The organism is Sphingomonas sp. GW821-FHT10C01 (genome assembly GCF_059415525.1).
This window is the reverse complement of record NZ_JBWKNK010000001.1, coordinates 2,358,231-2,413,737: the sequence shown is the minus strand read 5'-3', so window position 1 is coordinate 2,413,737 and position 55,507 is coordinate 2,358,231. Positions and strand designations below refer to the sequence as shown.

The following is a 55,507-nucleotide window of genomic DNA, read 5'->3' as shown; positions in this document are numbered from 1 at the left end:
AGATCGAACAGGCGCGGCCGCGCCTGGTTGCCGATTCTCAACAGGTCGGCAAAGCCGCGATCGACCAGCAACAGTGTGCGGGCGCCCTTGCGCTCGAGCAGGGCGTTGGTGGCCACGGTCGTGCCCATCTTCACCACTTCGATCCGATCGGTGGGCAAAGGTTCGTCGGGCGCGATCTGCAGGATCGAACGGATGCCCGCGATCGCCGCGTCGGGATAGCGTTCGGGGTTCTCGCTCAACAACTTGGCCGTCGATAGGGCGCCGTCGGGGGCACGCGCGACGATGTCCGTGAAGGTGCCGCCGCGGTCGATCCAGAACTGCCAGGACGACATAATCCCTCCGATTTATCGATAAATTATCGATATAATGTACGTATAGATTGACAGCGACGCAATCCGGCGCGAGCTTTGCAGTCAGATAAACAGAAGCCGGATCAAGAGGGGTTGTCATGACGGAGGCAAGACGCGCGATCGTCTCGTCGGCGCATCTCGCCGATGGCGCGGCGCCGGCACTTTCGGAGCTGGAATTCAGCCTGACGCTGGCGGCGACCTCCTATCAGCGCTGGATCGCGCGCTGTGCGGCGGCGGCGGGAATTCAGCTCTCGCCGATTGAGGTGCTGATCCTGCATACGGTGCGGCATCGCGACCGCGCCAAGCGGCTGAACGACATCACCCTCGTCCTCGATATCGAGGATACGCACCTCGCCACCTATGCCATCCGCAAGCTCGAAAAGGCCGGGCTGATCGAGACGCGCCGGGACGGCAAGGAGAAGCTGGTCGGCGCGACCGAGGCAGGTCGGCAATTCTGCGACGCCTATCGGGCGGTACGGGAACGGGTGCTCGCCACGCCGCTCGCGGCCGATGGGCCGGGGGAGGGGGCGCTTTCAGAGGCTGCCGACCTGCTGCGCCGCGTCTCGGGCCAGTATAACCAGGCGGCACGCGCCGCCGCGACGCTGTAGGCCGGCGATGCTAGTCCTGTCGGGCATCGCCATCATCATCATCGGCTTCGCGCTGCGCGTCCATCCGATGCTGGTGGTGACCCTCGCCGCCTTTGCGAGCGCGCTCGCGGCGGGCTTCGGGCTGCTGGAAGTGGTCGAGCTGATCGGCAAGGCTTTTGTCGATGCGCGCTTCATGGCGGTCGCCTGGCTCGCGCTGCCGATGATCGGATTGCTCGAGCGTGCCGGGTTGCGTGAAAAGGCGCGAGGGCTGGTCCAGCGCCTCCGGCGCGCCACCACCGGCCGCCTCCTGCTCGGTTATCTGGCGCTGCGCCAGATCACCGCGGCGATGGGCCTCACCGCATTGGGCGGGCATGTCCAGATGGTTCGGCCGATCGTCGCGCCGATGGCCGAGGGCGCGGCGAATGACGGCGAGCCGCTCGATGACGAGACGCGTGACCTTGTCCGCGCGAACGCGGCGGCGGTCGACAATATCGGGCTGTTCTTCGGGGAGGACGTGTTCATCGCGATCGGATCGATCCTGCTGATCCGCGCGGTGATGGAGCAGAACGGCTTCGTCCTCGCGCCGCTTCACATCGCGCTCTGGGCGATCCCGACCGCGATCGCCGCCTTCCTCATCCATGGCGCGCGCTTGCTCTGGCTGGACCGGCGCCTGCGGAGAATGGGCCGATGATCGGTCTCGACGCGCTCGGCATCGCCGCCGGCCTCCTCCCCGCCGCGGTGGCGATCCACCATGCCACGGACCGGACTTCGTCCACGCGTTGGCGCAATGTCGTGTTCTGGGGGGCGTTCGCGACGACATTGATGGCCGGCCCCTGGCTCCCCAACCTCGCCAATGGCTTCCTCGTCCTCTTGATGGTCGCCATGGCCACCCTAGGCCTCCGCCCCGGACCGGTGTCCAGCACCAGCGATGAAGAGCGCAGCGCGCTCGCCGATCGCTTGGGACTCCGGCTATTCCTCCCGGCGCTTTGCGTGCCGGCGGTCGCCCTTGCCGGCACACTGCTCCTGCCCGACGGAAAGATCGGCGGGATCGCGGTGATCGATCCCAAGCAGGTCACGCTCGTCTCGCTCGCCGTTGCGATCCTGATTGCCTTTGCGCTCGCGATGCGGCTGACCGGCGCCACGCGATCGGTACCGGCCGCCGAAGCGCGGCGACTGACGGATGCGGTCGGATGGGCGATGGTGTTGCCGCAGATGCTGGCCGCACTGGGCGGGATCTTCACCCTCGCGGGTGTCGGCACGATCGTCGCGGACGGCGTCGCGGGTCTCGTCCCCATGACTTCGCCGCTGGTCGCGGTCACGCTCTATTGCCTGGGTATGGCGCTGTTCACGATCGTGATGGGGAACGCCTTCGCCGCTTTCCCGATCATGACGGTCGGGATCGGCATCCCCTTCGTCATCCTGCATTTCGGCGGCGATCCGGCGGCGGTAGTGGCGCTGGGCATGCTCGCGGGCTTCTGCGGCACGCTGATGACGCCGATGGCGGCCAACTTCAACATCGTGCCTGCGGCGGTACTGGAGCTTAAGGATCGTCACGCGGTGATCCGGGTTCAGACGCCGACGGCGCTGATCCTCCTCGTCTTCAACATCCTGCTCATGGCGCTCGTCGCCTTTCCCGGAGGCCCCTTGTGACTCGTTCGCTTTCCCCGGATCTTGGCAGCCTGTTCGCCCGCACGGCGCTGGGCCATGTCACGCGCGAATATCCGCACAAGGCCGATCACGTCATGGAGTGCGACGCCGACGCCTATATTCCGCGTCAGGTCCATCCGATCTTCTACGGCAGCTTCGACTGGCACAGCTGCGTTCATGGCTATTGGCTGCTCGCGCGACTGCGGCACCGCTTCCCCGATCTGCCGGAAGCCGATGCGATCGACACGCTGTTCGCCGCGTCGTTCACGCCGGACAAGGTCGCGGTCGAGCGCGACTATGCCGCACGCCCGTCCGCGCGCGGGTTCGAGCGGCCTTATGGCTGGGCCTGGCTGCTGATGCTGTCGGCCGAGCTGCACCGCTCCCATTCGCCGTATGCGGCGGTGCTGCAACCGCTGGCCGATCATTTCGCGAGGGCGTTCGGCCGCTACCTGCCGCTTCTGACCTATCCGGTCCGCGCCGGCACCCACAACAACACAGCCTTCGCGCTCGTGCTGGCGGCGCAATATGCCGATGCCGTCGAGGATGGGGGACTGCGCTCGCTGCTCGCGAACCTGGCATCGCAATGGTTCGGCCACGATGCGGCGGTCCAGGCGCTTGAGCCGAGCGGTGAGGATTTCCTGTCGCCGCTGCTTACCGAGGCACTGGCGATGAAGACGCTGCTCGCGCCCGATGTCTTCGCGGACTGGCTGTCGCGCTTCTTTCCGCGTCTGGTCGAATGGGAGCCGACGGCGTTGTTCCGGCCCGCCGCGGTTAGCGACCGTAGCGACGGCAAGTTCGCGCATCTGGACGGGCTGAATCTCAGCCGCGCCTGGGCCATGCGCGCAATCGCGGCGGGACTGCCGGATCGCGAGGCGGCTGCGCAGCTGCTGTTCGCGGCGGACGATCACCTCGACGCCGCGATGGATCACGTCGTCGGGGACTATATGGGTGAGCATTGGCTTGCGAGCTTTGCGCTACTCGCGATGGAAACGACCTGACCAGGTCACGGGCGCTCGAATCTGGCGCGCCGTGTCGAGTAGCTGATTTTGAGGGCGAAGCCGTCACATCAGTCCCTCGGGAATTCGTCGCCGGCAGATCGTACCGATGACGATAGAAGTAACTGAAAATGGTGGACGCACTAGGGCTCGAACCTAGGACCCGCTGATTAAGAGTCAGCTGCTCTACCAACTGAGCTATGCGTCCATCCGGGCGATCAGGAGCGCTGTTGGAAGGCGCTGCCTCGGTCGGGAGCGGGGCCACTAGCATCGGGTTTTATGGTTGGCAACACCCGTTCTTGCAAAAAATCACTGCCAGCTGCGGGTATTTCGATTTTGCCGGTTTTCGCGGTCGAGCGACATCAGCAGACCGACGCAGATCAGCGTCGTCATCTGTGCCGATCCGCCGAAACTGATCAGCGGCAGCGGGATACCGACCACCGGTGCTATGCCGATCACCATCGCCATGTTGATGAACACATAGAAGAAAATGGTGGTCGAGATGCCGGCGGCGGTCAGCTTGGCGAAACGGGTCTGGCTGCGCACCCCGACCATGATGCCCCAGTGGATCAGCAGGCCGAAGGCGATGATGACAAACAGGCCGCCCATCAGCCCCCATTCCTCCATCATCGTCGCGAGCGCGAAATCGGTATGCCCTTCGGGCAAATAGTCGAGATGGCTCTGCGTGCCGTTGAGGAACCCCTTGCCGAACCAGCCGCCTGATCCGATCGCGATTTTGGACTGGCTGATGTGATAGCCGGTACCGAGCGGATCGTTCTCGGGGTTGAGGAAGGTGAGGACGCGGTTGCGCTGATAATCGTGCAGCACATAGTTGACGATGATCGGCACCGAGACCGCAAGCGCGAGTGTGCCGCCAATGAACAGCCGGAGCGGGATCCCGGCGAGGAACATGACCGTAAGGCCGCCCGCGGTGATCATCAGCGCGGTGCCGAGATCGGGCTGGAGCATCACCAGCGCTGCGGGAACCCCGATCATTACCGCCGGAGGCCAGATCGCGCCGAAGCGCCTGATCTCGCTCGCGGGGAGCATATCGTAGAATTTCGCGCAGGCGAGGACGATCGCGACCTTCATCATCTCCGATGGCTGGATGCGGATGAAGCCGAGGTCGAGCCAACGCTGACTTCCGCCCGCGACCGCGCCCAGCAATTCGACCCCGATCAGCATGACCAGAAAAATGGCGTAGAGCGGAAAGGCGATCATCGACCAGTGGCTAACCCGCACGCGGGATAGAACCAGCGCCATGACCAGGAAAACCCCGAAGCGAACCCCTTGTGGCATCGCCCACTTCGGCTCGCCGCCCGCTGCCGAGAATAGCACGATTACCCCGAACCCGCCGATCGCGCAGACGAGCAGGATGATGAGCCACGGAAGCTGTGCCAGCGGCGCGGGGACGAAACCAGGGCGGCTCATTCGCTAGGAACCTGAGGTGAACGGGGCGGGGAGGGCGGCGCGGACGTGGCGGTTGCACCCGGTGTCGGCGAAGCTGAGGGGGACGGCGTCGGCGTTGGTGACGGCGTGGCCCCCGGCGTCGGCGCTGCGGCCGGCAAGCCTTGCACCGCGCGATAAGCCTTGTCCTTGGCGGCCATGCGGGCACGGATGTCGCCGCCCCATTCGGTTTCGAACCGGGCGAGCGTGTCCAGCGCCTGTTGCCGGTCGAACAGATAGGTGAGCACGTCCTTGGCCACCGGGGCGGCGGCGCGGGCGCCGCCCATGCCGTGCTCGATCACCACCGATGCGGCGTAGCGCGGATTGTCGACCGGGGCGAAGCAGACGAAGAGGCCGTGATCGCGATACTTCCACTCGCCGCCCTGGCCGCGATTGCGGTCCATGATCCGGCGAACCTGAGCCGTCCCGGTCTTGCCACCCATGCGGATGCCGTCGAGCCGGAGTTTCGACGCGCCCGCTGTGCCGCGACCATTCACCACTTCGTCCATCCCGGCCCGGACGATCGCGAGATGTGCCTCCGGAAAGTCGAGATGGCGCGGCGCGGCACGCTTGGCGGCGAGCAATGAGGGGATCAGCTCATGACCCGACGCGATACGCGCGGCGGACAGCGCCAGCTGGAATGGACTGACCAGGACATAGCCCTGGCCGATCGCAGCATTGAGCGTGTCTGCCTGAGACCATTCCTGCTTGTAGCGGCGCATCTTCCATGCGCTGTCGGGGATGGTGCCGTAACGCTGCGAGGGCAAGGGAAGGTCGAATTCCGCGCCGAAGCCCAGCTTGCGCGCGGCTGCGGCGATGGCTTCGATCCCGACTTCGCGACCCATCGTGTAGAAATACGTGTTGCAGCTGCGCGCGATCGCGGTGTGCATCGTCATCGGGCCGTGACGGCCAAGACAGCCGAACCTGCGATTGCCGAGCTGATAGCCGCCATTGCAATAGACGACGCGGTTCGGGTCGATCCCGCCACCCAGAATCGCAAGCGCGGTCGCCGGTTTGAATGTCGACCCCGGCGGGTAGAGGCCCTGGAGCGTCTTGTTCATGAGCGGAAGATGGTCGTCCTCCGACAGCATCTTCCACTCGGTACGGCTGATCCCGTCCGAAAAGGCGTTGGGATCATAGGCGGGCATCGACACCATCGCGAGGATATCGCCATTGGTGACGTCGAATACGGTGACCGAACCCGACTCATTGCCTAGCCGCCGCGCGGTATATTCCTGGAGCCCTGCGTCGATCGTCAGGCGGATCGTCTTGCCCGGCTCGTCGGGGCGTGTGGCGAGCTCGCGCACCAGCTTACCGCGCGCAGTGACCTCGACGCGCTTGGCGCCCGCCTTGCCGCGCAGTTCCCCTTCCAGCACCTTCTCCAGCCCGTCCTTGCCAAGCTTGAAGCCGGGCGTGACGAGTAGGGGGTCTTTGCTCGCCTTGAACTGCTCCGCCGTCGCCGCGCCGACATAGCCGACCAGATGCGCGACCGCTGCGCCGGCCGGATAGTTGCGGGCGAAGCCGCGGGTGGGGGCGACGCCGGGCAGTTCGGGCAGACGGACGCTGACAGCGGCGAAATGCTCCCAGTCGAGATTCTCGGCGACCTGTACGGGTTGAAAACCCGCAGCGCCCTTGAGGTCATCCTCGATCCGCGACAGATCCTCAGCGGTGAGGGCTAGCAAGTCGCGTAGTGCGGCAAGCACGCGGTCGCGGCTATCCTTCTCCATCCGGTCGGGAATGATATCGACGCGGAAGTCGGTGCGGTTGTTCGCGATCGGTACGCCCGCCCGATCCACGATCCAGCCCCGGCGTGGCGGGATCAACGTCAGGTTGACGCGATTGCTCTCGGCCAGAAGCCGGTACTTGTCATTCTCATAGACCGAGAGCCAGGTCATGCGCCCGGCCAGGATCAGGCCGCCCGCGACTTGTGCGGCGCCCAGGAACAGCGCTCTGCGCGAGAAGCTGTAGGTCTGCTGCGCCTCGCTGATCATGCGGACGGGACCGTTCACATCGTCCTCCGCTTGCCATCAAGTCGTGCGACGAGGCGCGAGAGTATGGGGAACAGTGCGATCGCGATCAGCACCTGGATCAGCAATACGGTATCGACATGCGCGCCCAGCGGCGCTGCGACCAGCCGGCCGCCGATCAGGCAGAAGCCGATCGCGCCCGCAGCCAATAGCCAGTCCTGAAGGAAATCACGCCACACGATCCGTGTGTCTAGCACATCGATGGCGATGAACGACACTGTCCAGAAGATCATCGAGCTGCCCATCGGCTGTCCGCTGACCAGGTCGTCGACGAAGCCGAGCAGCACCGGCGCCCAGGGTTTGAGCAGATCGGGCCTGTGCAGACGCCACGCGAGCAGCATCATCAGCCCGAACGGCGGGAGGATCGGAAAGGATGCCTTGAACGGCACCAGCACTGTCAGCGATCCGATGACGATCGAGAGCGGGGCGAGCCAGCGGGCACGGGCGGAAGTGTCGACCTTGCCCAGGCCGGCATAGGGCGATCCGCTCACCGAGGTTCGGCCTCAGGCGCGCGAACCGCGTTGGCCTCGGGGAAATAGCTTTGCTGCACGACCGCGTAGTCGAGTGTGTCTGGGCTGGCGAAGACCACGCCCTCGGCGGTGTCGCGCGCGCGGTTGCGAACTTGGGCCACCGCGATGTTCGGCGGGAAGATGCCGCCGGTGCCCGAGGTGACGAAGGCGTCCCCCGGTTCGAACAGTACCTGGGCCGCGCCGGCAGAGCGGATTTCGATCAGCCCGTCGCCACGCCCGGCGGCGATCGCGGGCAGGCCATCACGCACGCGGCGGACGGGGACGATGCTTTCGGGATCGAGGATCAGCAGCACGCGCGCGGTATTGGGGCTGACTTCGACCACACGGCCGATCAGCCCGTCGGCGCTGCGCACAGGCTGTCCCGCGCGGACTCCCTGCCACGAGCCGGCATTGAGCGTCGCGAACCGTCGCGTGCTGGACCCGGTAGAATAGACAAGACGGGCGGTGACAACATGGGCGGCGATCCGGTCGCGCAGCTTCAAGGTCGCGCGTAGCCGCCGGTTGTCATAGGCAGCGATGCGCGCTTCCTCGACCAGCTTGCGGTTGGCCTCCAACTCGGCACGGAGCGAGCTATTCTCGCTCCGCACGCCGAAATAGCTGCCGATGCCCGAAGGAATGCCGGACACGCCCCGGCGTACCCAGTCCGCCCCGGACGCGACTGGGGTCACCAGCTCCGAAAAGCTTCCCCGCACCGCCGCGAAGGCGGGCGGGTGAAAGATCGAGAGCAGCAGCAGGACCACGCCGACCAGCACACCGCCGCCCGCGAGGACATAGCTGATGAAGAGGCCGTATTGCGCCCGCCGAGAAAATCCGGGGCGCCGGTTGCGTGGCGGCGCCATCTCCTACCCGTTCCTCAGACTGCGAGAAGCACGCCGCGGAACACCGGATCTTCCAGCGCGCGCCCGGTGCCGAGTGCGACGCAGGTGAGCGGGTCTTCAGCAACGGTGACGGGCAGGCCGGTCTCGTCGCGTAGCACCTCGTCGATCCCCTCGAGCAGCGCGCCGCCGCCGGTAAGGACGATGCCCTGATCGACGATGTCCGCCGCCAGTTCGGGCGCCGTGTTCTCGAGCGCGATGCGAACGCCCTCGACGATCGTGCCGACCGGTTCGCTCAGCGCTTCGGCGATCTGGCCCTGGTTGATCTGGATTTCCTTGGGAACGCCATTGACCAGGTCGCGGCCCTTGATGTGGATCGTCTTGCCGATGCCGTCCGCGGGCGGCTTGGCGACGCCCACTTCCTGCTTGATCCGCTCGGCGGTGGCTTCGCCGATCAGCAGGTTATGATTGCGGCGAACATAGGAGACGATCGCTTCGTCCATCTTGTCGCCGCCGACGCGGACTGAGGTCGAGTAAGCGAGGCCGCGCAACGACAACACTGCGACTTCGGTGGTACCACCGCCGATATCGACGACCATCGAGCCGATCGGCTCGGTCACGGGCATGTCGGCGCCAATTGCGGCCGCCATCGGCTCCTCGATCAGCATAACCTGGCTCGCGCCCGCATTCGACGCGGCGTCGCGGATCGCGCGGCGCTCGACCGAGGTGGAGCCCGACGGCACGCAGATCACGATTTGGGGCCAGCGCATGAAGCGCCGCTGCCCGCCATGCACCTTGCGGATGAAGTGCTTGATCATCTCTTCGGCGACGTCGATGTCGGCGATCACACCATCGCGCAGCGGGCGAATCGCCTCGATGCTGCCCGGGGTCTTGCCCATCATCAGCTTGGCGTCGTCGCCAACGGCCTTGACGCGCTTGACGCCGTTGATCGTTTCGACCGCCACAACCGACGGCTCATTCAGGACGACCCCGCGTCCGCGCAGGTATACAACCGTATTCGCGGTTCCCAGATCGATCGCCAGATCGTGGGACATGAACTTGAAAAGGCGGGAAAATACCATTTGATCGCACCGTCCTGTTGCGGCTGGGCCCAAGCCGCTTATTCGCACTGAGACTAATCCGGACCGATCCGGGCGGATCGACTCCGGCCCCGATCAGGCGGACTCAAATCTAGCGGATGCGGGTCGCGGAATGGCGCCGCTTGGGCTACACCGGCGTTCATGTCAATACGCCGTCTCCCAGAGCATCTTGTCAACCGAATTGCCGCCGGCGAAGTGGTGGAACGCCCCGCCAGCGCGCTTAAGGAACTTGTGGAAAACGCCATCGATTCCGGGGCCTCCCGGATCTCGGTCCGTCTCGCGGGGGGCGGCATCGACCTCATCGAAGTGACCGACGACGGCTGCGGCATGGACCGCGCCGAAATGGCCCTGGCTTTGGAACGTCACGCGACCTCCAAACTCCCCGATGACGCGATCGAGGCTGTCACGACGTTGGGTTTTCGGGGCGAAGCGTTGCCCTCGATCGCGAGCGTCGCGCGGTTGACGATCGAAAGCCGGGTTCGCGGCGCCGAAGGCTGGGCGCGGACAGTGGACAATGGCGCGCTGGCGGCCGAGGGACCCGCCGCGCTTCCGCCCGGCACGCGGGTGCGGGTCGAAGGTTTGTTCGAGAAGGTACCCGCGCGGCGCAAGTTCCTGCGGTCGACGCGCGCGGAATATGCCGCGAGCCTCGACGTGGTGAAGCGGCTGGCGATGGCGCGGCCTGACCTCGGCTTTTCGGTCGAGCATGATGGTCGGCGAGTGCTGAGCGTTCAGGAGGGGATGACCCGCCCGGAACGGGTCGCTGCGCTGACCGACCGCGATCTGGCCGCCAACAGCGTCGGCGTCGATTTCGAGCGCGAAAGCCATGTGCTGGGCGGGGTGGCGAGCATCCCGACCTTCAATCGCGGGATTGCCGACCACCAGTATCTGTTCGTCAACGGCCGTCCGGTGAAGGACCGGCTGCTCAACGGCGCGGTGCGCGGCGCCTATGCCGAAATGCTGGCGCGCGACCGGCATCCGGTGGTCGCCCTGTTCCTCGACGTGCCCGCCGATCAGGTCGATGTGAACGTCCACCCCGCGAAGACCGAGGTGCGCTTCCGCGATCCACAACTGGCGCGCGGGCTGATCGTCAGCGGTCTCAGGCGCGCGCTGGATGAGGCGGGACATCGCAGCGTGCAACGGGCGGATACCGCGGTGATGGGGCTGTGGCAGGCGGAACAGCCAGCCGCGCCGTCGCCGGAGCCGCAGCAGAATCTCTGGGGTATCGGCCATAGTGGAGCCGAGACGCTGACCCGCCACAATGCGGTGTTCGACCGCCGCCCGAGTTTCATCGCGCCGCCCCAGGCCCGGGCCGAGCCTGCTGCCGAGCCGGTGCCGGGCGTCACCAGCTTTCCGCTCGGCGTTGCACGGGGGCAGGTAGCGCGGACCTATATCGTCGCCGAGGCCGAGGACGGACTGGTGCTGGTCGATCAGCACGCCGCGCATGAGCGGCTGGTGCTCGAACGGATGCGGCGCGCGATGAGCGATGGCGGGGTGGCGGCGCAGGCGTTGTTGTTGCCCGAGGTGATCGAGCTGGACGAACCCGCCTGCGACCGGCTTGAGGCGCGGGCGGTGGAACTGGCCGAGTTCGGGCTGGAACTTGAGCGTTTCGGGCCTCGCGCCATGCTGGTGCGCGCGACCCCTGCGATGCTGGGCGGGGGCGATGTGACGGCATTGGTGACCGATATCGCCGACGAGCTCGCGGCGTTCGACGAGGCGCTGAGCCTGAAGGAGCGGCTCGACCATGTCGCTGCGACCATGGCTTGCCACGGATCGGTGCGGGCGGGGCGGGTGCTGTCGGTCGCGGAGATGAATGCGCTGCTTCGCGAGATGGAGATCACGCCGCATTCGGGCCAGTGCAACCATGGCCGCCCGACCTGGGTGAAGCTGGCGCATGGCGACATCGAGAAGCTGTTCGGGCGGAAGTGAATGCGGGACAGGGAAGGGCGGCTGCTAGAGTTGCGATTCCAGCGGGAGCCAGCCAACGACCCGTGCGGTCAGGCGGCGCCAGAAGGTCGCTTCGGGGTCGCGGTCATAGGTCATCGACTTGCCGTCATCGCCGCCGCGCCATTGCAGCGCGCCGTCGGACGTCAGACTGACCGCGAAGCTGTGGTCCGGTGCGGTGTCGTGCTTCCAGACCGCCTCCATCTTCGCGGCGATCGTCGGGCAATCGAAGACCACGCCCATCTCGGTGTTGAGCGAGGCCGAGCGCGGATCGAAGTTCATCGATCCGATGAAGCCCCGCTGCCCGTCGGCGATGAATGCCTTGGTATGCAGGCTGGCGCTGCTCGACCCGCGCAGGGAGAGTTTCCGCCCTGTGGCTTCGGGGCGAAGCTCCCATAGCTTGACCCCGGCCTTGAGCAGCGGGACGCGATAGGGGGCGTAGCCGCCATGAACCGCTGCGACATCGGTCGCGGCGAGCGAGTTGGTGAGGATCGAGACCGCGATTCCCTGTGCCGCCAGCCCGGCGAGCGCGGTGGTGCCTTCCTCGCCCGGGATGAAATAGGGTGAGGTGATCTCGATCCGCTGCTTCGTCTGAGCGAAGACCGGCATCAACTCGCGCATCAGCCAGTTCTCGCCCTTCTTGCCGACTGCCTTTTCCGGCGGGTCGGCGATGACGCGGGCGGTCGGCGTCCAGTCGGTCTGGCTCTCCCCGGGTTCGAACATCGCGATACGGCCGGCGATGCGGTCGAGATAGGCGCGCGCATCGGGGCGGGCGGCGGTGGCGGCAAGTTCGGGTGCGACCTGAGCCAGCATCGCGTCGGGATCGCGTAGCGGCGAGAGCTTGTCGGCAGGCAGCGCGAGGCCGCTGTTCCAGTAATCGTCGAAGATCTTTTCGGTCAGGGCGACGGCGGGACCCATCACCAGCACGTCCATGTCCCGGAAATTGGTGCTTTCGGCCGCGTCGAAATAGGCGTCGCCGATATTGCGTCCGCCAAGGATCGCGATGCGCCCGTCGGCGATCCATGCCTTGTTATGCATCCGCCGGGTGACGCTGAAAGGGCGCAGCACCATCTCGATACCGCGCCGCAGACTGCCCGGACGCGCTCGGGTGGGGTTAAAGATGCGGATCTCGATCAGTGGATGATGCGCCATCGCGGACATGGCGTCGGAGCTGTGTCCTGTGCCGAGATCGTCGACCAGGAGGCGAACGCGCACGCCGTGCCCGGCGGCTTCGAGGAGTTCGGCCATCAGCAGCCGGCCGGTCAGGTCGTCATTCCAGATATAGTAGAGGAGGTCGAGCGAACGTTCGGCCAGTCGCGCCGAGATGCCGCGCGCGGCGAAGGCGTCGAGATTCTCGTCGAGCAGCAGCAGACCGCTCTGGCCCGGATGGGCGGCGGTTGCGGCGCCGATGCGTCGATCAAGCGCGGTTTGGCCATCTGTCACCGGCAAGGCGTGGGACCGCTCTCCCTGCACGCTGGCGGCGAAGTGGCCGTAGAGCCAGGTCGCGAGCATCGACGCGGCGACGAACCCCAGGGCGGCCAGGAAGATAATCTTGAGCATGATCCGGTTTCACCCCTGACAGTCACGAGGTGAGCAGGCGAAATCCAACTTTGCAAGCCGCACCATAACGGAAAGGGCCGCCCGGTTTCCCGAGCGGCCCTTTCTTTGACGTGCCGGAACGGCGAGAGCGTCAGCCCTCGGCCTGCTCCTCGGCGGCCGGAGCCTCGTCCGCGGCGAATTCGCCCGGCTCGAGGTTCGGGTCGCGGGCTTCGACGAAGCCGGTCTCGTCCTTTTCGAACATCGCTTCCATGACGTTGACGCCCTGGGCCTGCATCTCGGCCTCTTCGGGCGAGCGCGCGACGTTGACCTTGACGGTCACGGTGACTTCGGCGTGAAGCGCGACGCGCACTTCGAACATGCCGATCGACTTGATCGGCTTGTCGAGGACGACCTGCGACTTGGTGACCTTGTGGCCGTCGGCGATCAGCGTCTCGACGATGTCGCGCACGGCGACCGAGCCGTAGAGCTGGCCGGTGTTCGACGCCTGACGGATCAGGGTGACCGAAACGCCCTCGAGGCTCTTCGATTCCTTCTCTGCCTCGGTGCGCTTCGCGGCGTTGTCGGCCACGATGCGTTCACGATTGGCTTCGAAGACCTTGCGGTTGGCTTCGTTGGCGCGGAGCGCCTTCTTGTTCGGGAGAAGGAAATTGCGGGCGAACCCGTCCTTCACCTTCACAACGTCGCCGATGTGGCCGAGCTTCTCGACGCGCTCAAGCAGGATGACTTCCATGAGCTGCGCTCCTTACTTCACGATGAAGGGCAGAAGGCCCAGATGACGCGCGCGCTTGATGGCGATGGCCAGCTCGCGCTGCTTCTTCGCGCTCACCGAAGTGATGCGCGACGGGACGATCTTGCCACGCTCGGACACGAAGCCCTGCAGCAGACGTACGTCCTTATAGTCGATCCGGGGTGCTTCCTTCGCGGAGAAGGGGCAGCTCTTGCGGCGGCGGAAAAAGGGACGTGCCATGATACTTTCTCCTTACTCGCCCGCGTTGCTGAAGCCGGTGTTGCCACCTTCTTCACGATCACGGCGACCGCGGCCGCGCTCGCGCTCCTGGCCCTTGCGCATCATCACGGTCGGACCCTGCTCCAGCTCGTCCACGCGGACGGTCATGTAGCGGATCACGTCTTCGTTGATCTGCGTCTGGCGCTCGAGCTCGGCGACGACACCCGCGGGGGCGTCGATTTCGAGCATCACGTAGTGCGCCTTGCGGTTCTTCGCGATCTTGTATGCGAGCGAACGAAGACCCCAGGTCTCGGTCTTCACGACCTTGCCCTGATTGTCCTCGACGATCTTGGTGGCGGTTTCCGCCAGTGCGTCCACTTGCGCCTGTGCCAGGTCCTGGCGCGCAAGGAACACATGCTCGTACAGAGCCATGCGTCTTCTCACTGTTGGCCGATCGCTGACGCCGCCCCGTGCGGCGCCCCTCCGGCTGTCGTTCCAAATACGAAAAGCGGTCAGCCGAAGCTGCCGCTCAACGCCGCGCCTCTACGCGCGGTGCGGGCAAAAGGCAAGCGGTGAGCGCCAGGCCACGGCCCAGGTTGACAAAGTTGACACATATGACCGGATTCCACGCGCATATGTTTGTTCGCGTCACGTCGATCGAAATCAATGCAAGCACATGAATTCCAACATTTAAAGTGAAAATTTCGCTTCGCTCGACCGGTTGACAGCTCGATCCGGTGTCAACCGGTTGCAAACCCGCGCGGCTTGCGGGATCGGCGTCACGGGCATAGGGCGACGACGTGATTGTGGTCAGCTTGCGCTGACGCGGCACCGGCCCGCTCCCCCACCCGGCCACCCATATCATGCTACCGCTGGGTGGCCGGGTGGGGGAGCGGGCCGGTGCGGGAACCGAACAGATATACAGGGAGCCAAGACATGCGTGCGTTCATCTTTCCGGGGCAGGGGAGCCAGTCGGTCGGCATGGGCCTGGCGCTGTCGCAGGCGAGCGCCGTGGCGCGCGAAGTGTTCCAGGAAGTCGACGAGGCACTCGGCCAGAATCTGTTCAAGCTGATGACCGAGGGGCCGGAAGGCGACCTGCTGCTGACCGAGAACGCCCAGCCGGCGATCATGGCGCACGCCATCGCGGTGCTGCGCGTGCTGGAGAAGGAAGGCGGTATCTCGCTGGCCGACAAGGCCGATTTCGTCGCGGGCCATTCGCTCGGCGAATATACCGCACTGTGCGCCGCTGGCGCGCTCGACCTTGGCGTCACCGCCAAGCTGCTCAAGCTGCGTGGGCAGGCGATGCAGGCGGCGGTGCCGGTGGGCGAGGGCGCGATGGCGGCCCTGCTCGGCGCCGACCTGGTGAAGGCGCAGGCGATCGCGGATGCGGCGGCCGAGGGCGAAGTGTGCACCGTTGCCAACGACAACGATCCCTCGCAAGTGGTGATCTCTGGCGCCAAGGCCGCGATCGACCGTGCGGTCGCCGTCGCCAAGGATCATGGCGCCAAGCGGGCAGTGCTGCTGCCCGTCTCCGCGCCGTTCCACTGCCCGATGATGCAGCCCGCCGCCGATGCGATGGAAAAGGCGCTGGCCGAGACCCTGATCCGCGCGCCTTTGGTGCCCGTCTATGCCAATGTCACCGCCGCGCCGGTGAGCGATCCCGATACGATCCGCACGCTGCTGGTCGAACAGGTGACCGGCATGGTTCGCTGGCGCGAATCGGTGGCGGCGATGTTCGATGCCGGGGTGCACGACTATGTCGAGCTGGGCGGCAAGGTGCTGGGCGCGATGGTCAAGCGCATCGCGCCCGACGCCGTCGTCACCAGCGTGGTGACGATGGACGACATCGAGGCGCTGGAGAAGGCGCTCTAGGATTCGCTCCGGGCGGGCGCCCCGATCAGTTAAGAAGGCCAGCCGAAAGTGGACGGGCTCCCGCTTAATTGTCTGGACTGTCCCCGCGGCAGGGCAACACTCGCCGAACTGCCAGCATGAGACGTCATCTCGAGCGTGAATTCTCGTACGCCTTTGGGGGCCGTGAGATAGACGATCAGCCTAATAGGGGTGCTGTCTCCGGTGTCGCTGGACGAGAGGCTGAGGTTGATCACATCATCGCCGACCTCAAGGGAGCTGATCGGCACCGCTCCCTGGATGCCGCGCAACACGATCCCGGATGAAGGGCTGAACGCCTGTCCCACGCTCCATGAAGTCCGCGAGCCGTTTCTGCCGTTCAGCACAATCGAAATCTGGTCGCTCGTCCGGGCATTGTTCGGAATAATGACGAACGCGAGTTGCAGATAGACGGTAGAGTCGGCGGATGTGGATAATGCGGGATTGGCGGCCTCGGTCATGCTGTTCCCCCTCCGGATGGAATACGATGCCCCCGGACGCCGCAGGCATCCGGGGGCATGGTGATGGACGACGTCGAAGCGCTGGAGATAGAGTCTCTGGCGCCTGCCGGCCCCCCGATCACTACCTGTGCCAGTTGAAGATGGTCGGGCTGCCGCCCAATGATATGGGCTCACCCATCGACAGGGCGGCACTCACCGAGCTGCCGGAATCAGCCATCAGCGCAAGCGTGAACTGGCGGATGTCGGGGGTGGCCGCGAGGAAGATCTGCACGGTGAAACGGGAGCTCCCGCCTGTGTCGTTGGGCGCGAACGAAAAACTGATCGTCTCACCGTCGACGCTCAGGCCGGAGATCGGCACGGCCCCCCGGTTGGCGGCTAACCGGATCCCGGAAGACGTGCCGAATTCCTGTCCCGTGCTCCACGCGATGCGTGCGCCGTCTCTGCCCCTCAGCATGATCGCGATGCGCCCGCCCATCTGGGGGTTGCCCAAGGCGATGTCGAGCGTGATCGCCTGATAGGTGGACGAACTTGCGGATGCGGATAGTGCGGGATTGGCGTCCTTGGTCATGCTGTTGCCCTTCCGGATGAAATATCGTGCCACGGACACTGTCGGCATCCGGGGCAGTGGCCATTCAAGTCGAAACCGGGCTTTTTGCGCGCCAAGCTTGACTAGATCGCCAGCGTGCCTGTTTACGAGGCGCGCGTTCCACAGGAATTAACAGCTAGGATTACCTCAATGTTCGACCTTACAGGCATGACCGCGCTGGTGACCGGCGCTTCGGGCGGGCTGGGGACCGCGATCGCGAAGGGGCTGGCGGCGCAGGGCGCCCGGCTGGCGATCTCCGGGTCCAATGCCGAGAAGCTGGAAGCGTTTCGCGCCGAGCTGGGCGGGGATCATGTCGCTTTGGTGTGCAATCTGTCGGACGGCGCCGAGGTCGATGGCCTCGTCCCGCGCGCGGTCGAGGCGCTGGGCAAGCTCGACATCCTCGTCAACAATGCGGGCGTCACGCGCGACAACCTTGCCATGCGGATGAAGGACGAGGAGTGGGATCAGGTGATCCGCGTGAACCTGGAGGCCGCGTTCCGCCTGATCCGGGCTGCCGCCAAGCCGATGATGAAGGCGCGTTTCGGCCGCGTCGTCTCGATCACGTCGGTGGTCGGCGCCACCGGCAATCCGGGCCAGGCGAATTATGCCGCATCGAAGGCTGGCCTCGTCGGCATGTCCAAGGCGCTGGCGCAGGAACTGGCCAGCCGCAACATCACGGTGAACTGCGTCGCGCCCGGATTCATGCGCTCGGCGATGACCGATGTGCTGCCCGAAGCGCAGAAGACGGCGCTGCTCAGCCGCATCCCCGCTGGCGATCTAGGCACGGGTGAGGATGTCGCCGCGGCGGTGGTGTATCTGGCGAGCAAGGAGGCGGGCTACGTGACCGGCCAGACGCTGCACGTGAACGGCGGCATGGCGATGCTGTCATGATCGCAGGCCTGTTGGCAGGGTTGGCGATTCAGGGCGCGCCGACGGCACCCCCGCCGTCGGAGTGCATCTATCATGCTGTGCCCGCCGACAAACATGTGGCGATCGGGCAGTTGGCTCTCACGCGCAAGACGCAAGAGATCGCCGCCGCGACGCTTCCGGCGACCGACCAATGTGCCAAGCAGTACCGCTGGTCGAGCGAACAGGCGGTCAATGCCAATGGCTATGCCGTGCTTCGCATGGGTGCCGAGGCGATCGCATCCGAGTTTGGCCGCAGCGATTGGGCCCACCATGGCCTGGCAGCGGTAAATGCGCTGACGGGCGAGCAGCGTGCAGCTCTTGCGGAAGGCGGCGGCGACAAGGACAATAGAATATTCAAAGCCGTTGTCGTGCATATGGAAGGCGCAGGTGCAGGTGTTGCGGCCGAATTGCTGCGAACCGGGGACGAGGCGAAGGCCGCCCGTTTCCTTCTGATGCTCAGATTCCTTGCCCTTGCGAGGATGCAACAGGATCGTCTGAGTCCGTCCTGATCCTCTTGCGCGAGCGCCATCGGCGTTCTACGTGCGTTCAGGAATTCGAAATCCAACGACCCAATTTAAGAAGGAACAGGGCATGAGCGAGACCGCCGATCGCGTGAAGAAGATCGTCGTCGAGCACCTCGGCGTTGAAGCCGAAAAGGTGACCGAGGATGCGAGCTTCATCGACGACCTGGGCGCGGACAGCCTCGACATCGTCGAGCTGGTGATGGCGTTCGAAGAGGAATTCGGCGTCGAGATCCCCGATGATGCCGCCGAGAAGATCACGACCGTCAAGGACGCGATCACCTATATCGACGAGAATCAGGGCTAAGCGGACCTACCGCATGGCCGCCCGCACGGGCAGGAATTGACGAACGGCTCCCGGTCCCGGAAAGGGGTGGGGAGCCGTTTCGTTTTTTGAGACCATTTACTGCCGCATCGTTGACCGCCGAAGACCGGCTCCGGCTTTCCGGCACGATGCTCTGAACGGAGAGATACTATGCGCCGCGTCGTCGTGACTGGCCTTGGCCTCGTGACCCCGTTGGGTGCGGATGTCGAGACCGCCTGGAAGAACATCATCGCGTCGAAATCCGGCGCGGGGACGATCACCCGGTTCGACGCGACCGACTTCCAGAGCAACTATGCCTGCGAAGTGAAGCCCGCAGACCATGAATATGGCTTCGACCCCGCCAAGCGGGTGGATCACAAGATTCAGCGCCAGGTCGATCCGTTCATCATCTATGGCATCGACGCCGCCGGACAGGCGATCGAGGATGCCGGCCTGACCGACATGACCGAGGAAGAGCGGCTGCGCGCCGGCTGCTCGATCGGGTCGGGCATCGGCGGCCTTCCGGGCATCGAGAGCGAATCGCTCGTGCTGGCCGAGAAGGGCCCGAAGCGCGTTTCGCCGCACTTCGTCCATGGTCGCCTGATCAACCTGATCTCGGGACAGGTCTCGATCAAATACGGTCTGATGGGTCCGAACCATGCCGTCGTGACGGCGTGCTCGACCGGTGCGCATTCGATCGGCGACGCCGCGCGGATGATCGCGATGGACGATGCCGATATCATGCTGGCCGGCGGCGCCGAGAGCACGGTGTGCCCGATCGGTATCGCCGGATTCGGCCAGGCGCGTGCGCTGTCGACCGGGTTCCGCGACGAGCCGTGGCGTGCGAGCCGCCCCTGGGATCAGGGCCGTGACGGCTTTGTCATGGGCGAAGGCGCGGGCGTGGTCGTGCTCGAGGAATATGAGCGGGCCAAAGCGCGCGGCGCGAAGATCTATGCCGAAGTTGTCGGCTATGGACTGTCGGGCGACGCCTATCACGTGACCGCACCGCATCCCGAGGGTTCGGGCGCGTTCCGTTCGATGCAGATGGCGATGAAGAAGTCGGGTCTTGATCTGTCCGACATCGATTACATCAACGCGCATGGCACCTCGACCCCGCTGGGTGATGAGCTGGAGCTGGGCGCGGTGCGGAAACTGTTCGGCAACGCGATCGGCGACCTGTCGATGAGCTCGACCAAGTCGGCGATCGGACACCTGCTGGGCGGCGCGGGCGCGGTGGAGAGCATCTTCTGCATCCTTGCGATGCGCGACGGGATCGTGCCGCCGACGCTCAACCTGGACAATCCGAGCGAGAATTGCGCGGGCGTGGACCTGGTTCCGCATGTCGCCAAGGAGCGCAAGGTGAAGGCGGTGCTGAACAACTCGTTCGGCTTTGGCGGCACCAACGCATCGCTGGTGATGAAGGCGGTCTGACCTCCACGGGAGACGTACGGCGATGTTGCGCAAGCTTGGGTGTTTGGGCGTCATCGCCGTCCTCCTTATCGGGGCCGCCGCCTTTTGGGCGGCGAACCAATGGGGCGGCGCGGGACCGGGCAAGGCCAATGTGACGGTCGAGGTGCCCGCGGGCGCGACGATGCGTTCGGCGGCCGAGGCGATGGAGAAGGCGGGCGCGATTGAGAGCGCCGACACCTTTCTGTGGATGGCGCGCATCTTCGGTGACGATGCACCGGTTCAGGCGGGCGAATATCGCGTTCCGGCAGGGATCAGTCAGGCCGACGTCCTCAAGATGCTGCAGGGCGGCCGTACGCTCCAGCGCTTCGTGATGATCCCTGAGGGGATGCCCTCGATCCTGGTGCACGAACGGCTGGCGGCGGCGCCGCAGATGGGCGGCAAGACCGCGGTGCCCGAAGAGGGCAGCATCCTGCCCGACAGCTACTCCTACAATCGCGGCGACAGCCGGCAGGCGGTGCTCGATCGGATGCAGGCGGCGATGAAAAAATACCTTGCCGAAGCCTGGGCGAAGCGGAAGCCCGGGATCGCCGTGAACACGCCGGAACAGGCGCTGATCCTCGCCTCGATCGTCGAGAAGGAGACCGGCAAGGCCGAGGAGCGGCGAATGGTGGCGGGGGTCTATTCCAACCGCCTCAAGCGCGGCATGCCGCTGCAGGCCGACCCGACGGTGATCTACCCGGTGACCAAGGGCAAGCCGCTGGGCCGCCGCATCCTGCGCTCCGAGCTGCAGGACAAGAACGGTTACAATACCTATGCCAGCGCGGGGCTGCCGATCGGGCCGATCGCCAATCCGGGCCGTGCAAGTATCGACGCGGTGCTCGATCCCGCCGAGACCAACGCGCTCTACTTCGTCGCGGACGGCACCGGCGGACATATCTTCGCCGATACGCTCGAGCAGCACAACGCCAACGTCCAGAAATGGTATGCCCTGCGCCGCGCGCGCGGGGAGATGTAGGGCGCGCTCCGACGCGCCCCCATCCGGTCAATAAGCGGCGGTGAAGCGTGCGCGGCTGTGGCGGTGCTGCTCCAGCTCGTCGACCATGGCGAGGGCGTAGTCGGCGAAGCTGATCTGGCTCTCACCCTTCGCGTCGGTGAGGAGCTGGTCGGTGCCGGTGCGATAGGTGCCGAGGCGCGGGCCTTCGAACAGCAAGGCGGCGGGGGAGAAATAGGTCCAGTCGATCTCGCTCTCGCCGCGCAGGGCGTCGAGGAAGGCGATGCCGCCAAGTGCCGCACCCTTCCACTCCTCGGGAAAGTCGGGCGAGTCGATCACGCGGACGCCGGGGGCGGTTTCGAGGCTGGCGGCGCCGCCGGTGACGAGGAGGCGCTGGACGCCTGCCTGCTCGAGCGCGGACAGCAGGGTTTCGGCGGATACGTCGAAGTGCAGCGCGCTGATCACCGCATCGGCGGGGCGGATCAGATCGGCCAGCGCGGCGGGGTCGGAGGCGTCGCCAGCCCTGGCGATCACGCCGGGGAGCTGGCGGATCGCTTCGGGCTTGCGCGCGATGGCCAGCGCCTGATGGCCGCGCGCCGACAGTTCCTTCGTGATTTCCGATCCCGCGCGCCCACTCGCGCCCAGCACTGCAACCTTCATGTCCGATGTCCTATATGGTTTCCAATGGATACCAAGTTGGCTATGGATACCAATCATGCAAGAAGGCACTTTGAAGAGGGATAGTCACCCGGAGGAAACCGGTGCGCGCGGCGACGTCTATGCGGCCGACTGTCCGACGCGGAAGCTGCTCGACCGGATCGCGGACAAATGGAGCGTGCTGATCCTGCTGCTGCTCGGGCACCAGGACCTGCGCTTCAACGCGCTCAAGCGGCGGATCGAGGGTGTGTCGCAGAAGATGCTGAGCCAGACGCTGCGCTCGCTGGAGCGCGACGGACTGGTGAGTCGGACGGTGGTGGCGACGGTGCCGGTCACCGTCAGCTATGCGATCACGCCGCTGGGGCGCGGGCTGATCGGATCGCTGCAGTCGATGATCGACTGGGCCGAGACGTATATGCCGGACGTGGCGGAGGCGCAGCGCGGCTATGACGGTGCTTCGACCTGAAGTCGTTCGTCGAGACGGCGTTGACGAGGCGATCCGGCTCGGCGACCCAGCCTTTCCCTTGTGAGGAAAGGCCATCGATGCGCTCCACCGCCCTCTGCGCGCTCGCGCTGACCCTGGGTTTCGTCCAGCCCGCAATGGCGGAGGAGAAGCCCGCCAGTCCGCCGTGGAGCGCGCCGGCGACCGTCGAAACCATCACCGAGGCGCGGCGCTTCACCAGCGGCGGGGTCGAGCTGGGCGGCACGCTCTATCTGCCGCGCAGCCGCAAGCCGGTGGCGGCGGTGGTGGTGACGCACAGTGCATCCTCGCCGCTGGGCGACGCGTCGCTCTACGAGCATCTCAAGGTGATGCTGCCGGCAATGGGCATCGCGGTGTTCACCTATGACCGCCGCGGGTCGGGCCGGTCAGGGACGAAGACAGCGGGCGGCGACTATATTGTGCTAGCCGATGACGCGATCGCGGCGGCCCGGAGTCTGAAGATCGATCCGCGTATCGATCCCCGGCGCATCGGCAGCTGGGGGTTGAGCCAGGGCGGGTGGATCTCGCCGCTCGCCGCATCACGCAGCCCGGACATCGCCTTCGTCATCGCCGTGTCCGCGCCGGTCGTTACCGCCGATGTCCAGATGATCTTCTCATCGATCAATCATCTGCGCGCGAACGGCCATTCACAGGCCGAGATCGATGAGATGGTGGCGACGCGCAAGGCCGTGGACGGCTATATGCGCGGCACCGGGACGCGGGAGACCGCGCAGGCGATGATCGACGTCGCCAAGACCCGGCCGTGGTTCAAATATACCTATATGGGCGAGACGATCCGCGATCGTGCGGTTTCGGGATGGCGCAAGGAGATCGAGAATGATCCGCTGCGTAACCTGACTGGGGTGAAGGTGCCGATGCTGGTGCTGTTCGGCGCCTATGACGCGGTGGTGCCGGTGGCGATTTCGGCCGAGCGGTTGCGAGAGATCGCGCCGCGGATGCCGAAGATGAAAGTGCATGTCGTCGCGGGCGCGGACCATTCGATGCACATGGCTGCCGACCAGAGCATCACCCTCGACCCCAAGCATGACGGGACCGAGACGGCGGATTCGGCCGAGTATATCGCCGTGCTGTCGAGCTGGCTTGCGGCGAAGGGGTTGGTGGGGAACTAAGCGCGCGTTCCGATTGCCATGTCGGGAATTACTCCCTTCGTCACCCCGGCCTTGTGCCGGGGTCCACTCAGTCTCCCGGGCTGAGCTGGAGCCTCGTTTCCAGCCGCTGCCTACCAGTGGACCCCGGCACAAGGCCGGGGTGACGGATGGGGGCAGTGGATGCGGATCAGTCTAGCGGCGTAGCCCGCTGTCGAGGCGGTGGAACAGGCGACCGAGCACCGTGCGGCTGGTGGTGCGCGACGGCAGTTGGGCGATCAGGTTGCGCACGGCGGCCGGCGCGCTGGCGATGGCGCTGTCGATCTCCATCTCTCCGACACGCGCTCCGGAACGTAGCGCCAGCGCCAGCGCGGCATAGCCGGCGGGCGCGAGGACATGGTTGAGTTGATGCGCGGTCGCGATCGGGTGGGTGTAAGCCGCACCGGCCGCCGCCGCAGCAGCGCGAGCGGCGGCGGTCGCAGCGGGGTCTGAGGTTTCGCGGGCTGCGGCCTGAGCCGCCCAAGCTGCCTTGCGCAGCCCTCCCGAGCGCTCTGCGCCGTCCGCGAACCCCAGTGCCGCCACAAGGGCTTCGCGCGGGCGTGGGTCGTCCGGCGAATGCGTTTCGAACACCGGCAGGGCACGCGCCGCGCAGGCTTCCGCCCAGCGAGTAAGCTGCCGCAGATCGTCCGGCGTCAACGGGAGCGCGCTCGTCATTGCCCGCTCCCGGTAGACTTCAGCGGGCGAGGCCGGCCGCGTCGCGGGCGAGCTGCTCGACTTCGGCATAGCTCGCGCCCTTGGGCGTCACCCAGCTGCCGCCGACGCACAGCACCGGATCGAAACCGAGCCAGTCGGGTGCGGTCGCGGGGCTGATGCCGCCGGTGGGGCAGAACTTCGCCTCGTAGAACGGTCCGGCGAGTGCTTTCAGCGCCTTGAGACCACCCGAGGTTTCCGCCGGGAAGAATTTGAAGTGGCGCAGGCCGAGGTCGTAGCCGCGCATGATGTCGCCGGCATTGGCGACGCCGGGTAGGAAGGGAACGCCGCTCTGCACGATGACCTGGCCGAGCCGTTCGGTGAGGCCCGGCGAGACGATGAATTCGGCGCCCGCATCCATCACCTGAGCGAACTGGTCGGTGTTGACCACGGTACCCGCGCCGACGATCGCCCCGGGAACCTGCTTCATCTCTCGGATCGCGTCGAGCGCGGCGGCGGTGCGCATCGTCACCTCGAGCACCTTGAGCCCGCCCGCGACCAGCGCCTCGGCCAGCGGCTTCGCGGTGGCGGCATCCTCGATCACCAGGACGGGGATGACCGCGCTGGTGCGCATGATGGTTTCGATGCTCACTGGGTATGCTCCTGCGCGTAAGCTGCCGCGGCGCCGTAGAGGCCGGGCTGGGGGTGGGTGATGAGCTTGACCGGAATCGAGGACATCAGCGCCTGGAACCGCCCCTTGGCGATGAAGCGCTGGCCGAAGCCGGAGTTGACGAGATGGTCCTTGAGCTTGAGGCCAAGGCCGCCGGCGATGACGACGCCGGTCGGGCCATGGGCGAGGGCGAGATCGCCCGCGACCGCGCCGAGGCTGAGGCAGAAGCGGTCGAGCGCGGCGACGGCGAGGCTGTCCTTGCCCTCGAAGGCGAGCGACCAGATCTCCTTATCGTTGAGGCGATGCGTGCGCTTACCCTCGATCTCGGCAAGGGTTTCGTAGATCGGAACGATGCCAGGGCCGGCGACGATGCGCTCAGCCGAGACGCGGGTGTAGGTCGAACGAAGCCGCTTGACGATCGAATCCTCGATCCCGTCGAGCGGGGCAAAGTCCATATGCCCGCCCTCGGTCGAGATAACGTGGTAGCTAAGCGGTCCGGTGCGAAAGACCTGCGCGACGCCGAGCCCGGTGCCTGGGCCGCAGACGGTGATCGACCCCTTTTCCACGAATGGCTCGTCAGGACCGCAGATGTGCAGGAAATGCTCCGACGGGAGCTGTGCCACCGCATGGCCGACCGCACCGAAATCGTTGATCAGCGAATAGCTGTCGACGTCGAGCCGCTCCTTGATCAGCGGCGGGCGGATAATCCACGGATTGTTGGTGAGCTTGATCAGCTCGTCGTTGATCGGCGATGCGATGGCGATTGCCGCCGCACGCGGCATCTCACGACCGAGCGCACGCGCCGAAGCCTGCCAGGCGAGCTGGAAGCTGCCATGTTCGGCGGTCTTCTGGGTAACCGGTTCACCGATCGAGACGACGCGGCCGCCCTCAACCTCGGCGATGGCGAAACGCGCATGGGTTCCGCCGATATCGACCGCGACGACTTCCATTCTCTCCAAATTCCTTTTCCTACAGTTCCGCCGCGGCCAGCATGGCCGAGCCACCGGCTTCGGCCTCGCTCGCGCCGGCGCGCATCATCGCGAACAGTTCACGCCCGGTGCCGAGGTCGGGCGGCGGGGCCGCCGCGAGTTCGCGCGCCTCCCACTCGGCCGGTTCGACCAGCGCCTGCAATATGCCCTCTTCGGCGCACAGGCGGACGACGTCGCCGTCGCGCAGCTTGCCGATGGGGCCGCCACCGATCGCCTCGGGCGACAGGTGGATCGCCGCGGGTACCTTGCCCGACGCGCCCGACATGCGGCCGTCGGTGAGGAGCGCGACGCGGAAGCCCTTGTTCTGGAGCACGCCCAGCGGCGGGGTGAGTTTATGCAGTTCGGGCATGCCGTTGGCGCGCGGCCCCTGAAAGCGGACGACGACGATGACGTCGCGGTCGAGCTCACCGGCCTTGAACGCGTCCTGCACTTCCTGCTGTGTACTGAATACGCGGCAGGGGGCCTCGATCGTCCAACGGTCGCGCTCGACAGCGCTGACCTTGATGCAGGCGCGGCCGAGGTTGCCGGAGAGGATGCGGAAGCCGCCCTCGTCGGAAAAGGGCGCGTCGATGGTGCGGACGATGCTATCGTCGCCGCTCTTCTCGCCATGCTCCTTCCAGACGAGCTTGTCGTCCTCAAGCACCGGATGCTTCACATGGTCGGCGAGGCTGTTGCCCGCGATCGTCAGCGTGTCGCCGTGCAGGATTCCGCCCTTGATCAGCTCGCGGATCACGAAGGTCGGGCCGCCGGCATCCTCGAACCCGTTCACGTCGGCCGATCCGTTGGGATAGACGCGAGCGAGCAGGGGCACGACGCGCGACAGACGGTCGAAATCGTCCCAGTCGATCACCACCCCGGCGCAGCGCGCGATGGCGGGCAAATGGATGAGGTGGTTGGTCGATCCGCCGGTGGCGAGCAGCACGATGGCAGCGTTGACGATGGCACGTTCGTCGACGATCTCGCCGATCGGGCGATAATCGTCGCTGTCCCAGCCGATCTGTGGAAGCCGCTGGACCGCGGCCTTGGTCAGCTCCTGGCGCAGTTTCGTGCCGGGATGGATGAAGGCAGCGCCGGGCATGTGCAGGCCCATCGCCTCGACCATCATCTGGTTCGAATTGGCGGTGCCGTAGAAGGTGCAGGTGCCCTTGCCGTGATAGGCGGCGATTTCGGAGTCGAGCAGTTCGTCGCGGCTCGCCTTGCCCTCGGCATAAAGCTCGCGGACGCGCGCCTTTTCCTTGTTGGCGATACCGGTGGGCATCGCGCCGCCGGGGATCAGCACCATCGGCAGGTGGCCGAAGCGGAGCGCGCCCATGAGAAGACCCGGCACGATCTTGTCGCAGATGCCGAGCAGGGCGGCGCCCTCGAACGTGTTGTGGCTCAATGCCACCGCCGTCGACATCGCGATGGTGTCGCGGCTGAACAGCGACAGCTCCATCCCGGCATAGCCCTGGGTCACGCCATCGCACATCGCGGGCACGCCGCCCGCGACCTGCGCGGTGGCGCCGGCCTCGAGCGCCCAGATCTTCATCTGCTCGGGATAGCGGTAATAGGGCGCGTGCGCCGAGAGCATGTCGTTATACGCGGTGACGATGCCGATGTTCATCCGGCGACCGTCCTTCATCAGGTCGCGCTGCTCGTCGGTCCCGGCATAGGCATGGGCGAGATTGGCGCAGCCCAGCCGCCCACGGCTGCTGCTGCCGGCCTCGCGCTGCGCGACCATCAGCGCGCGATAGGCGTCGCGGCGCTTCCTGGAGCGTTCGATGATGCGATCGGTGACCGCGACGATCTCGGGGAGGAGGTTGGTCATGTGCTTATCTGCACGCCTTGTTGCCCGTCATCCCCGCCTGCGCGGGAATGACGAAGAAATTAGGGGTGACCGGGAGGAGTTCATCCTTCCAGCCAGTGAACATCGACCGGCAGCTCGGTTTCAGCGAGCACGCGGCCGATCGGATAGGCGCTCGATGCGCCCTGCGCGATCGCGGTTTCGAGCACCTTGCGCTTCTCGGCGCCGGTGATCGCGACCATCAGCGACTTGGCGTTGGCGATGGCGGCGCCCGAGAGGGTGACACGGGCGACGGGTGCCTCCGGCGGAAGCGGATCGGGCAATACGCCCAGCGCGCGGCGCTCCTTTGGGCCGTTGAGCGCTTCGTCGAAATCCGGGCCGGGGAAGATCGAGGCGGTGTGCCCGTCCGCGCCCATGCCGAGCAGGACCAGGTCGAGCGGCCAGTGGAAGTCGGCGATGCGGGCATCGGCGGCGCGGCCGGCGGCCTTGTAGTCGTCGGCCTTCTCGCTGACGAGCGGGATGACGCGCGCACCCTTGGGAATGAAGGTCTTGCCGAGGCCGGTGACGTTCGACAGCGCGTCGCCCAGCGGGACGATGCGGTCGTCGGTCGGCAGGATCGTCACGCGCTTCCAGTCGATCTTGGCGGCGGCGAGCTTATCATAGACCGGGGCGGGGGTCTTGCCGCCCGCCAGCGCGATCACCGCTCCGCCGCGCGCATCGATCGCGCTCTCGATGATGAAGCCGATGTCGCCGGCGAGGGCATCAACCCACTCCTCGGCTTCCTCATACTCCCACCATTCGATTTCTTCGGCCATTTCAACAACTCCAGCGGGATAGTTCAATATTCAGACGAGGTGTTATTCGTTCCAGGTGACGCCGTCGCGTTCGGTCAGTGCGATGGCGGCGCTTGGCCCCCAGGTGCCGGCGGCATAGGGCTTGGGCTTGACGTCGGCGGTGTCCCAGCCGGCGCGGATCGCGTCGATCCAGTTCCATTGCGCCTCCACCTCGTCGCGGCGCACGAACAAGGTAGGATCGCCCTCGATCAAGTCCAGCAGCAGGCGTTCATAGGCGATGCGGCGGCGCGTACCCGCGAACTCATGCTCGAGGCTGAGGTTCAGTGGCACCTCGCGCAGGCGCACGCCTTCGCGGTCGAGGCCCGGCTCCTTCGCCATCACCAGCAGGCGGACATATTCCTCCGGTTGGATGCGGATGATGAGGGTGTTCGACTGGAGCACCCCGCCACGCTCGGCAAAGATCGAGTGGGGGACGGGCTTGAACTGGACGACGATCTCGGACCGGCGCTCGGTCATGCGCTTGCCGGTGCGCAGGTAGAAGGGCACGCCCTGCCAGCGCCAATTGTCGACATGCGCCTTGATCGCGACGAAGGTTTCCGCGCGTGACGCCTTGCCCAGCTCGTCAGCATAGCCGGAAACGATCTTTCCGGTCGACGCGCCGCCGGTATATTGGCCGGTGACGGTGAGATTTCCGGCGTCCTGTCCCTCGATCGGGCGGAGCGAGCGAAGGACCTTGACCTTCTCGTCGCGGATCGACGTGCCGTCGAACCGGGCAGGGGGTTCCATCGCGATCAGCGCGAGCAGCTGCAGGATATGGTTCTGGACCATGTCGCGCAGCGCGCCGACCTCGTCATAATAGCCCGCGCGACCTTCGAGGCCGACCGTCTCGGACACGGTGATCTGGACATGGTCGATTCCGGCGGCGTTCCAGATCGGCTCGAACAGCGAATTGCCGAAACGCAGCGCAAGGATGTTCTGGACGGTTTCCTTGCCCAGATAGTGATCGATCCGGAAGGTGCGGTCCTCGGGGAAGACCGACGCCACGGCGTCGTTGATCTCGCGGCTGGTGGGCAGGTCGGTGCCGAGCGGCTTTTCCAGGCCGATACGCACGTTGCTTCCGGCGAGGCCCGCCGAGGCGAGGCCCTTGATCGTCGGCTCGAAGAATTTGGGTGCGGTCGACAGGAAGATGGCGAGACCCTTGGAGATATCGCCCAGCTTTTCCGCGAGTGCGGCATAGCCGGAGAGGTCCGAAGCATCGAGGGCCTGATACTGCAGCCGGTCGAGGAACGCGGTGATCGCGCCCGCGTCCTTGCGGTCCTCGGGCAGATAGGTGTCGAGCGCTTTAGCCGCGAAGTCGCGGAACTCGGTATCTGACAGCGTTGACCGTGCGGTGCCCGTGATCGTCAGATCAGAAGGAAGCAAACCATCGGCGTGAAGGCCGTAGAGCGACGGTATCAGCATCCGCTGCGACAGATCCCCTGTCGCTCCGAACAGCAGCAGTTTGCCGAATGGCTGTCGCATCGATCCTCCCAAACGCGTTGCGCGCCCGCCCTAGCAGCGGATTTCCGGGTTGCGAAGCGCCTTGCGCTTTATCGACCTAAAGCAAGAGGCCGGATCGGCCTAAAGCACCAATCCGGCGGTCTGATCGAACCCGGCCATGATGTTCAGGTTCTGCACCGCCGCGCCGCCCGCGCCCTTGCCTAGATTGTCGAGCGTGGCGACGAGCCGTGCCTGGCCGCGCTCGGCGTTGCCGAACACGCGGATCGTCAGGCGGTCGGTCCCGGCATCGTCCTCAACCCGCACCAGCGAGATGTCTTCGCTGGGCAGGACGCGGACGATCGGCGAATCACGATAAGCGTCGGCCAGTACCTGCTCGATCTGGGTCGGCGAAGGCTTACGCGGCAACATCTGCAGGGGCAGGGGCACCTCGATCAGCATGCCGCGATAGGTGCGCGCGACAGCGGGTTGGAAGATCGGGGCATGATCGATGCGCGCGTGCTTCTGCATTTCGGGCAGATGCTTGTGCTCGAGGTTGAGGCCGTAGGCGCGGTAGCCGGTCGGCTCGCTACCGTCCTCGAACTCGGCGATCATCGATTTGCCGCCACCCGAATAGCCCGACGCGCCACCGGCGGTGAGGACCCAGTCGGGCGGGATCAGGCCCGCGCGCACCAGCGGACGCACCAGCGCAAGGAAGCCGGTGGGCCAGCAGCCGGGATTGCTGACATAGCGCGCCTCGGCGATCGCCGCGGCCTGGGCCGGTTCCAGCTCGGCAAAGCCGTAGGTCCAGCCATCGGCCACGCGATGTGCGGTGGATGCATCGATGACGCGCGTCGTGTCGTTGGCGATCAGTTCGACCGCCTCGCGCGCCGCGTCGTCGGGCAGGCAGAGGATGACGAAGTCAGCGCTGTTGAGTGCCTCGGCGCGCTTGCCGGCATCCTTGCGGTCCGCGTCGTCGAGCGCGATCAGCTCGATCTCGCTGCGTGTCGCCAGCCGCTCGCGGATCTCAAGGCCCGTGGTCCCCGCAGCGCCGTCGATAAAGATGCTGACGGTCATGCCGCGGCCTTCAATTGCGCTGCGTCGACATAGCCGACCAGACCGGATGCGGGCGCACTGCCCCAGGCGCTGCCTGCCGAAAGCTCCAGCACCTCGAACACATCGCCCTCGGCAAGTTGCGCCAGTATGTCAGCGTCGGTTTCCTTGGCGGCACGCAATGGTACCGCCGCGGTCACGACATAGATGACGGGCGCGGCGTAATGAGGTGCGAAGACACGGTCGGCGAGGCGGACGTCGGCAAGATCCCGGCGGGCAGCATCGGTCAGCGGATCGATCCGCACCGAGCGGCCGGTCAGCGCGAATCGGCTACGCGCGAAGCCTGGCTGGTTGTCCGACGTGGTGGTCGCCGGCGACGAATTGCCCGAATTCTGCAAGAAACTCCGCCCCTTCAGGTGTACGCGCGATAAAGATGTTCCGCTTGTCGGTTTCATCACGCTGGCGGCGCAGATAGCCGAGTGCGCCCAGTCTGTTCAAGGCGCGTGTCACAACCGGCTTCGATACGTTGAGGGCCTTGGCCAGCCCGCGCACCGTATGAGGGCCAGAATCGAGGTAAACGAGCAGCATCAACGCCATCTGCCGGTTGGTGAGATCGGGTTCGCCCGAACGGACGTATTCGACCAATGTGTTTTTCCAGTTGTAAAGCGACTGGTCGCTCACGGCGTTCATCGCATCGCACTCTTCATTTAGTTACAGGCCCGCAAGGAACAGGGCTTTTCCGGGGCATCAACGCGCTGAACGCCTCCGGGTTTCAGGGGCTGGGCGAAATGTTCCGGTTCTGTGACATTTTTTCGTTAGCGGTACCTACAAGCCACGGTCGGTCGGCGTGGCGGTATTCCGGCGGCAGGTGGATCCGCTTGATCCCTAAACGTGTTTGGGCGGTTGATCGTGGCGGCCTCCTCCCCTATGTCGCCGCTTTCCCGCGAAAGACCGACATGCTGTTCACCTTCCTCCTCGTCGTCCATGCCATCATCGCCGCACTGCTGGTGACGGTGATCCTGATGCAGAAGTCCGAAGGCGGCGGCCTGACCACGGGCGGTAGCCCGTCGGGCCTGATGTCGGCGCGTGGCGCCGCGAATTTCCTGACCCGCGCCACCGCGATTCTGGCAACGCTGTTCATCGCGATGAGCATCCTGCTCGCGGCGCTGGCGGCGACTCGCAGCGGCGGGACGATCGATACCAGCCGGATCGCCGTGCCCGCGCAGACCGCGCCGGCACCGGGCACCGGTCCCGCGCCGGCAACCCAGCCGGCCACCGCGCCGCTGGCTCCGGCCGACAACAGCGCGGTTCCGCTCGCCAAGTAAGCGGGCTTTCAAGGCAAGTTTTTTTGGCGGCGCCCGGAGTCGGGCGCTTGCCCCCACTCGTGCATAAAGGCTAGTCGGTGACTCCCATGACGCGGTATATTTTCATCACCGGCGGCGTGGTCTCCTCGCTTGGCAAGGGCCTGATGGCAGCAAGCCTCGCTGCGCTGCTCCAGGCGCGCGGCTACAAGGTCCGCATCCGGAAATTCGATCCCTATCTCAATGTCGATCCGGGCACGATGAGTCCGTATCAGCATGGCGAGGTCTATGTGACCGACGACGGGGCCGAGACCGACCTCGATCTTGGCCATTATGAGCGCTTCACCGGGGTGGCCTCGCGCCAGTCGGACAACATCACCTCGGGCCGGATCTACAAGACGATCATCGAGCGTGAGCGCCGCGGCGACTATCTGGGCGCGACGGTACAGGTGATCCCGCACGTCACGGATGCGATCAAGGACTTCGCCCAGGCCGAGACCGACGACCTCGATTTCGTGCTGTGCGAGATCGGCGGCACCGTCGGCGATATCGAATCGCTGCCGTTCATCGAGGCGATCCGTCAGCTCAAGAACGAGCTGGGCCGCGGCCGCTCGATCAGCATCCATGTGACGCTGGTGCCATACATTGCGGCGGCAGGCGAACTGAAGACCAAGCCGACCCAGCATAGCGTGCGTGAGTTGGCCTCGCTGGGCGTCCAGCCCGACGTGCTGGTGTGCCGCGCCGAAAAGCCGCTGCCTGCGGGCGAGCGCGCCAAGATCGCACAGTTCTGTAACGTGCCGGCCAGCGCGGTCATCCCCGCGCTCGACGCGCCGAGCATCTATGCGGTGCCGCTGCAATATCATGCCGAGGGTCTGGACGGCGAAGTACTGCGCGCCTTCGGGATTGAGCCGGGCCCGAACCCGGATCTCAGCCGCTGGACCGAAATCACCGACCGTCTGTTCAACCCCGAGGGCGAAGTGACGGTGGGCGTGGTCGGCAAATATGTCGGCCTGCCCGACGCGTACAAGTCGCTGAACGAAGCGCTGGTGCATGGCGGCATCGCCAACCGCGTGAAGGTCAACATCCGCTGGATCGATGCCGAGCTGTTCGAGAATGGCGAAGATTCGGAAGTCGCGGCGAATCTGGAATCATGTCACGCCATCCTAGTGCCCGGTGCGTTCGGATCGCGCGGGGCGGAGGGCAAGATCGCCAGCGTCCGCTTCGCGCGTGAGCGCAAGGTGCCGTATTTCGGCATCTGCTTCGGCATGCAGATGGCCTGCGTCGAGGGCGCACGGAACGTGGCGGGGATCTCGGGCGCATCCTCGACCGAGTTCGGCGCGACCAACGAGCCGGTGGTCGGCATCATCACCGAGTGGATGAGCAAGGACGGCATCGAGAAGCGCGAAGAGGGCGGTGACCTTGGCGGCACGATGCGGCTCGGCGCCTATCCGGCGAAGCTTGCGGGCAACTCGGTTGTCGGTTCGATCTACGGCTCGGACGAGATCAGCGAGCGCCATCGTCACCGCTATGAAGTGAACACCGGCTACCGCGATGCGCTGGAGCAGGGCGGCCTCGTCTTCTCGGGCATGTCGCCCGACGGGATGCTGCCCGAGATCGTCGAGCGGCCCGACCATCCGTGGTTCGTCGGCGTGCAGTTCCACCCGGAACTGAAATCCAAGCCGTTCGACCCGCACCCCCTGTTCGCGAGCTTCATCGAAGCTGCGGTGCGCCAGTCGCGGCTGGTCTGATCTAGCCCCGCCGCTGGCGGCGGGCGAGGGCGATCGCGCCGACGGTGCAAGCACCGAACAGCGTGCCCTCCAATGTCGCCGACAGCGCCTGGCTGAGCGGACCGAACCCGGTCTCGCCCAGCAGGCTTCCGATCTGGTCGATCCGCAGACGCGAATCCGGGAATTGCTCTCCGAGCAGTGCGAGGCTGCCTGCCAGCAAGCGCCCACCGAGCAGCACTGCGAGCAGGCCTGTGGCGCCTCCTGTCAGGCCGCCAAAGATGATGGCGCGGCGGAGGCGGGGCGAGCCTCCGCGATGCGTGAGCCAGCAGCCGAGGCCGACACCGCCGCCGAGCAGCATTCCTTCCAGCCCGCCGGTGATATCGCCAGGCGACTGGCCGAGCAGTAGCGAAAAGGCGTCCAGCCCAAGCATCTTGCCGAGCGCGCCGACGACAAGGCCGCCTGCGGCGCCCCCGAGGATGCTCCAGCGCCATGGTCGCTCCGACAGCGCGTTCGCCACCGCGATGCCGATCCCGACTCCCGTCGCGCCGACGGTGGCGACCAGCGTCGTGATGCACAGCAGGACCAGCAGCGCCGACGCCGCGCCGGTCTGCACCGGCTGCGATGCCGCGACGAACCCATAGATCAGCCCGCCGATCAGCCCCGCGACGCCGCCGCCCAGAATGGCGAAGCCGGCGGTGACTACGGCATCGTCCCAGCGGCCAGGCAGGGTGGTAAGGGGCTCTGGCGGTGCGATCGCCGCTACACCTTCGACGAGCGCTATGAAGCGATAGCCGTGCTTGGGAACGGTCTCGATGAAACGGGGGCTGGCGGCATCGTCGCCCAGTTGGCGACGCAGCGTACGGATGCACTGGGTCAGCGCCTCGTCGGTTACCGGAATACCGCGCCACACCTCGGACATGAAGCGGTCCTTGGAAACGAGCTGGCCGGACTCACTCGTCAAGAGGGTCAACGCGTCAAGATAACGGGCATTGAGCTCAACCGGCGCGCCGTCGTGCGTCAACCGCCGGTTGGCAGGGTCGAGGTGGAAACCTTCGAAGCGGAAGCCGCCGGCCATGTCGTTCGTGAAGCCTCGCGCTTGGGGTGCATCCAATCGATGCCCCAGCGCCACGGGTGAGGCAAGACGGCGATCCGTCGCGCCTGCGCAACGATCAGGCGGTTTGCCCGCTCGGCGCCGTTGCCGGGCCTCGCCGATACGCTAGCAGACGGAGCAACGGGAAGAGGGGGGAAGTGCTTGAAACAGGCTATATTCGGCGCCGCCATGGCGGCATTGACCTTGTCCGCGTGCGGAAATGCCGCGCCGCAGGTGACGCCCATGGCAAGCGGCGCCGCGACACAGCGCGGGGACGGACAAGCCTATGAGCTGCTGGGGACGGAGGTATGGGATGTTCCCGACCCGGCGACGGGGCGAACCTACCAGCTCTTCGTCAGCCTGCCGCCCTCCTATGCCAAGGAACCACAGCGCCGCTATCCGGTGCTCTACGTCACCGATGCCGATTATGCCTTCCCGATCATCCGCCAGATCGCGCGCCGCCTGAATGTCGAGGGACCAAAGGTCGAGGAGTTCATCCTGGTCGGCCTGTCCTATGCCAAGGGTGACGATGCGGTGGCGAGCCGGCGGCGCGACTACACGCCGACGCCCAACGGGCCGAGCGGCACCCCGCCGGACGCGAAACATGGTGAGGGTACGAAGCACCAGGCCTGGCTGCGTGATCAGGCGCTGCCCTTCGTCACCGGCCGCTACCGCACCGCACCGGGGCGCGGCATCCTGCTCGGGCACAGCTATGGCGCATTGCTCGCCACGCAGATCCTGTTCAGCGAGCCGGAGATGTTCGGCGGCTATGTGCTGGGTAGCCCGTCGCTCTGGTACGACAAACGGTACATGTTCGGAGTCGAGGCCACGTATGCCGCGAAGCATCGCGATCTAAAGGCGAAGGTCTTTCTCTACACCGGCGAATATGAGGCGGTGCGCAAGGGCGATCCCCGGTTCAACCAGGAAACCGATCTGGTCGCGGACAGTCGCGCCTTTGTGGCGGTGCTGCGCAAGCGCGGCTATCCGGGGCTGGTGCTGGAGGACGAGGTGCTGAACGGCGAGGACCATGTCTCGGTTGCCCCGCGCGGTTTTACCCGTGCGCTGAAGGTCCTGCTGCCGGCGACAAAATAGAAAGGGCGCCCGGACCGGTGTCCGGACGCCCCGTGGAGCGGCGCGCAAGGGGGAGGGGGCGCCGCTCTTTTGGCTTTCTGCGGCTCAGCCGACCGAACGGTGCTCGATCGCGGCGCCGTCTTCGCTGCCGGTCCCGATGGCAATCTTCTTGGGCTTCATCGCCTCGGGCACTTCGCGCACCAGCACGATCACGAGCAGGCCGTCATTGAGGTCCGCGCTCTCGACGCGGACGAAATCCGCCAGTTCGAAGCGGCGCTCGAACCCGCGATTGGCGATGCCGAGATGCAGCATCTGCGCGGTTTCATTGTCCTGCGATTCGGCCTTCTTGCCGGCAACCAGCAACAGATTCTGCTGTGCGGTGATCTCGATCTCGTTCGGCTTGAAGCCGGCGACGGCGATCGTGATCCGATACTGGTCGTCGGAAATCCGTTCGAGGTTGAACGGGGGGTAATTCTCGCTGCCCGACTGGCGCGCGGTCGCTTCGAGCATGTCGAAGAGCCGGTCGAAGCCGATGGCCGATCGGCGGAAGGGGGTAAGGTCGATCTGACGCATAAAGCGAATCCTCTTATGAGCAATTTCAACGCCTTGTGACATCCAGCTAAGCCGCGATGCCAGGTTTGCCCGGCCCCGAAGGCGCCGCGCAACTCTGATTTGGGAAGCCGGTGACGGGTTTCAAGGGCGCGACGAAATGTGCGGTGATCGCGATATAAAGCCTACCAAGCAGGTAGGAATAGAATCGCTTTCTGGCTAAAACCTACCAACCTGATGGAGTTTAATGCGACACCACAGGGGGAGCCATTTCGTGAGCCTGACTGCATTATCCGTCCTGCTGCTCGCCAGCACATCACCGGCTGCGCTGGCCGATACGCCGCCGGCACCCGCCGTCGAGAACCCGGCGCCGGAAAGCGCCGAGGGCGAAGCCGATCCAGCCGCGTCGGGCGAGATCATCGTCACCGGTCGCCGCCGTCAGGAAACCGCTCAGGAAGTGCCGGTGGCGATCACCGTGCTGAGCGCGGGGCAGATCGACTCGACCGGAAACTTCAATGTCGGCAAGCTTCAGCAGCTCACCCCGACGCTGCAATTCTATTCGTCCAACCCGCGCAACTCGGCGGTGAACATCCGTGGCCTGGGCGCCCCGTTCGGGCTGACCAGCGACGGGTTCGAACAGGGTGTCGGCATCTATATCGACGACGTCTATTACGCGCGCGCCGCGTCCTCGACCTTCGACTTCCTCGACATCGCCCAGATCGAGGTGCTGCGCGGGCCGCAGGGTACGCTCTATGGCAAGAACACGACTGCCGGCGCGATCAACATCACGACCAACCAGCCGACCTTCGATTTCGAGGGCAAAGCTGAGCTGACCGTCGGCAACTTGAACTTCAAGCAGTTCAAGGGCGCGATCTCCGGCCCGATCACCGACAATCTCGCCGCGCGCCTCGCCATCTCCTCGACCAGCCGCCGTGGCACGATTTTCAACGTCACGACCGGCAATTGGATCAACGAGCAGGACAATATCGGCCTGCGCGGCCAGTTGCTGTTCAAGCCGACCGACAATCTCTCGATCACGCTGTCGGGTGACTATAGCGAGCAGAACCCCGAATGCTGCGGCACGGTGTTCGTGCGCACCGGTGCCACCCAGCGTGCGCTCAACCGGCAATATGCCGCACTCGCCGCGGCACAGGGCTATACGGTGGTCAGCTCCAATCCGTTCGACCGGCTGACCGACATCGACGCCAACCTCAACGCCGGCAACAAGATCGGCGGCGCTGCGCTGCGCATCAAATGGGATGTCGGGCCGGGCACGCTGACCTCGATCAGCGCGTGGCGCTTCTGGGACTGGAAGCCTGAGAATGACCGCGACTATACCGGCCTGCCGATCGTCTCGCGGTCGCAGAACCCGTCGCAGCACGACCAATATACCCAGGAATTCCGCTACAATTATCGTGCCAAGAACCTCGGCTTCGTCCTCGGCGCCTTCGCTTTCTACCAGCGGATCGATACCCAGGGCACCGAGCAGCAGGGCGCGGCATCGAGCCGCTGGAACCTGACCAATGCCGGCCAGATCTCCGCCAACATCCTGAATGGGCTGGTGGCGCGGAACACGCAGTATCTCAAGAACACCAGCCTCGCCCTGTTCGGACAGGTCGACTGGGAAGTCGTGCCGGGTCTGACCATCCAGCCGGGCGCGCGCCTCAACTATGACAAGAAGGAAGGCTTTTACGAGCGCAAGGTGTTCGACGGCCAGGGCAACCCGGTGCTGTTCGGCCAGACCGATCCGATCAAGGTGGCGCAGCGCGGTGTGTTCGCACCCCAGCTCAGCGCGCCGACCTTCAGCGACTGGAACTTCAGCTACGACCTGACACTCAGCTACCAGATCGCGCCGAACGTGCTGGCCTATGGTACCTATGCCAAGACCTTCAAGACCGGCGGCATCAACCAGAACGGCCTGCCGACCGATGCGGCGGGCGTGCCGATCGCAGCGGCCGGGTCGATCAAGCCCGAATCGGTCAATCACTGGGAAATTGGCCTCAAGACCCAGTTCTTCGACAAACGCGCGACGCTGAACCTGTCGGCCTATCGCACCACCATCGACGACTATCAGGCGACGGTGACCAACGGCCAGCTCGGCGTGCTGCGCGGCTATCTCGCCAATGCCGACAAGGTGCGCACGCAAGGGTTCGAGATCGACTTCTCGGCGCGCCCGAGCGAGCGGTTCAGTACCTATTTCAACGGCGCCTATACCGACGCCAAATATGTGAAGTTCGTCGATGCGCCGTGCCCGCCGGAACTGTCGGGCGGTACCACGGTGACAGCGGGCCAGACGCCGAGCGCGCCGGGCACCCCGGGCGGTCTCAGCCCCGCCAATTGCGACATTTCGGGATCGGCGCTGCCGGGCGTGTCCAAATGGGCCTTCTCCTACGGCGCGGAGGGCAATGTCCCGGTGTCGCTGTTCGGCAAGGACGGGCAGGTCTATCTGGGCATCGACGGCAATTACCGCTCGCGCTTCTCGTCCAACCCGTCGCCCTCGGCGTACACTTGGGTTGAGGGCTATGCGCTGACCAACTTCCGCTTCGGTTTCCGCAGCGATCAGTTCGACCTCTATGGCTGGGTCCGCAACGCCTTTGACGTCGACTATTTCGAACAGCTCACGGTCGGTCCGAGCAACACCGGCCTGATCGTCGGCCAGCCCGGCGATCCGCGCACCTATGGTCTGACTCTCGGCTTCAAATTCTAGGCCATGAACGAGACGTATCTGTCCCCGCGATTGACTTTAGGAACAGGCCGGCGCGGGTGACAGATGCCAGGGGAGGGGCCACAACCAGGCTCCTGTGGTTCCTCCCCGCCCTAAGGTTCAGGGTTGCGGCGGTTTGGTCGGCGAAAAGCTGTAGCGCGCGATCTTCCAGTCGTGGCCGCCCACCTTGTGGAACACGAACAGCTCCTGGTTGCCTTCCGCACTCGTCGCGCCGGTCGCATTGATCGTGACTGTGCCTGCCGAGTTGGTGCGTGCGAACGCCCAGTCTGGCGCGACCGGGACGATCTCGATGACATCGAATCTGACGTTGAGCCGGATCGCCTTGAACACCGCGACATAGGCTTGGCGGATCTCACTCGCGCCAACCGCCGACGGGCTGAAGGCGGGCATGAAGACGGCGTCCACGGCATAGAGCGGCATCACCGCATCGGTGTCGGAGGCGTTGAGCGCGCGCTCGTACCGGCCGAGCACATCGCGGATCGCCGCGAGGTTGGGCGTCTCCGATGCATGGGCGGTCGTGGGCAGGGTGGCTGCCGCGAACAGCGTGGATGCGAGGATGTCTTTGGTCGTCATGGCCGGTCTCCATCTTCTGGGTTGATGAAGCAAAGCTAGTCGCTGGCAGATTAGGCGATTAGTCGGTAAGATTGAGAATGATCTTCCTGAAATCAGGAAAGTTATGGCCGACCTCAACGCACTCGTCCTTTTCGCCAAGGTGGTGGAAGCCAACAGCTTCTCCGAAGCTGCGCGGCGGTTGCACATGCCGGTGTCGACCGTCAGCCGGCGAATCGCGGAGCTCGAGGATCAACTGGGCGCGCGACTGCTCGAGCGCTCGACCCGCAAATTGCGGCTGACCGACACCGGCGCGGACATCCTCGAACAGGCGCAGCGCAGCGCCGAACTGAACGATTTGGTCGAACGCGTGGTTTCGAGCCGGCTTTCGGAGGTGTCGGGAACGCTGCGGGTGTCCGCGCCGCCGAACGTCGCCGATACGCTGCTCGTCCCGCTCGTCGGTGCGTTCCAGGCCGCCTATCCGAAGGTGCGGGTGTTCGTCTTCGTTACCCAGCGCATGGTCGATCCGATCGCGGAGGGGGTCGATCTGATGCTGAGGGTGGGTGAGCTTCGGGATTCGTCGATGGTTGCGCGGCGCTTGCTGCGATACCGGCGCCAACTGGTCGCGAGTCCCGGCTATCTCGAACGCGCGGGGCATCCGCAGCATCCGCGCGAACTGCTCGATCATCGGCTCGTCGCTTTCTCGCTGGGCACGCCGCAGCGTAGCTGGTCGTTGAAGAGGGCCGGTGACGACCAACCCTTCACCCTGTCCTTTACGCCGCATCTCGCGATGAACGACTATGCCGGAGTCGCGGAGGCGCTGCTCGCCGCTGGCGGCATCGGTGATCTGCCGCCGGTCGTCCGCGCCGATCTGCTACGCAGCGGAGAGCTGGTCGAGGTGATGCCGGACTGGCGCTTCGAGGCGGAGGACCTGTCGATCGTGCATCTGGGTAACCGGCAGGTCTCGCGTCCGGTGCGACTGTTCAAGGATTTCGCGGTTCGCATGGCGCCGGAATTGTTTCCGATGCTGCCGGACTGAGCGGCGACACGCTCGTCCCCGGCCTTGCAGAAGGGTGTTCAGCTACGAGATCACGTATCAGGAAACGCGAAACGCCCGGGCCGTTTCCAGCCCGGGCGCCTGCGTGACGATGCCTCGTCAGCCCCCTTGTGGCTTCCTGCCCACGCATCCTTCCGGAGAAGGACGGGACGGGAGAGCCTCCCCGAACCACGGCCATTGCCTGCGCTTCGTGGGGACGTGCTAGGATGGCGGGTGCCGCTTGTCACGGGTCGATGACGTCACCGCCGCGCTTTGCATTCATCCTGTGTTTATTTGGCAACAGCGTGGGTTTGAGCGCATCCGTTACGAATGCGCCGCCGGCCACCGCCGCCAACGGAATTCGCTTCTTTGCGAATTTGCAAACACGCCCTAACACGCGCCGATATGCTTCTTTCCCGATATGAGCGGATGATCGCCCGCCGCTACCTCCTGCCTGGGCGGGGGGAGGCGTTCATCTTCCTCGTCGCATCGATCAGCCTGGTCGCGGTGATGCTTGGCGTCGCCGCGCTGGTGATCGTCATGAGCGTGATGAACGGCTTCCGCGCCGAGCTGTTCGACAAGATTACCGGTCTCAACGGCCATGCGGTGGTTCAGGGCTATGGCGGACAGCTACGCGACTGGCGCGAGATCGCGGCGCAGGCGAAGAAGACCCCCGGCGTCGTCAGCGCCACCCCGCTGATCGAGCAGCCGCTGATGGCGAGCTTTCAGGGTCGGGTCGAGGGTGTGCTGGTGCGTGGCATGACCATGCCCGACATCCGAGCCAACCCGACGCTCAACAAGAATGTACTGGCGGGCGACCTCAAAGGGCTGACGCCGGGCTGCGAGTGTATCGCGATCGGGTCGCGGCTCGCCCAGACGCTCGGCGCCGCGCCCGGGAGCAGCGTCTCGCTGCTTAGCCCGCAGGGGCTGACCAGTCCGTTCGGTACCGTCCCGCGCATCGTCTCCTATCGCGTCGCCGCGATCTTCGAGATCGGCGTCTATGATTACGACAAGGCCTTCGTCGTCATGCCGATGGAGGATGCGCAGACGCTGCTCCTGATGGGCGATACCGTCGGGATGGTCGAGATCGACACCGACAATCCCGACAAGGTCGGCGACATCCTCGCCCCACTCGCGAAGGAGGTCGCAGGCGTCGGTCAGCTTACCGACTGGCGTACGCTCAACGCGACCCTGTTCGAGGCGCTGGCGGTCGATCGGCTTGTTACCTTCACCGTGCTGTCGATCCTGATCCTGGTCGCGGTGTTCAACATCCTGTCCTCGCTGATCATGCTGGTGCGCGCCAAGACGCGCGACATCGCGATCCTGCGCACGATGGGTGCGACGCGGAGCGGGCTGATCAAGATCTTCGTGACTGTGGGCACGGTGATCGGATCGCTGGGTATTCTTGCGGGGCTGATCCTAGGGTTCATCCTGCTCTATTTCCGCCATGGGGTGCTGACCTTCCTGGGCTTCATCACAGGGCAGGAGATCTGGGACCCGTCGATGCGCTACCTTACCGAACTGCCCGCCAAGACCGATCCGGTCGAGATCGCCGGGATCGCGCTGATGGCGCTGGTGTTCAGCTTCCTCGCCACGCTCTACCCCGCCTTCAAGGCGGCGAGCACCGATCCCGTCCAGGTGCTGCGCTATGAGTGAGCCTGTACTTCAGACCGTCCGTCTCAAGCGCACCTTCAGCCAGGGCGGGGCGGACATCCATGTCCTGCGCGGGGTCGACCTGACGGTCGGGCAGGGCGAGATCGTCGCGCTGCTCGGGCCGTCCGGCTCGGGCAAGTCGACCCTGTTGCAAGCCGTTGGCTTGCTCGAAGGCGGGTTCGAGGGTTCGATCCGCATCTCGGGCGTAGAGGTCGGCAAGCTCGAGAGCCATGCGCGAACCGTCACGCGACGCGACAAGCTCGGTTTCGTGTATCAGTTCCACCATCTGCTGCCCGACTTCAACGCGCTCGAGAATGTCGAGTTGCCGCAGCTCATCCAGAACGCGACCTTTGCCGATGCGCGGGCACGTTCGGAAGGCCTGCTCACCGCGCTTGGCCTTGGCGCGCGATTGACGCACCGGCCGAGCCAGCTTTCGGGCGGCGAGCAGCAGCGCGTCGCGGTGGCCCGTGCGCTCGCCAACCGGCCGGCCTTGGTGCTGGCGGACGAGCCGACAGGCAATCTCGACGAGCATACCGCCGATATCGTTCTCGCCGAATTCCTGCGGCTGGTGCGCGGGGAAGGGGCCGCGGCGCTGATCGCGACGCATAATGAGCGGCTCGCGGCGAAGATGGACCGTGTCGTGCGGCTGCATGAGGGCGTGCTGGAGTGAGTGTCTGGCGCGAGACGCCGACCCTGACGGGCCGGCACGTCACGCTGCGCCCGCTCCATCGAGACGACCGAGCGGCGTTGCTTGAGGCGTTCGCGGATCTGGAGGTGTTCACTACCTTCGTCCCCGGGCCCGCAACGATCGACGGCTGGTACGAGCGACTGGAGGCCGAAGCCGCCGCGGGGCGCGTGCTTCCCTTCACGGTGCTCGACGCGAGCGGTTCGATCTCCGGCGTCACCCGCTTCATGCGTATGAGCGAGCCGCACCGCCGGGTCGAGATCGGCGGCACAGTCTATGCCCGCCGCGTCCAGCGCACCGGCCTTAATACCGAGGCAAAGCGTATGCTGCTCGCCCATGCCTTCGAAGAGCTTGGTGCAAACTGCGTCCAGCTGCGCACCGATTTCCTCAACCACGCCTCGCGCCGAGCGATCGAGCGCCTCGGTGCGCGTCTCGACGGGGTGTTGCGCGGCCATCTGGTCCTGGGCGATCACCTTCGCGACAGCGCGGCCTACAGCATCCTCGCGCATGAGTGGCTCGGGGTACGTCGCAATCTCGATCAGTTGATGAAACGCTATGGGGATGAGGGGGCATGAAGTGGTGGATCGCACCCCTCATCGCCGCCGGAGCCGCGGTGGCAGGTGTGAGCACCTATGGCGCAAAGCTGATCTTGAATGACGAGCTTCCATGGCGCCGATTCTACGGCGCGTCGGAAAGCATGGCGCCCACAATTCGCAAGGGCGATCGAGTGACGTCGCGTCGCAAACCAGCGTCGGAGCTAAGGCGCGGCGACGTTGTCACCTTCGCCATGGGCAAGAGCATGTGGGTTCAGCGGGTGGTGGGCCTGCCCGGCGACCGGATCGAAATGCGGGCTGGCCAGATTATTCTCAACGGCAAGCCGGTGCCCCAGACGGCTGGGGGCACAATCGAGGTGGACGGCGAGTCCGCGAGAATCCTTTCTGAGCAATTTCCAGGCGAATCCGTGCCGCATCGCGTACTCGATTTCGGGACCAGCCCGGGGGACGATATGGCGGCGATACGAGTTCCCCCGGGACGGCTCTTCCTGCTCGGCGACAATCGCGACAATTCGGCGGACAGCCGCTATCCCGCGCAACCGGGCGGAATGGGCGGCAGCGGACTGGTGTCGTTCGCCGATGTGTTCGGCATGGTGGTGGCAGAGGATATAACCAGCAACTGATCCGCGCGATCACCACGGTTCGCGCGCCTGCCCTCGACTGCTATGGTCGCGACCTGCCGGCCCGTCTCAGGCCCGGCGCGCACGGGAGTAACGGCATGAATCTGACCGATATCCTTTCCCAGACCGGCGGTATCGAATCGATGGCCAGCGAGCTTGGCGTGTCCCCGGATACCGCGAAGGCGGGCGCTGAAGCGTTGCTCCCGGCGATCCTCGGCGGCTTCAAGAAGCAGGCCCAGACCGGCGGAGGGATCGAGGGACTGGGCGGCTTGCTCGGCCAGCTCGGCGGCGGCGGACTGCTCGACGCGGTGCTGAATCCCACGCCGACCCCGGTAGATCAGGGCAATGACGTGCTCGGCCAGATCTTCGGATCGAAGGATGTCAGCCGCACCGTCGCGGGCCACGCGGCGGAGCAGACCGGGCTCGATTCCGGGTTGCTCAAGAAGATGCTGCCGATCCTGGCGATGCTCGTGGCCGGCTATCTGGCTAAGCAGGGCGGCCAGCAGGGTGAAGGCGACGGGCTGGGCGGCCTGATCGGCGGAATGCTCGGCGGTGGCGGCGCGGGAGGGCTTGGCGGAGTGCTGGGCAGCGTGCTGGGCGGCGGGGCAGCTGCTGCACCCGCAGGCGGGCTTGGCGGTCTCGGCAAGCTCATCGACCTCAACGGCGACGGCAACCCACTCGATGACATTATCGGCATGGCGGGCAAGCTCACCCGCTGAGCCCGTTGGAAGGAAACACAATGACCACGATCACCGACATTCCGGTCACCACGCCGGAAGGAACGCAGGTCGATCTGTCGCCCTATGCCGGCAAGGTGCTGCTGATCGTCAACGTCGCCTCCAAGTGCGGCTTCACCCCGCAATATGAAGGGCTGGAGGCGCTTCACCGCCAGTTCGGCGAACGCGGGTTTGAGGTGCTCGGTTTCCCCTGCAACCAGTTCGGCGCGCAGGAACCGGGCGACGCGGCGGAGATCGCGAACTTCTGTTCGCTGACCTATGACGTGACCTTCCCGGTGTTCGGCAAGATCGACGTCAATGGCCCCGACGCCGCGCCGCTTTACCGCCACCTCAAGAAGGCGGCGCCGGGCTTGTTCGGGACCGAGGGGGTCAAGTGGAACTTCACCAAGTTCCTGATCGACCGCACCGGCAATGTCGTCGACCGCTATGCCCCCCAGACCAAGCCCGAGGATATCGCGGCGGATATCGAGAAGCTACTTTGAGCGCTCGGCGGGGGGCGGCGGCCCTTGCGGGCCTGTTTCTGACCCTGACCTTACCCGGCTATGCTCAGGAGGCGGCGGAGTCCGCGTCCACCAGCCTCGCCGGCAACTATGTCGCATCCGAGCGGGAGATGGTCGCCGGGTTGCGGCTGGGGAAGGACGGGCGGTTCCAGTTCGGCTTGACTGTCGGTTCGCTGGATCAGTTGGCCGAGGGACGGTGGAAGGCGAACGACAACCGGGTCCATTTGACCAGCGATCCACGCCCGGTCCCGCCGACGATCAGGGCCGGACGGGTGGAGGCCACGCCCGGTCAACCCTTCGCAATTCGCCTGGTGGGGCCGACGGGGCGCGATGTGCCGGGCGTCGATCTGCGGATCGAATTCGACAGCGGAGAGCCACTGGACAGCTATCTGCCCGGCAGTTCGTGGTCGTTGCCGGAGGACGAGAAGCGGATTCCCCGCTCCATTACGTTCAGTATCCCCTCGCACCGGATCGAATTTCCGCGCCTGGCGCTCAATGCGCGGCCCGGCACGACGGCGATGTTCGACCTGACACCCAATGATTTTGGTGTGGCCGACATGACCGACGCAGTCGTGACGGTGGATGGTGGCACGTTGACGCTGACCTATGCGCTGGGAACGCTGAAAATGAAGCGGAGCCGGGAAGACTAGGTCAGCGCACGATTAGCTGTGGAAAACCCCGCCGCTTCCTTTGACCCTTCATCGCCCCCATTTATAACCATCCCATGCCCCATTCCGGCTTCGTCCCCCTCCGTATCTTTTCCGCCTACACGATGCTGGAGGGCGCGATCGAGCCCAAGGCGATCGCCGGGCGCGCGCGCGAACTGGGCTTCCCGGCGGCGGCGCTTTGCGACCGCAACGGCCTCTACGCCGCGATGCCCTATGGCGATGCCGCCAAGAAGGCGGGCGTTCAGCCGATCGTCGGCACGCTGCTATGCGTCGAGCGGCCCGACATGCCAGAGGGTGTCAACCCGCCGCTCGACTGGCTGGCGCTGCTCGCGCAGGACCAGCGCGGCTACCAGAATCTCTGCGATCTCGTCTCGCGCGCGCATCTCGAGCGCCCGATCGAGAAGGACGCGCACGTCCTCTTCTCTGACCTCGAAGGCCGTACCGACGGCCTGATCGCGTTGACGGCGGGCAAGGAGGGCGGGCTGGCCCGGATGTTCGCCGAGGAACAGGACAGCGCGGCCTTCGCCTATGCCGACCGGCTTCAGGCGCTGTTCGGCGACCGCCTCTATATCGAGATCATCCGGCGGCTTGACGAGGTCGAGGGCAGGGCGGAGCCCAAGCTGCTCGACCTCGCCTATGATCGCGGCATCCCGATCGTCGCGACCAACCCGGCCTGCTACGCCGAGCCCAATTTTCATCAGGCGCATGATGCAATGCTGTGCATCGCCGGCTCCGCCTATGTCGCCAGCGACGAGCGTGCGCGCTCATCGCCCGACACGTGGATGAAGCCCGCAACCGAGATGAAGCGGCTGTTCGACGATCTGCCCGAGGCGATCGACAACACGCTCGTCGTCGCGCAGCGCTGTGCTTATGCCGCGCCCAAACGCAAGCCGATCCTGCCCAGCCTTGCCGGCGATCTGGAGGGTGAGGCCGCCCAGCTGCGCGACGACGCGCGCGCGGGCCTGGAAACCCGGCTGGAAACGGCCGGCGTCACCGACCCGGCGAAGCGCGAGGAATATTTCGCGCGGCTGGCGTTCGAGACCGACATCATCATCCAGATGGGGTTCCCGGGCTATTTCCTGATCGTCGCGGACTTCATCAAATGGGCCAAGATCAACGGCATCCCCGTGGGGCCGGGCCGTGGCTCGGGCGCGGGCTCGGTCGTCGCCTGGGCGCTGACCATCACTGACCTCGATCCGCTCGAGCTTGGCCTGTTGTTCGAACGCTTCCTAAACCCGGAACGCGTGTCGATGCCCGACTTCGACATCGACTTCTGCGAAACCCGTCGCGGAGAGGTGATCCGCTACGTCCAGGCGAAATATGGCCGTAACCAGGTCGCGCAGATCATCACCTTCGGAACGATGAAGGCGCGCGCGGTGCTCAAGGACACCGGCCGAGTGCTCCAGATGAGCTATGGCCAGGTCGACCGTCTCGCCAAGCTCGTCCCCAACCACCCGACCGACCCGTGGACGCTGCCGCGCTCGCTCAACGGCGTCAGCGAGTTCAAGGCCGAATATGACGGCGACGAGGGGGTGAAGCACCTCATCGATCTCGCCATGCAGCTCGAAGGCCTGCCACGCCACTCGTCAACCCACGCAGCAGGCGTGGTGATCGGCGACCGCCCGCTCGCGGAGCTGGTCCCGCTCTACCGCGATCCGCGCTCCGACATGCCCGTCACCCAGTTCGACATGAAATATGTCGAGGGCGCGGGGCTGGTGAAGTTCGACTTTCTTGGCCTCAAGACGCTGTCGGTGCTGCAGAAGGGCGTCGAGCTGCTCGCCGCGCGCAACATCCAGATCGATCTCGCCGCGCTCGGCTGGGACGACCCGGCGGTGTACGAACTGCTCCAGCGCGGCGACACCGTCGGCGTGTTCCAGCTGGAATCGGAAGGCATGCGGCGCACGCTGACCGCGGTGCGGCCGACCAATTTCGGCGACATCATCGCGCTCGTCTCGCTCTATCGCCCCGGCCCGATGGACAACATCCCGATGTTCGGGCGACGCAAGCAGGGGCTCGAGCCGATCGAATATCCGCATCCGGCGCTCGAAGGGATCCTGAAGGAGACCTACGGGATCTTCGTCTATCAGGAACAGGTGATGCAGGCCGCGCAGATCCTGGCCGGCTATTCGCTCGGTGGCGCCGACCTGCTGCGCCGCGCGATGGGCAAGAAGATCAAGGCCGAGATGGACGCTCAGCGCGCTTTGTTCGTCGAGGGCTGCGCCAAGGTGAACGACATCGCCGAAGCCAAGGCGAACGAGCTGTTCGACTTGATCGACAAGTTCGCCGGCTACGGCTTCAACAAGTCGCACGCCGCCGCCTATGCGCTGCTCGCCTATCACACCGCCTGGCTCAAGGCGCATTACCCGCACGAATTCTACGCCGCTTCGATGTGCTTCGAACTCGGCCAGACCGAAAAGCTGGCGATCTTCGTCGAGGATATGAAACGTCTCGGCGTCGCCTGCCTGCCGCCCGACATCAATTCGAGCGAGGCCGAATTCTCGGTGGAAGCGGTCGATGATGCCTTCGCGGTCCGCTACGCTCTCGCCGGCCTCAAGGGCGTGGGCGAAAAGGCGATGGAGCTGCTGGTCGAGGAGCGTCACGCCAAGGGGCGCTTTCAGAGCCTCGACGATTTCGCGCGCCGCGTCGATCCACGCCTGCTCAACAAGCGCCAGGTCGAGGCGTTGGCCGGGGCGGGGGGCTTCGACAGCATCGCCCCCGACCGGCCCGGCGTCTATGCCGCCGCCGAGACTATTCTCGCAGTCGCGCAGCGCACCCATGCCAATCGCGAAAGCGGGCAGGGCGGGTTGTTCGGCGAAGCCGAGCCGGTCGGCTCCGCGATCCAGCTGCCCAAGAGCGCGCGCTGGACGTTGGGGCAGAAGATCGAGGCCGAGAAGGATTCCTTCGGCTTCTTCTTCTCCGCGCATCCGCTCGACCGCTACCAGCACCTCGCCCGGCTTCATGCGGCGCGCAGCATCGTCAGCCTCAACGACATCGACATCGCCGAGGGTGGCCGTGCCGGCGCGACCATCGCCGCGCTGATCGAGGATGCGCGCTGGCGCACCTCCGCACGCGGCAAGCGTTATCTGATGGCGACGCTGTCCGACGCCAGTGGCACCGTGCCCTGCACCTGCTTCGACGATTTCACCGCGAAAGAGATGGAAGACGCCTCGCGCATCGGCGGCTGTGGCATCCTGACGCTCGAGCTCGACCGGCGCGCGGGCGAAGACAGCGCGCGCGTCACGGTGAGGAAGGTCCAGCCGTTCGAGGGGATGGCCAAGGATGTCCGCCTGACCCTGCGCCTGACCGCGACCGAACCGAGCGCGCTCGCCGCCATCGCCCACCAGCTCGCCGACGCGCGTGGTGGACGGTGCGAGGTCATCCTCGATGCGCCTCTGCCCAGTGGCGGAGAGGCCGAACTGATGCTCGGCCGCAACTTCCGCATCGACGGCGAACTCGCCGCCCGGATCGAGGGCCTGCCCGGCGTCACCGCCTGCGAACTCAAACCGACCGATCTGCCCAGGCTCGCGCTGGCGAGCTGATCGCTCGCCTCTTGCATCCGCCCCTTCAAATCCGCAGGATGTCCTTACGGACACGGAAACTCGTGCGGATAAGGAGAGTGTGATGCTGGGCGCGATGCAGGATTTCGAGCTTCGGGTACCGCGGCTGATCGATCATGCGGAGCGTGAATATGGCGATCGCGAGATCGTCAGCCGCTGGTTCGATGGCAGCGAGACGCGGACGAACTGGGCCGGTGTCGCCCGCGATTCCCGCAAGCTGGCGCAGGCGCTCGAGCGCTTGGGAATCAAGAAGGGCGACCGTGTCGCGACGATGGCTATGAACCACAGCCGCCACCTCGTCGCCTGGCACGGCACGATCGGCATGGGCGGCGTGATCCACACCATCAACCCGCGCCTGTTCGAGGATCAGCTCGCCTTTATCGGCAACCATGCCGAGGATCGCGTGCTGATGTACGACCGCATGTTCCAGCCGATCATCGACAAGATGAAGCCGCAGTGGAAGACGATCGAGCATTACATCGTCTTCGACGGCACCGGCCCCGACAGCTTCGAGGCGGTGATCGACGCGGAGGACGGCAACTATGTCTGGGTCGAGGGTGACGAGCGCGAGCCGTGCATGCTCTGCTACACCAGCGGCACCACCGGGAACCCCAAGGGCGTGCTCTACACCCACCGTTCATCGGTGATCCATGCGATGGCGGAGATCCAGCCGGCGGTGTTCGACCTGTCGACCCAGTCGGTGGTGCTGCCGGTGGTGCCGATGTTCCACGCGGTCGGCTGGGGCATGCCCTTCGCCGCGCCGATGGTCGGCGTGAAGCTCGTCATGTCCGCGATCAACGAGGGCAAGGTGCTGTGCGAGCTGATGAATCGCGAGAAGGTGACTCACACCGCCGGCGTGCCGACCGTGTGGTTCGCGATGTTCCAGCATATGGACGAGACCGGCGATGTGCCCGCGCACCTCAAGGTCGTCACCATCGGCGGATCCGCCGCGCCGCGCGCGATGATCGAGCGGATCATGAAGATGGGCGCGCGCGTCAACCACGCCTGGGGCATGACCGAAACCTCGCCGATCGGCACGATGGGTTCGCCCAGCGCGGACTGGGATGATCTGAGCTTCGAGGCGAAGGTCGACAAGATGGTGTGCCAGGGTCGCGCGCCCTTCGGTGTCGAGCTGCGCACGGTCGACGACGCCGGCAACATCCTTCCGCGCGATGGCGAGAGTTCCGGGAGCCTTCAGGTGCGCGGTCCGTGGATCATCAAGCAGTATTTCAAGGATGGGAGCGGCCCGTGCCTCACCGCGGATGGCTGGTTCGACACCGGCGACGTCGCTGTGCTGCACCCGGACGGCATCATGCAGATCACCGATCGCGCCAAGGACGTGATCAAGTCGGGTGGCGAGTGGATCAGTTCGGTCGAGCTGGAGAATGCCGCGGTTGGCTGTCCCGGCGTGGCCGAAGCCGCGGCGATCGGCATCCACCACCCCAAATGGGATGAGCGTCCGCTGCTGCTGGTGATCCGCAAGCCGGGCAGCGAGGTTACGGCGGACCAGATCCAGCAGCATCTCGCCAACCATGTCGCCAAATGGTGGCTCCCGGACGAAATCCACTTCGTCGAGGCACTGCCCCACACTGCCACCGGCAAACTGCTCAAGACAGCGATCCGCGACCAGTATAAGGGCTTCCAGTTCGCGGCCGCCTAGCCGCGAACCGGATGGCGTGGGTCAGCCTTCGCGCCGCAGCGGCATGAAACGCGGGTTGCGTAGCAACGCCGCGGAGGCCGCCGACACGAGCAGCCCAACGGGAAATATCTCGCTGAAAGTGATCGGCATGCGGATCAGCGGGTTGGCGTAGCTCTTGAGGAAGTCCGCGATCCATGTCCGCAGCGCTACCAGTTCCTCAGTGCTGGCGCCTGCGGCGCGCTTCCGCTCGACCTCGGCCGCCATCATCGTCTCGAGATAGCCGGTCCCGTGGATCATGAGCAGCGCTTCCCAGGCCAGCACATACAGCAATCCCGCCACCGCCGAGATCGCGACCCCGAGGCCAAGGGCCGGCCAGAAGCGGATCGCGCCGCCCAGATCATGGTCCCGCCGCCGCTTGATCGCGACGAACACCGCGCTGAGCGCGATCAGCATGGTGAGGTAACCGAGCGCCATGCCCAGCGGACCGGTCGGCGGATTGTCGCCGAACAAAGTGACGATCAGGATGAGCTGGATGCCCACCACCACACCGGCGATGAGGCCATAGGTCAGGATCAGGCGCTGCATGTCGTGTCCCCTTATGCGTTTGATGGCGGATTGATCTGTCGCAGCTCGACGTGAGGCAATCGCCCAAAGGGGTGATTTGGGCGGTTTCGCCCGAAAACATGTCAGGGCAGCAGGCCAAGCTCGCGTGCCCGCGCGAGCGCGTCGGTGCGCCGCCGCGCGCCCAGCTTCTCGAACAGCCGCGCGACATGCGTCTTCACCGTGTTGGGCGAGATATCGAGGTTGCGCGCGATCTGCTTGTTGGCGTGACCCGCGGCAAGCTCGCGCAGTACCATCATCTCGCGCTCGCTGATGCCGAGCGATTCTTGCGCCGCCGGATTACCCTCTGGTCGTGGCGGCGCGCTCGACCCCATCACCCGCCCACCGATGAGCAGTCCGAGTCCAAGGAAGCCGCCCGCGACGAGTAACAGATAGAATTCGGTCGAATGTGCCCGCATCAGCCAGCGATAGTCGAGCCATTGCAGCAACGCGGTACCGATCGCGAGCAGGCCGCCATAGAGCAGCACCTGTCGCCACCAGCCGTTCGAGGGAAGGCGCATCGCCCGCATGCTCGAGATCATCGCGCGGACCGAAGCTGCACGCAACTCCGTTGCGTGATATCGCGCGCACTCGCCGATCCTCGCGTAGCGCTCGCACGGGTCGCCGCTTATCACTGGACAACTCTGTTAAACGAGCGCGTAGGGTAGATGCGCGATCGAGCGCACCCCAAGGTATTCGTTATCGAGACGCGTTTATTGATCGCCTATGGGTTAATCGTGGTGCTGGTACTGGCCACCATTTTCCTGCTGCTTTTCTTTCGCCGCAGTTCGCACGATGCGACATATCAGCGGCAACTCAAGCGCGATCGCGAGCGGCGAGAGGCGCGCCTTCTCGACGAGTGATCTGGCCAATCGTTTCACTACGCCGGTCGCATGTTTCAACGCCTTGGCGGACAAGGCTTCAAGGTCAACTATTTCGACACGGACACCGGTGCCCACTTCTGGATTTCGGGACCGCGTCGGGACGGCGCTGACCGACTGCATGAGAGTAGCCGCAAACCCGTCGAGATCGATGCCCACGTGGAAGCCGAGTATTGGGCTGATATCCGAGGACAGAACCTACCTCGTTGAACGGCAGCAATGGGTTCGTTTCCAACCAGTCCGCTTTCATGAGACGGCGCCCTAGAACAGCTCTCCTTGCGGTCCGGCCGGCGGTCTGAACAGGTCGCGACGTAGTGGGATATACTCCTTGTCGAGGCCGAAGCGCTGTGCAGCGATCTTGAAGCGCGTGCGCAGTAGATCCGCCCATGGACCTTTTCCCCGAAAGCGGCTGTGGAAATCGGGGTCATTGTCGCGACCGCCGCGGATCGACTGGATCGTCGCCATCACTTTCCCAGCGCGCTCCTGGAAATGTTCATCGAGCCAGGCGCGGAACAGCGGCGCCACCTCATGCGGTAACCGCACGGGCAAATAGAAGCAGCCCAGTGCCCCGGCTTCCGCCGCGCGCTCCATGATGTGCTCGATCTCGTGATCGGTGATCTGCGGTATGATCGGTGACAGCGAGACATAGGTGGGGATACCCGCCGCGCGCAGTTTCGCCACCGCCGCCAACCGCCGTTCGGGATGCGGTGCGCGCGGCTCGACCGTGCGGGCGATCTTGGGGTCGAGTGAGGTGACCGATACCATCACGGCCGCCAGCCCGCGTTCGGCCATCGGGGCAAGCAGGTCGATGTCGCGCGTCACCCGGTCGGACTTGGTGGTGATCGTGATCGGGTGGTTGCATTCCGCCAGCACTTCGATGCAGCCGCGCGTGATCCGCCACTCCGCCTCGATCGGCTGATAGGGATCGGTGTTGGTCCCGAACGCGATCGGCTGGCAGACATAGCCGTGCTTGCCCAGCGCCGCTCGGAGCAGGGAGGGGGCATCGGGCTTGGCGAACAGCTTCGTCTCGAAATCCAGCCCCGGCGACAGGTCGAGATAGGCATGGGTCGGCCGCGCGAAGCAGTAGATGCAGCCATGCTCGCATCCGCGATAGGGGTTCACCGACCGGTCGAAGGCGATGTCCGGCGACTGGTTGCGCGTCAGGACGCTCTTCGCCTTCTCGACCGTGACCGTTGTTCGCAGCGGCGGCAGCTCGCCGTCGATCCCCTCGCGCGCATCCAGCCAGTCGCCATCGGCCTCCCGCGCGGGCAGGTTGAAGCGGGCGCTCTCGCGATTATGCGTGGCCCCGCGCACGGGGCGGGTCTTTGCCATCCGCGAACGCTACGCTAGGGTTCGGAACATTTCAAGAACAAATGCTATTTCACATGCGTCGCGGTCCACGCCGCGTACCAGTCCATCCACTTGGCGGCGGGATTGGTCTTCGGCAGGCTCGCCGCGCCAAAGCCATGGCCGCCGCGCTCGATGAAATGCGCCTCGACCGGCACCTTGTGGCGTCGCGCCGCCTCCATCAGGCCGATGCTCTGGGAGACCGGGACGGTCTCGTCGTCCATCGCGTGGAGCAGGAACAGCGGCGGCAACGCCGGGCTCGCCCGCGTGATCAGGTCGAACCGCGCGCCCGCGTTCGGCGCGGGGTTGGGGCCGAGCAGGTTGGGACCGGACCGGGCATTTGGGCCCACGGTCGAAAGTTGAGTGACCGGATAGATCAGCCCTGAGAATGCGGGCCGTGCCGATAGCCGGTCGGCGGCATCGACCGGACGATACACCGGATCGTCCGGCCCGACGGTCAGCGTGCCGCCCAGATGCCCTCCCGCGGAAAAGCCGCAGATGCCGAGCTTCGCCGGGTCGATCCCGAACTGCGCTGCGCGCGAGCGGATCAGCCGCATCGCGCGCTGCGCGTCCTGCAGCGGCACCTCGCTGCGGTTGAGCCAGCCCTCGGGCGGCAGGCGATAGGCGAGGACGAACACGGTGATGCCCAGCGGATTGAGCGCGCGGGCGACATTCACCCCCTCATTAATCAGGCTGACGATACCATAGCCGCCGCCGGGGATGACCAGGGCGGCTCGGCCATCGGGGCGGGCGGCGCGGAACACGCCGACATAGGGGTTGCGGATCCCCTTCTCCCAGCGCTGCGGCGTGCCGAGCGGAAGCGGGACGGGGAAGCTCGATACGGCGAACCCCGGCGGGGCACCGGGCGGGAGGCCGGGCCACAGCATGAAATACTCGTGGGGCGGCCACGGCGGGGTGGGGGCGAAGACCTTGGGTCGGCTCTGCGCGCTGGCTTGCCCAGCGAATCCCAGCGCCGCGGCGCCCCCGATAAATGCCCTGCGGGCGATCGTCGTTACCATGTCATAATGCTAGGGCGGATTGTCGTTCGGGTTCAATCCTCTCCTTGGCGGGGTGGGTTGATTACGGGCGCTACCATCGCCCTTTGCATCCGGGGCGTACTCAAATATGGGGACGCCATTCCCCATGGGGCATTAGAAGGAAGGACAAGGCGTGAAGGACGTTCTCGTAATCGGCGCAGGCGGCGTTTCGTCGGTCGCGGTGCACAAGATGGCGAAGAACCCGGATCTGTTCGGGAAGATCACGCTCGCCAGCCGCCGCAAGTTCAAGTGCGACGCGATCGCCGAAT

At 65.6% G+C, this 55,507-nt stretch carries 58 protein-coding genes and 1 tRNA gene (2 of these 59 only partly in view); 28 read left to right on the top strand and 31 right to left on the bottom strand.

Annotation, left to right across the window (positions count from 1 at the left end):
• Positions 1-332 carry the 5' end (the start) of a hydantoinase B/oxoprolinase family protein gene (locus AC07M1_RS11880; RefSeq protein ID WP_495162744.1) on the bottom strand. 3,277 nt of this gene lie to the left of the window's left edge, so only the first 332 of its 3,609 coding nucleotides appear in the window; it begins with the start codon at positions 330-332; the stop codon falls past the left edge of the window.
• A 116-nt stretch (positions 333-448) separates the two neighbouring features.
• Here AC07M1_RS11880 and AC07M1_RS11875 point away from each other — a divergent pair, with 116 nt between their 5' ends.
• The 4 genes from AC07M1_RS11875 to AC07M1_RS11860 are packed head-to-tail and all read left to right on the top strand — an operon-like array spanning position 449 to position 3,582.
• Positions 449-958, top strand: coding sequence for a winged helix DNA-binding protein (locus tag AC07M1_RS11875; protein WP_495162743.1), 510 nt, complete (start codon positions 449-451; stop codon positions 956-958).
• A gap of 7 nt (positions 959-965) precedes the next feature.
• On the top strand, positions 966-1,628 hold the full coding sequence (locus AC07M1_RS11870; protein WP_495162742.1) for a DUF969 domain-containing protein: 663 nt from the start codon (positions 966-968) through the stop codon (positions 1,626-1,628).
• The gene (locus tag AC07M1_RS11865; RefSeq protein WP_495162741.1) at positions 1,625-2,587 is read left to right on the top strand and encodes a DUF979 domain-containing protein; all 963 of its coding nucleotides are present in this window, start codon (positions 1,625-1,627) and stop codon (positions 2,585-2,587) included. The genes AC07M1_RS11870 and AC07M1_RS11865 overlap by 4 nt, the downstream gene beginning before the upstream one ends.
• Positions 2,584-3,582, top strand: coding sequence for a DUF2891 domain-containing protein (locus tag AC07M1_RS11860; RefSeq protein ID WP_495162740.1), 999 nt, complete (start codon positions 2,584-2,586; stop codon positions 3,580-3,582). Before AC07M1_RS11865 ends, AC07M1_RS11860 begins: the two co-directional genes overlap by 4 nt.
• A 129-nt stretch (positions 3,583-3,711) precedes the next feature.
• On the opposite strand, the gene AC07M1_RS11855 is transcribed toward AC07M1_RS11860, so the two are convergent.
• The 6 genes from AC07M1_RS11855 to AC07M1_RS11830 all read right to left on the bottom strand — a co-directional run bounded on the left by AC07M1_RS11855 (position 3,712) and on the right by AC07M1_RS11830 (position 9,479).
• A tRNA-Lys gene (locus tag AC07M1_RS11855) sits at positions 3,712-3,787 on the bottom strand.
• A 101-nt stretch (positions 3,788-3,888) separates the two neighbouring features.
• A complete protein-coding gene (gene rodA / locus AC07M1_RS11850; protein ID WP_495162739.1) occupies positions 3,889-5,010 on the bottom strand; it encodes a rod shape-determining protein RodA in 1,122 nt (373 codons plus the stop codon).
• Positions 5,007-7,034 (bottom strand): penicillin-binding protein 2, encoded by a 2,028-nt coding sequence (gene mrdA, locus AC07M1_RS11845; RefSeq protein WP_495162738.1) that lies wholly within the window; start codon positions 7,032-7,034, stop codon positions 5,007-5,009. Before mrdA ends, rodA begins: the two co-directional genes overlap by 4 nt.
• A complete protein-coding gene (locus AC07M1_RS11840; RefSeq protein WP_495162737.1) occupies positions 7,031-7,543 on the bottom strand; it encodes a rod shape-determining protein MreD in 513 nt (170 codons plus the stop codon). Before AC07M1_RS11840 ends, mrdA begins: the two co-directional genes overlap by 4 nt.
• Entirely contained in the window at positions 7,540-8,421 is an 882-nt protein-coding gene (mreC, locus tag AC07M1_RS11835; protein WP_495162736.1) for a rod shape-determining protein MreC, read from the bottom strand. The genes AC07M1_RS11840 and mreC overlap by 4 nt, the downstream gene beginning before the upstream one ends.
• Before the next feature lie 14 nt (positions 8,422-8,435).
• Entirely contained in the window at positions 8,436-9,479 is a 1,044-nt protein-coding gene (locus AC07M1_RS11830) for a rod shape-determining protein (protein ID WP_495162735.1), read from the bottom strand.
• Positions 9,480-9,638: 159 nt separating this feature from the next.
• Here AC07M1_RS11830 and mutL point away from each other — a divergent pair, with 159 nt between their 5' ends.
• Entirely contained in the window at positions 9,639-11,423 is a 1,785-nt protein-coding gene (gene mutL / locus AC07M1_RS11825) for a DNA mismatch repair endonuclease MutL (RefSeq protein ID WP_495162734.1), read from the top strand.
• A 24-nt stretch (positions 11,424-11,447) separates the two neighbouring features.
• Here mutL and AC07M1_RS11820 read toward each other — a convergent pair whose 3' ends face one another.
• From AC07M1_RS11820 to rpsF, 4 genes are all read right to left on the bottom strand, one after another.
• On the bottom strand, positions 11,448-12,998 hold the full coding sequence (locus AC07M1_RS11820; RefSeq protein WP_495162733.1) for a phospholipase D family protein: 1,551 nt from the start codon (positions 12,996-12,998) through the stop codon (positions 11,448-11,450).
• A gap of 130 nt (positions 12,999-13,128) precedes the next feature.
• Positions 13,129-13,728, bottom strand: coding sequence for a 50S ribosomal protein L9 (rplI, locus tag AC07M1_RS11815; protein WP_495162732.1), 600 nt, complete (start codon positions 13,726-13,728; stop codon positions 13,129-13,131).
• 12 nt (positions 13,729-13,740) lie between these two features.
• Positions 13,741-13,965, bottom strand: a complete 225-nt coding sequence (gene rpsR, locus AC07M1_RS11810) for a 30S ribosomal protein S18 (RefSeq protein WP_495162731.1) — start codon at positions 13,963-13,965, stop codon at positions 13,741-13,743.
• 12 nt (positions 13,966-13,977) lie between these two features.
• Positions 13,978-14,376 (bottom strand): 30S ribosomal protein S6, encoded by a 399-nt coding sequence (gene rpsF, locus AC07M1_RS11805; protein WP_495162730.1) that lies wholly within the window; start codon positions 14,374-14,376, stop codon positions 13,978-13,980.
• 504 nt (positions 14,377-14,880) lie between these two features.
• On the opposite strand from rpsF, the gene fabD reads away from it, so the two are divergent.
• Positions 14,881-15,816 (top strand): ACP S-malonyltransferase, encoded by a 936-nt coding sequence (gene fabD / locus AC07M1_RS11800; RefSeq protein WP_495162729.1) that lies wholly within the window; start codon positions 14,881-14,883, stop codon positions 15,814-15,816.
• Positions 15,817-15,845: 29 nt separating this feature from the next.
• Here fabD and AC07M1_RS11795 read toward each other — a convergent pair whose 3' ends face one another.
• Positions 15,846-16,292 carry a hypothetical protein gene (locus AC07M1_RS11795; protein WP_495162728.1) on the bottom strand — a complete coding sequence of 149 codons (447 nt, stop codon included), beginning with the start codon at positions 16,290-16,292 and terminating at the stop codon, positions 15,846-15,848.
• A 121-nt stretch (positions 16,293-16,413) separates the two neighbouring features.
• A complete protein-coding gene (locus AC07M1_RS11790; protein ID WP_495162727.1) occupies positions 16,414-16,860 on the bottom strand; it encodes a hypothetical protein in 447 nt (148 codons plus the stop codon).
• A gap of 168 nt (positions 16,861-17,028) precedes the next feature.
• Between AC07M1_RS11790 and fabG the strand changes: the two genes are divergently transcribed.
• From fabG to mltG, 5 genes are all read left to right on the top strand, one after another.
• The gene (fabG, locus tag AC07M1_RS11785) at positions 17,029-17,769 is read left to right on the top strand and encodes a 3-oxoacyl-[acyl-carrier-protein] reductase (RefSeq protein WP_495162726.1); all 741 of its coding nucleotides are present in this window, start codon (positions 17,029-17,031) and stop codon (positions 17,767-17,769) included.
• Positions 17,766-18,296, top strand: a complete 531-nt coding sequence (locus AC07M1_RS11780) for a hypothetical protein (RefSeq protein ID WP_495162725.1) — start codon at positions 17,766-17,768, stop codon at positions 18,294-18,296. Before fabG ends, AC07M1_RS11780 begins: the two co-directional genes overlap by 4 nt.
• A gap of 82 nt (positions 18,297-18,378) precedes the next feature.
• Complete coding sequence (locus tag AC07M1_RS11775; RefSeq protein ID WP_066575645.1) at positions 18,379-18,615, top strand: acyl carrier protein; 237 nt, start codon at positions 18,379-18,381, stop codon at positions 18,613-18,615.
• Between the two features lie 168 nt (positions 18,616-18,783).
• The gene (gene fabF / locus AC07M1_RS11770; protein ID WP_495162724.1) at positions 18,784-20,043 is read left to right on the top strand and encodes a beta-ketoacyl-ACP synthase II; all 1,260 of its coding nucleotides are present in this window, start codon (positions 18,784-18,786) and stop codon (positions 20,041-20,043) included.
• Positions 20,044-20,068: 25 nt separating this feature from the next.
• Positions 20,069-21,037, top strand: coding sequence for an endolytic transglycosylase MltG (mltG, locus tag AC07M1_RS11765; RefSeq protein ID WP_495162858.1), 969 nt, complete (start codon positions 20,069-20,071; stop codon positions 21,035-21,037).
• 27 nt (positions 21,038-21,064) lie between these two features.
• Here mltG and AC07M1_RS11760 read toward each other — a convergent pair whose 3' ends face one another.
• A complete protein-coding gene (locus AC07M1_RS11760; RefSeq protein WP_495162723.1) occupies positions 21,065-21,673 on the bottom strand; it encodes an NAD(P)-dependent oxidoreductase in 609 nt (202 codons plus the stop codon).
• Positions 21,674-21,728: 55 nt separating this feature from the next.
• On the opposite strand from AC07M1_RS11760, the gene AC07M1_RS11755 reads away from it, so the two are divergent.
• Both AC07M1_RS11755 and AC07M1_RS11750 read left to right on the top strand, forming a co-directional pair.
• On the top strand, positions 21,729-22,136 hold the full coding sequence (locus AC07M1_RS11755) for a winged helix-turn-helix transcriptional regulator (protein ID WP_495162722.1): 408 nt from the start codon (positions 21,729-21,731) through the stop codon (positions 22,134-22,136).
• A gap of 77 nt (positions 22,137-22,213) precedes the next feature.
• On the top strand, positions 22,214-23,281 hold the full coding sequence (locus AC07M1_RS11750) for an alpha/beta hydrolase family protein (protein ID WP_495162721.1): 1,068 nt from the start codon (positions 22,214-22,216) through the stop codon (positions 23,279-23,281).
• A gap of 171 nt (positions 23,282-23,452) precedes the next feature.
• On the opposite strand, the gene AC07M1_RS11745 is transcribed toward AC07M1_RS11750, so the two are convergent.
• The 9 genes from AC07M1_RS11745 to AC07M1_RS11705 form a co-directional block, all read right to left on the bottom strand.
• On the bottom strand, positions 23,453-23,971 hold the full coding sequence (locus AC07M1_RS11745) for a putative immunity protein (protein ID WP_495162720.1): 519 nt from the start codon (positions 23,969-23,971) through the stop codon (positions 23,453-23,455).
• Positions 23,972-23,990: 19 nt separating this feature from the next.
• Positions 23,991-24,599 carry a bifunctional 4-hydroxy-2-oxoglutarate aldolase/2-dehydro-3-deoxy-phosphogluconate aldolase gene (gene eda, locus AC07M1_RS11740; RefSeq protein ID WP_495162719.1) on the bottom strand — a complete coding sequence of 203 codons (609 nt, stop codon included), beginning with the start codon at positions 24,597-24,599 and terminating at the stop codon, positions 23,991-23,993.
• On the bottom strand, positions 24,596-25,567 hold the full coding sequence (gene glk, locus AC07M1_RS11735) for a glucokinase (RefSeq protein ID WP_495162718.1): 972 nt from the start codon (positions 25,565-25,567) through the stop codon (positions 24,596-24,598). The genes eda and glk overlap by 4 nt, the downstream gene beginning before the upstream one ends.
• 19 nt (positions 25,568-25,586) lie before the next feature.
• On the bottom strand, positions 25,587-27,413 hold the full coding sequence (gene edd / locus AC07M1_RS11730) for a phosphogluconate dehydratase (protein ID WP_495162717.1): 1,827 nt from the start codon (positions 27,411-27,413) through the stop codon (positions 25,587-25,589).
• 80 nt (positions 27,414-27,493) lie between these two features.
• Positions 27,494-28,204, bottom strand: coding sequence for a 6-phosphogluconolactonase (gene pgl / locus AC07M1_RS11725; protein WP_495162716.1), 711 nt, complete (start codon positions 28,202-28,204; stop codon positions 27,494-27,496).
• A gap of 42 nt (positions 28,205-28,246) precedes the next feature.
• On the bottom strand, positions 28,247-29,704 hold the full coding sequence (gene zwf / locus AC07M1_RS11720) for a glucose-6-phosphate dehydrogenase (protein WP_495162715.1): 1,458 nt from the start codon (positions 29,702-29,704) through the stop codon (positions 28,247-28,249).
• 99 nt (positions 29,705-29,803) lie between these two features.
• A complete protein-coding gene (argC, locus tag AC07M1_RS11715; protein WP_495162714.1) occupies positions 29,804-30,736 on the bottom strand; it encodes an N-acetyl-gamma-glutamyl-phosphate reductase in 933 nt (310 codons plus the stop codon).
• Positions 30,733-31,110, bottom strand: a complete 378-nt coding sequence (locus AC07M1_RS11710) for an SH3 domain-containing protein (RefSeq protein WP_495162713.1) — start codon at positions 31,108-31,110, stop codon at positions 30,733-30,735. The genes argC and AC07M1_RS11710 overlap by 4 nt, the downstream gene beginning before the upstream one ends.
• Positions 31,043-31,402 carry a MarR family transcriptional regulator gene (locus AC07M1_RS11705; protein ID WP_495162712.1) on the bottom strand — a complete coding sequence of 120 codons (360 nt, stop codon included), beginning with the start codon at positions 31,400-31,402 and terminating at the stop codon, positions 31,043-31,045. Before AC07M1_RS11705 ends, AC07M1_RS11710 begins: the two co-directional genes overlap by 68 nt.
• 269 nt (positions 31,403-31,671) lie before the next feature.
• On the opposite strand from AC07M1_RS11705, the gene secG reads away from it, so the two are divergent.
• Together secG and pyrG are read left to right on the top strand one after the other, a co-directional pair.
• Positions 31,672-32,037, top strand: a complete 366-nt coding sequence (gene secG / locus AC07M1_RS11700; protein WP_495162857.1) for a preprotein translocase subunit SecG — start codon at positions 31,672-31,674, stop codon at positions 32,035-32,037.
• A gap of 86 nt (positions 32,038-32,123) precedes the next feature.
• Positions 32,124-33,761: a CTP synthase gene (gene pyrG, locus AC07M1_RS11695; RefSeq protein WP_495162711.1), complete on the top strand. Its 1,638-nt coding sequence runs from the start codon at positions 32,124-32,126 to the stop codon at positions 33,759-33,761.
• 1 nt (position 33,762) lies between these two features.
• Here pyrG and AC07M1_RS11690 read toward each other — a convergent pair whose 3' ends face one another.
• On the bottom strand, positions 33,763-34,851 hold the full coding sequence (locus tag AC07M1_RS11690) for a winged helix-turn-helix domain-containing protein (RefSeq protein WP_495162710.1): 1,089 nt from the start codon (positions 34,849-34,851) through the stop codon (positions 33,763-33,765).
• A gap of 168 nt (positions 34,852-35,019) precedes the next feature.
• Here AC07M1_RS11690 and AC07M1_RS11685 point away from each other — a divergent pair, with 168 nt between their 5' ends.
• A complete protein-coding gene (locus tag AC07M1_RS11685) occupies positions 35,020-35,922 on the top strand; it encodes an alpha/beta hydrolase (RefSeq protein WP_495162709.1) in 903 nt (300 codons plus the stop codon).
• 84 nt (positions 35,923-36,006) lie between these two features.
• Here AC07M1_RS11685 and AC07M1_RS11680 read toward each other — a convergent pair whose 3' ends face one another.
• The gene (locus tag AC07M1_RS11680; RefSeq protein WP_495162708.1) at positions 36,007-36,474 is read right to left on the bottom strand and encodes an Hsp20 family protein; all 468 of its coding nucleotides are present in this window, start codon (positions 36,472-36,474) and stop codon (positions 36,007-36,009) included.
• Positions 36,475-36,697: 223 nt separating this feature from the next.
• Here AC07M1_RS11680 and AC07M1_RS11675 point away from each other — a divergent pair, with 223 nt between their 5' ends.
• Positions 36,698-39,157, top strand: coding sequence for a TonB-dependent receptor (locus AC07M1_RS11675; RefSeq protein WP_495162707.1), 2,460 nt, complete (start codon positions 36,698-36,700; stop codon positions 39,155-39,157).
• A 117-nt stretch (positions 39,158-39,274) separates the two neighbouring features.
• Here the strand turns inward: AC07M1_RS11675 and AC07M1_RS11670 are convergent, their stop codons facing one another.
• The gene (locus AC07M1_RS11670; RefSeq protein WP_495162706.1) at positions 39,275-39,748 is read right to left on the bottom strand and encodes a YybH family protein; all 474 of its coding nucleotides are present in this window, start codon (positions 39,746-39,748) and stop codon (positions 39,275-39,277) included.
• 103 nt (positions 39,749-39,851) lie between these two features.
• Between AC07M1_RS11670 and AC07M1_RS11665 the strand changes: the two genes are divergently transcribed.
• The 10 genes from AC07M1_RS11665 (at position 39,852) to AC07M1_RS11620 (ending at position 51,394) form a co-directional block, all read left to right on the top strand.
• Complete coding sequence (locus tag AC07M1_RS11665) at positions 39,852-40,763, top strand: LysR family transcriptional regulator (RefSeq protein ID WP_495162705.1); 912 nt, start codon at positions 39,852-39,854, stop codon at positions 40,761-40,763.
• Positions 40,764-41,165: 402 nt separating this feature from the next.
• The gene (locus AC07M1_RS11660) at positions 41,166-42,416 is read left to right on the top strand and encodes a lipoprotein-releasing ABC transporter permease subunit (protein WP_495162704.1); all 1,251 of its coding nucleotides are present in this window, start codon (positions 41,166-41,168) and stop codon (positions 42,414-42,416) included.
• The gene (locus AC07M1_RS11655) at positions 42,409-43,083 is read left to right on the top strand and encodes an ABC transporter ATP-binding protein (protein WP_495162703.1); all 675 of its coding nucleotides are present in this window, start codon (positions 42,409-42,411) and stop codon (positions 43,081-43,083) included. Before AC07M1_RS11660 ends, AC07M1_RS11655 begins: the two co-directional genes overlap by 8 nt.
• Positions 43,080-43,673, top strand: a complete 594-nt coding sequence (locus AC07M1_RS11650; protein WP_495162702.1) for a GNAT family N-acetyltransferase — start codon at positions 43,080-43,082, stop codon at positions 43,671-43,673. Before AC07M1_RS11655 ends, AC07M1_RS11650 begins: the two co-directional genes overlap by 4 nt.
• On the top strand, positions 43,670-44,275 hold the full coding sequence (gene lepB / locus AC07M1_RS11645) for a signal peptidase I (protein ID WP_495162701.1): 606 nt from the start codon (positions 43,670-43,672) through the stop codon (positions 44,273-44,275). Before AC07M1_RS11650 ends, lepB begins: the two co-directional genes overlap by 4 nt.
• A 95-nt stretch (positions 44,276-44,370) precedes the next feature.
• Positions 44,371-44,991 (top strand): DUF937 domain-containing protein, encoded by a 621-nt coding sequence (locus AC07M1_RS11640; RefSeq protein WP_495162700.1) that lies wholly within the window; start codon positions 44,371-44,373, stop codon positions 44,989-44,991.
• 20 nt (positions 44,992-45,011) lie between these two features.
• A complete protein-coding gene (locus AC07M1_RS11635; protein WP_495162699.1) occupies positions 45,012-45,491 on the top strand; it encodes a glutathione peroxidase in 480 nt (159 codons plus the stop codon).
• The gene (locus tag AC07M1_RS11630; RefSeq protein WP_495162698.1) at positions 45,488-46,159 is read left to right on the top strand and encodes a hypothetical protein; all 672 of its coding nucleotides are present in this window, start codon (positions 45,488-45,490) and stop codon (positions 46,157-46,159) included. Before AC07M1_RS11635 ends, AC07M1_RS11630 begins: the two co-directional genes overlap by 4 nt.
• A 74-nt stretch (positions 46,160-46,233) precedes the next feature.
• A complete protein-coding gene (gene dnaE / locus AC07M1_RS11625) occupies positions 46,234-49,716 on the top strand; it encodes a DNA polymerase III subunit alpha (protein ID WP_495162697.1) in 3,483 nt (1,160 codons plus the stop codon).
• Positions 49,717-49,798: 82 nt separating this feature from the next.
• Complete coding sequence (locus AC07M1_RS11620; protein WP_495162696.1) at positions 49,799-51,394, top strand: long-chain fatty acid--CoA ligase; 1,596 nt, start codon at positions 49,799-49,801, stop codon at positions 51,392-51,394.
• A gap of 21 nt (positions 51,395-51,415) precedes the next feature.
• Here AC07M1_RS11620 and AC07M1_RS11615 read toward each other — a convergent pair whose 3' ends face one another.
• From AC07M1_RS11615 to AC07M1_RS11595, 5 genes are all read right to left on the bottom strand, one after another.
• Positions 51,416-51,958, bottom strand: a complete 543-nt coding sequence (locus tag AC07M1_RS11615; protein WP_495162695.1) for a DUF4199 domain-containing protein — start codon at positions 51,956-51,958, stop codon at positions 51,416-51,418.
• Positions 51,959-52,059: 101 nt separating this feature from the next.
• Positions 52,060-52,539, bottom strand: coding sequence for a helix-turn-helix transcriptional regulator (locus tag AC07M1_RS11610; RefSeq protein WP_495162694.1), 480 nt, complete (start codon positions 52,537-52,539; stop codon positions 52,060-52,062).
• A 165-nt stretch (positions 52,540-52,704) separates the two neighbouring features.
• Positions 52,705-53,013, bottom strand: a complete 309-nt coding sequence (locus tag AC07M1_RS11605) for a hypothetical protein (RefSeq protein WP_495162693.1) — start codon at positions 53,011-53,013, stop codon at positions 52,705-52,707.
• Positions 53,014-53,115: 102 nt separating this feature from the next.
• Positions 53,116-54,186: a PA0069 family radical SAM protein gene (locus tag AC07M1_RS11600; protein ID WP_495162692.1), complete on the bottom strand. Its 1,071-nt coding sequence runs from the start codon at positions 54,184-54,186 to the stop codon at positions 53,116-53,118.
• A 44-nt stretch (positions 54,187-54,230) separates the two neighbouring features.
• Positions 54,231-55,220: an alpha/beta hydrolase gene (locus AC07M1_RS11595; protein WP_495162691.1), complete on the bottom strand. Its 990-nt coding sequence runs from the start codon at positions 55,218-55,220 to the stop codon at positions 54,231-54,233.
• Between the two features lie 151 nt (positions 55,221-55,371).
• Between AC07M1_RS11595 and AC07M1_RS11590 the strand changes: the two genes are divergently transcribed.
• On the top strand, positions 55,372-55,507 hold the start of the coding sequence (locus AC07M1_RS11590; RefSeq protein WP_495162690.1) for a saccharopine dehydrogenase family protein. Its footprint extends 1,070 nt past the window's final position; only the first 136 of its 1,206 coding nucleotides appear in the window; the start codon lies at positions 55,372-55,374; its stop codon lies off the right edge, out of view.

Excerpts from the sequence above, each read along its gene's own strand:
- AC07M1_RS11875 (WP_495162743.1), top strand. The coding sequence starts at position 449 with ATGACGGAGGCAAGACGCGCGATCGTCTCGTCGGCGCATCTCGCCGAT.
- AC07M1_RS11870 (WP_495162742.1), top strand. The coding sequence starts at position 966 with ATGCTAGTCCTGTCGGGCATCGCCATCATCATCATCGGCTTCGCGCTG.
- AC07M1_RS11865 (WP_495162741.1), top strand. The coding sequence starts at position 1,625 with ATGATCGGTCTCGACGCGCTCGGCATCGCCGCCGGCCTCCTCCCCGCC.
- rodA (WP_495162739.1), bottom strand. The coding sequence starts at position 5,010 with ATGAGCCGCCCTGGTTTCGTCCCCGCGCCGCTGGCACAGCTTCCGTGG.
- mreC (WP_495162736.1), bottom strand. The coding sequence starts at position 8,421 with ATGGCGCCGCCACGCAACCGGCGCCCCGGATTTTCTCGGCGGGCGCAA.
- AC07M1_RS11830 (WP_495162735.1), bottom strand. The coding sequence starts at position 9,479 with ATGGTATTTTCCCGCCTTTTCAAGTTCATGTCCCACGATCTGGCGATC.
- mutL (WP_495162734.1), top strand. The coding sequence starts at position 9,639 with ATGTCAATACGCCGTCTCCCAGAGCATCTTGTCAACCGAATTGCCGCC.
- AC07M1_RS11820 (WP_495162733.1), bottom strand. The coding sequence starts at position 12,998 with ATGCTCAAGATTATCTTCCTGGCCGCCCTGGGGTTCGTCGCCGCGTCG.
- rplI (WP_495162732.1), bottom strand. The coding sequence starts at position 13,728 with ATGGAAGTCATCCTGCTTGAGCGCGTCGAGAAGCTCGGCCACATCGGC.
- rpsR (WP_495162731.1), bottom strand. The coding sequence starts at position 13,965 with ATGGCACGTCCCTTTTTCCGCCGCCGCAAGAGCTGCCCCTTCTCCGCG.
- rpsF (WP_495162730.1), bottom strand. The coding sequence starts at position 14,376 with ATGGCTCTGTACGAGCATGTGTTCCTTGCGCGCCAGGACCTGGCACAG.
- fabD (WP_495162729.1), top strand. The coding sequence starts at position 14,881 with ATGCGTGCGTTCATCTTTCCGGGGCAGGGGAGCCAGTCGGTCGGCATG.
- AC07M1_RS11795 (WP_495162728.1), bottom strand. The coding sequence starts at position 16,292 with ATGACCGAGGCCGCCAATCCCGCATTATCCACATCCGCCGACTCTACC.
- AC07M1_RS11790 (WP_495162727.1), bottom strand. The coding sequence starts at position 16,860 with ATGACCAAGGACGCCAATCCCGCACTATCCGCATCCGCAAGTTCGTCC.
- fabG (WP_495162726.1), top strand. The coding sequence starts at position 17,029 with ATGTTCGACCTTACAGGCATGACCGCGCTGGTGACCGGCGCTTCGGGC.
- AC07M1_RS11780 (WP_495162725.1), top strand. The coding sequence starts at position 17,766 with ATGATCGCAGGCCTGTTGGCAGGGTTGGCGATTCAGGGCGCGCCGACG.
- AC07M1_RS11775 (WP_066575645.1), top strand. The coding sequence starts at position 18,379 with ATGAGCGAGACCGCCGATCGCGTGAAGAAGATCGTCGTCGAGCACCTC.
- fabF (WP_495162724.1), top strand. The coding sequence starts at position 18,784 with ATGCGCCGCGTCGTCGTGACTGGCCTTGGCCTCGTGACCCCGTTGGGT.
- AC07M1_RS11760 (WP_495162723.1), bottom strand. The coding sequence starts at position 21,673 with ATGAAGGTTGCAGTGCTGGGCGCGAGTGGGCGCGCGGGATCGGAAATC.
- AC07M1_RS11755 (WP_495162722.1), top strand. The coding sequence starts at position 21,729 with ATGCAAGAAGGCACTTTGAAGAGGGATAGTCACCCGGAGGAAACCGGT.
- AC07M1_RS11750 (WP_495162721.1), top strand. The coding sequence starts at position 22,214 with ATGCGCTCCACCGCCCTCTGCGCGCTCGCGCTGACCCTGGGTTTCGTC.
- AC07M1_RS11745 (WP_495162720.1), bottom strand. The coding sequence starts at position 23,971 with ATGACGAGCGCGCTCCCGTTGACGCCGGACGATCTGCGGCAGCTTACT.
- glk (WP_495162718.1), bottom strand. The coding sequence starts at position 25,567 with ATGGAAGTCGTCGCGGTCGATATCGGCGGAACCCATGCGCGTTTCGCC.
- edd (WP_495162717.1), bottom strand. The coding sequence starts at position 27,413 with ATGACCAACCTCCTCCCCGAGATCGTCGCGGTCACCGATCGCATCATC.
- pgl (WP_495162716.1), bottom strand. The coding sequence starts at position 28,204 with ATGGCCGAAGAAATCGAATGGTGGGAGTATGAGGAAGCCGAGGAGTGG.
- zwf (WP_495162715.1), bottom strand. The coding sequence starts at position 29,704 with ATGCGACAGCCATTCGGCAAACTGCTGCTGTTCGGAGCGACAGGGGAT.
- argC (WP_495162714.1), bottom strand. The coding sequence starts at position 30,736 with ATGACCGTCAGCATCTTTATCGACGGCGCTGCGGGGACCACGGGCCTT.
- AC07M1_RS11705 (WP_495162712.1), bottom strand. The coding sequence starts at position 31,402 with ATGAACGCCGTGAGCGACCAGTCGCTTTACAACTGGAAAAACACATTG.
- pyrG (WP_495162711.1), top strand. The coding sequence starts at position 32,124 with ATGACGCGGTATATTTTCATCACCGGCGGCGTGGTCTCCTCGCTTGGC.
- AC07M1_RS11685 (WP_495162709.1), top strand. The coding sequence starts at position 35,020 with ATGGCGGCATTGACCTTGTCCGCGTGCGGAAATGCCGCGCCGCAGGTG.
- AC07M1_RS11680 (WP_495162708.1), bottom strand. The coding sequence starts at position 36,474 with ATGCGTCAGATCGACCTTACCCCCTTCCGCCGATCGGCCATCGGCTTC.
- AC07M1_RS11675 (WP_495162707.1), top strand. The coding sequence starts at position 36,698 with ATGCGACACCACAGGGGGAGCCATTTCGTGAGCCTGACTGCATTATCC.
- AC07M1_RS11670 (WP_495162706.1), bottom strand. The coding sequence starts at position 39,748 with ATGACGACCAAAGACATCCTCGCATCCACGCTGTTCGCGGCAGCCACC.
- AC07M1_RS11665 (WP_495162705.1), top strand. The coding sequence starts at position 39,852 with ATGGCCGACCTCAACGCACTCGTCCTTTTCGCCAAGGTGGTGGAAGCC.
- AC07M1_RS11660 (WP_495162704.1), top strand. The coding sequence starts at position 41,166 with ATGCTTCTTTCCCGATATGAGCGGATGATCGCCCGCCGCTACCTCCTG.
- AC07M1_RS11655 (WP_495162703.1), top strand. The coding sequence starts at position 42,409 with ATGAGTGAGCCTGTACTTCAGACCGTCCGTCTCAAGCGCACCTTCAGC.
- lepB (WP_495162701.1), top strand. The coding sequence starts at position 43,670 with ATGAAGTGGTGGATCGCACCCCTCATCGCCGCCGGAGCCGCGGTGGCA.
- AC07M1_RS11640 (WP_495162700.1), top strand. The coding sequence starts at position 44,371 with ATGAATCTGACCGATATCCTTTCCCAGACCGGCGGTATCGAATCGATG.
- AC07M1_RS11635 (WP_495162699.1), top strand. The coding sequence starts at position 45,012 with ATGACCACGATCACCGACATTCCGGTCACCACGCCGGAAGGAACGCAG.
- dnaE (WP_495162697.1), top strand. The coding sequence starts at position 46,234 with ATGCCCCATTCCGGCTTCGTCCCCCTCCGTATCTTTTCCGCCTACACG.
- AC07M1_RS11620 (WP_495162696.1), top strand. The coding sequence starts at position 49,799 with ATGCTGGGCGCGATGCAGGATTTCGAGCTTCGGGTACCGCGGCTGATC.
- AC07M1_RS11615 (WP_495162695.1), bottom strand. The coding sequence starts at position 51,958 with ATGCAGCGCCTGATCCTGACCTATGGCCTCATCGCCGGTGTGGTGGTG.
- AC07M1_RS11600 (WP_495162692.1), bottom strand. The coding sequence starts at position 54,186 with ATGGCAAAGACCCGCCCCGTGCGCGGGGCCACGCATAATCGCGAGAGC.
- AC07M1_RS11595 (WP_495162691.1), bottom strand. The coding sequence starts at position 55,220 with ATGGTAACGACGATCGCCCGCAGGGCATTTATCGGGGGCGCCGCGGCG.